We start from the raw sequence: 55,871 nt of genomic DNA, 5'->3' as shown, positions 1-55,871 counted from the left end.
CCTCGCCCAGGAGGTAGAACGCGCCCCCGCAGGCCATGCCCCGCACGGCGGCGACGACGGGCTTCCACAGGTCGTTCGCCTTCGGGCCGACCCGCAGCAGCGGATCGTCGGTCATGTACGGCGAGCCGGGCTGCGGGACGACGGCCTCCCGGTCCAGCCCCGTGCAGAAGGCCCGCTCCCCGGCCCCGGTGAGCACGACGGCCCGTACGGTGTCGTCGAACCGCAACTCCCGCCACACCGCCACCAGTTCGTCCCGCATGGCGAGGTCGATGGCGTTGAGACGGTCCGGCCGGTCGAGGGTGACGACGGCGACGCCGGTGTCCTTGTCGGTCTCGGTCCTGACGGCCGGGCTCATGGCCGCTCCAGGACCCACTGCGGAAGACCGGCCCCGCTGAAGACGGCCTGGACCTTGGCGCCGATGCGGATCCGGTCCGGGGGGAGCGAGTCGAGAGGGGCGCCGGGTTCCGTGACGAGGTTGCCGACCAGGCGGATGCGGGGCGCGTCGGCGAGTTCGACGACCACGACGTTGTACGGCGCCTGCTCCGCGTAGTCCGGCAGCAGGGGCGGATGCGGGACGACGTACGACCAGATCCGCCCGTGCCCGCCGACCTGCCGCCACTCGCACGTGAAGGACTGGCAGTGCGGGCAGCAGGGGCGGGGCGGGAAGCGGAGTTCGCCGCAGTCGGCGCAGGCCTGGACGCGGAGTTCGCCCTGGGCGGCGTACTGCCAGAACGGGGCGCCGTCGGGGTCGGTGACGGGTGACAGCATCCTTCGATCAACTCCTCAGGAGCAGCGCGGAGGTGGGGACGCCTTCGCCGGCGGTGACGAGACAGGTGGCGGCGTCGGGGACCTGCGCGGTGCTGGTGCCGCGGAGCTGCTTGACGCCTTCGTTGATGAGGTTGAAGCCGTGGACGTAGGCCTCGCTCAGCCCGCCGCCCCCGGTGTTGAGGGGCAGCAGCCCGCCGATCTCCAGGGCGCCCCCTTCCGTGAACTCCCCGCCCTCGCCACGCCCGCAGAAGCCGTACCCCTCAAGCGAGAGCGGTATGAGAGCCGTGAACGCGTCGTAGATCTGGGCCACGTCCACATCCTGTGGAGTGAGGTCGGAGTGCTTCCACAGGTGCCGGGCGGCGGTCCATGCGGGGCCCGTGAGCGGGTCGTCGTTCCAGTAGTTGACCATGCCGTGGTGCTGGGCGGGCAGCCCCTGGGCGGCCGAGTGGACGTAGACGGGCTTGTGCCGGCAGTCCCGGGCGCGCTCGCGGCTGACGATCACGCACGCCAGGGCCCCGTCCGTCTCCAGGCAGTTGTCGAAGAGGCAGAGCGGCTCGCTGATCCACCGGGAGGTCATGTACATCTCGCGGGTCAGGGGCCGTTCGTACATCACCGCGGCGGGGTTCTGGTTGGCCCGGTTCCGGCAGGCGAGGGCGACGTTGAAGAGGTGGTCCCGGGTCGCGCCGTACTCGTGCATGTAGCGGCGGGCGAGCATGGCGATCTCGTCGACGGGGCGCAGGAGGCCGTACGGCCGGGTCCACTGGGCGGGTGTGGGCAGTTGGGCGGTGGTGTTGCGCCAGGGCCGGGGCCCGCTGCCCCGCTTCCTGGACCGCCAGGCGACCCCGACCGTCGCCTGCCCGGCGGCGATGGCGGCGGCGAGATGCGCGACGGTGGCACACGAACCGCCGCCCCCGTACCCCACCTTGCTGAAGAAGGTGAGGTCACCGAAGCCGACAGCCTTCGCCAGCTCGACCTCGTCGGTCTCCTCCATGGTGTAGCTGGCGAGCGCGTCGACCTCGCCGGGTGCTATTCCGGCGTCGTCCAGGGCGGCCACGACGGCACGGCACGCGAGGGTTCTCTCGTCCTCGGCGAGCCGTTTGGCGAAGGGCGTCTGTCCGATGCCGACGATCGCGGTGGCGTCCTTGAGCCCGTTGACTCCGGTCATGCTGCGCGCACCTCCGCATGTTGAAGCGGCTGCTGACAGGGCGTCAGGCTACAGCTAATCTGACGGACAGTCAGCTACTGGGTCTGGAGGCTGTGGTGCGCGGTGACTTGGAGTGGGCCAGCATCCCGGAACTCGTACGGTCCGCGGCCGAGCGGTACGCGGACGTCGAGGCCGTGGTCGAGGGCCGTACACGGATCTCGTACGCCGAACTGGGCGCCCGCGTCGAGCGTTCGGCGGCGGCCTGTCTGGCGAACGGCGTCGCGCCGAGCGACCGGGTCGCCATCTGGGCCCCGAACACCCTCGACTGGATCGTGTCGGCACTGGGCGCGGTGTCGGCCGGGGCGGTGCTGGTGCCGCTGAACACCCGCTTCAAGGGCACCGAGGCGGCCGATGTGCTGCGCAGGAGCGGGGCGCGGCTGCTGTTCGTGACGGGCACGTTCCTGGGGACGTCGTATGTGGCGTCGCTGCGCAGGGCCGTCGCTCAGGGGCCGGGGCTGACGGAGTTGGAGCAGGTGGTCGTGCTGTCGGACGACGCCCCGGCGGACTTCCGTACCTGGAAGGACTTCCTGGCGAGCGGGGACGGGGTGAGCGCGGCGGACGTACGCGCGCGTGCCGAGGCCGTGGACGGCTCCTGCCCCTCGGACATCGTCTTCACGTCCGGCACGACGGGCCGCCCGAAGGGCGCGGTGATCACTCACGCGCAGACCCTGCGCGCCTACGAGGTGTGGTGCGACCTGGCGGGACTGCGGCAGGGCGACCGCTACCTCATCGTGAACCCCTTCTTCCACACCTTCGGCTACAAGGCCGGGGTGATCGCCTGTCTGATGCGGGGCGCGACGATGATCCCGCAGCCGGTCTTCAACGTCGGCACGGCCCTGGCGAACATCGCGGCGGAACGCGTGTCGGTCCTGCCGGGCCCGCCCACCCTGCACCAGTCCCTCCTCGACCATCCGGCCCGCGACGCCCACGACCTCTCCGCGCTGCGGCTGGTGGTGACGGGCGCGGCGGTCGTGCCCCTGCAACTGGTGGAGCGTCTGCGCGGGGAACTCGGCGTCGAGACGGTCCTCACCGCTTACGGCCTCTCGGAGGCCACCGGCATCGTGACCATGTGCCGGCGCGGCGACGACCCGTCGGTCATCGCGTCGACGTCGGGCCGCGCGATCCCGGGCACTCAGGTGCGGGTGGCAGGCCCGACAGGAGAACCGGCGCCCGCCGGCATCCCCGGCGAGGTCCTGGTCCGCGGCTTCAACGTCATGCGCGGCTACTACGAGGACGAGGCGGCCACCGCGGAAGTGCTGACGGAGGACGGCTGGCTGCACACCGGGGATGTGGGCGTGCTGGACGAGGCGGGCAACCTGCACATCACCGACCGCATCAAGGACATGTACATCGTCGGCGGCTTCAACGCCTACCCGGCGGAGATAGAGCAGCTCCTGGGCCTGCATCCCGACGTGGCGGACGTGGCGGTCATCGGCGTACCCGACGCGCGGCTGGGTGAGGTCGGGAAGGCGTACGTGGTGCGGCGGCCCGGGGCGGTGCTCACCGGGGACGACCTGATCGCCTGGGCGCGACGGGAGATGGCCAACTACAAGGTGCCGCGGGCGGTGGAGTTCCTGGGGGAGCTGCCGCGGAACGCGAGCGGCAAGGTGGTGAAGGGGGAGTTGCGGGGGAGGTGATGACGAGTCAGGCGGGCCAGGCGGTGACCTGGAGGATGTAGACGCACTCGTGTCGGGGGACGGTCAGGTAGAGGAACATGCCGCCGGGCACGTAAGCGGTCTGAACGCCTTCGCCGACCCCTTGGTACGTCGATCCGGCCAGGTAGAGCACTTCGGCCGCCCGTACGATCTCGTCGGCTCGCTTCTCGACCTCCGCGACAAACGTGGGCGGTGCCGGCGTGGTGCCGCCAATGATGTGGCTCTCGTCCGGGTCGTACTCCCACCGCCAGTCAGGCACGGTTCAGCGACTCCCGAGCGTTGGTGTGGAGGGCTCGGATCTCGTCCATCGCCGCTCGCCAGGCTGGGTCCTCACGACCGACGGTCTGTGCCGTGTATTCGGCGGCCCGGAGCCGAGCGGCCGCGGCCGGGCTCCTGGCGATCTCCACCACGACGGCCCAGGTTTCCAGAAACTGCACGATCGGGCCGAGGCTGCCCGTACGCGCGGCCAGGGCGATGGCCTCGTCCTTCTGCCGCTCCATCTCGGCAAGCCGGTGCGGCGCGACCTGCGCCAGCGCGATCCGGAGGGCGGCCGGCGTTCGTTCCGGCCGGGGGATGAGGGGCTCGTAAGGCTCGAAGGGCTGTGCGGTCATCGTCCGTGATCCTTCCGTGGACCGTGCAAGGCCCACGGTACGGCAGTGGCGGCCGATCACGCAGGGTGCTCGATGCCTGGGAGCAGGGGCGCAGGAGGACCTACCTGTCGGTCACGCAGGCACGCCCACGCGTTGCGGCCCATGCCGTGGGCGCTTGAGCTGGGCGGGGGCGGGGGCAGCTCCAAAGCCCCGGCGCCACCCGGCCGGCGCCTCGGCCATGACGACGGCGAGCACACACCAGAAGAGCACGTCGATCCGGTCCAGGTTGGCCGGGTGGTCCATCATGCTCGCCAGGAAGAACCCGGTCAGCGAGGCCAGCCCGACCGTCCCGATGACCGACTTGGCGCGGGCGGCGCGGGCCGCGCAGGACAGGGCGACGACGGCCACGGCGGTCATGGCGAGAAGCCCGAGAGGCCCCGTTTCCACCAGCTGGTTGAGCCAGAGGTTGTGTGCGTGGACGAAGACCCGGTCGCCGGGCGCGGTGGCGGATATGACGGCGCCGGAGCGGCCGAGTCCGACGCCGAGGGGGTTGTCGGCGGCGATCTGCAGGGCGGCTTCCCAGGCCTGCCCCCGCACACCCAGTGAGTTACCGGCCCGGGACACGGCCCAGATGGCGCAGGCCGCCACGATCAGGGCCACGGCGCCCAGGGCGGCGAACAGCCGGCGCCGTGCCCGGTCGGCGAGCCGGTGCGCCGGCCAGTAGGCGCCGCCGAGCACGAGAAGCCCGGCGGCAGCGGCGACGTACCCGGCCCGCGAGAAGGTGGCCAGCAGGGCACCGTATCCGATGACGACCAGCACCACGATCGCCGTACGGGCCGTGCGCTCGTCCACGGACACGGCGGCGAGCAGCGCGAAGGGGAGGAGCAGCACCAGGAAGGCGGCCAGCAGGTTCGGGTTGGAGAAGGTCCCGGTGGCCCGGATGAGGATGCCGTCGCCGCCCGCGTCACAGGCGACGTCGGTCAGCAGCCCGGTCCGGCAGAAGCCGGTCGGCGTCTCGTTGGTCACCTGCGAGAAGGCGGTGGTGGCGGCCGCCGCGACGCCGGCCGGCGCGAGGATCCCGATCGCCCGCCACGACTCGGTCTGCGTACGGCGCACTCCGACGACCAGGTAGTAGCAGCACACGACGGTCAGCAGACCGCGCAGCGGCGCCGTGGCGTGCCCGCCGTGGTACGTCGCCGCCCCCGCGGCCACCACCAACAGGCCGATGGGCACGTCCAGTCGGGTCCGGAAGTCCCGCAACCGCGCCCGTGCCCGGCCCCGTACGGGAACGACGAGGGCGATCAGCCCGGCCAGCAGGGCGAGCCGCGTCGGCGTGACGATCCCGACGACCGACTCGACGGGGTCGTCGGGGAAGAAGTCGGTGCCGGAGTCGAGCAGCACGACGGCCACCGCGCCCAGCGGCACGAACTGAACGAACCTGACAATCGCCGACGGCCGCCCGGGACCGGCCGGCACGCTCTGGTCGGATGCCATGACACCCGAGCGTGGCGGGCGGGTACGACGGCGGGGTGTCGGGAGGGGGAACGGGGCACGGAGCCTTGGCGGACGCGGTCCCCCATGGCCGACCCGCCCGCGGACACACCTCGGCCGCAGCGGCTCCCCTCCGCGCCGCCGCGGCCGATCCCCGTGAGATGAGGCCTACTTGTCCTTGAGGTCCAGCGTGGCGGGACCGGCCGGCATGGCGTTGTTGAGGGTCGTGATCTCCTCGGCCTTGGCAGGCCCGCTCGGCATGGCGTTGTTGAGGGTGGTGACCTTCTCGTCCGCGGCGGGCTCGCTCGGCATGGCGTTGTTCTGCGGAGAGAGGTCCGTGTCCTTCTGGTCCTTCTTCTGCTCGCTCATGGGCTCGTGGTCCTCTTTTTCGGTGATGAGTGAGGAACGCCCGCCCGGAAACTCCCCCGAGGATTGCCGGGCGGGCGTTCGGAGCCGCACATTAACCGGTCAGGCTCCGGCCGGACCGTCTGCCCCCCGACGCGACGGTCTGACTGGTACGAGCATGCCGGGTGGGGATAAACGAACGCTGAACGCCGACTTCTACGCCGCCGCTGCCGAAGTGAGCAGCGCCCGCACCTCGTCGGCCTCCGCGGCACTGTTCTGCTCGTAGAGGTTGAGTGCCTCACGCCAGCACGCCCGCGCCCGGTCCGCCTGACCGAGCGTGGCGAGGGCGCGCCCCAGCAGTGTCAGGACGTTGCCCCGCATCCGGTCACCGCCGATGCACCCGAGGGCCAGGGCCTGTTCGGCGTGCTGGGCGGCCTGGGACGGGCGCCGGTCGGCCAAGTGCACTTCGGCGATGCGGAAGTGGGTGGCCCCCTCCCAGAGCCGCTGCCGGTGGTCGTTGAAAATGCCGAGGGCGTCGCAGAACCGCCGCAGCGCCTCGGTGTAGCGGCCTGCGCGGGTCAGCGCGACGCCCAGCGCGAAGTGGCCGTTGGCCAGGCGTACGGTCCGGCCGATCTCCATGTGCGCGGTGAGACCGTGCTGCGCGATCTCCACCGCCTTCGCGATGTTGCCCATGCCCAGGTGGGCCCGGGACAGATTGCCCAGCGCGGTGGCTTCGAAGGGCCGGTTCCCCGCTGCCCGCAGACCTTCGAGGGCCTGGTCGAAGAAGACCTTGCCGTCGGCGAACCGGCCCTCGTGCAGACAGATGAGTCCTCGGTTGTTGGCCACCCAGCTGACGGCGGTGGAGTCGTGCGCGCTCGCCGCGAGCTCCATGGCGACCCGCGCCTCCTCCTCCGCCTGCCGGATACGTCCGGAGACCAGGAGGACATCGCTGAGAACCGTACGTGCCCTGCCCTCCGCGCGGTCGTTGCCGAAGGCCCGGGTGGCCCCGCACGTGGCCCTCGCCGCCATCTCGTACTGATGCGAGTTGGCCCCCGACTCGGTCAGGTCCTTGGCCGCCCAGAGCAGATCGACGGCCCGCCGCAGCCTGTCGGTCCCCGCCGCCTGCCGTACGCAGGCCAGGAGTTGCCCCGCCTCTGTGTAGAGCCAGTCGAGCGCCGCCGCCTGCCCGGTGATGCGCAGCCCCGGGTAGCTCGTGGGCTCCAGGTCGTCGATCAGCCGGTCCCCGGGGTGCTCGATCGCGTACACCTGCGCAGTGGTCGCCAGATAGAAGTCCAGCAGCCGCGACAGCGCCTCCTCCCGCTCGCTCGGCGGCTGTTCGTCCCTTTCCGCACACGCACGCGCGTAGAGCCGCACCAGATCATGGAAGCGATACCGCCCCGCCGCCGCCGACTCCAGCAGGGACGTGTCGACGAGGGACTCCAGGAGGTCCTCCGTGTCCTCCGCCGGCAGGTCCAGGACCGCCGCGGCCGCGGCCAGGGAGATGTCCGGGCCGTCCGCGAGGCCCAGGAGGCGGAAGGCGCGAGCCTGGGCGGGGTCCAGGGCGCCGTAGCCGAGTTCGAAGGTGGCCTTCACCGCCAGGTCGCCGGCCTGGAGCTCGTCCAGCCGGCGGCGCTCGTCGGCGAGCTTGGCTGCGAGGACCGACACGGTCCAGGTGCGGCGGGCCGCGAGGCGGGACGCGGCGATGCGGATCGCCAGCGGCAGGAAGCCGCACGCCGCGACGACGTCCAGCGCGGCCTCCCGCTCGGACGCCACCCGCTCCTCGCCGACGATCTTCGTGAAGAGGGACAGCGCCTCGTCCGGGGACATCACGTCCAGGTCGACCAGGTGGGCGCCCGCGAGGTCCACCATGCGGACCCGCGAGGTCACCAGCGCCGCGCAGCCCTCGGTGCCCGGCAGCAGGGGCCGTACCTGGGCGGCGTCCCTGGCGTTGTCCAGCAGCACCAGGACGCGACGGCCGTCGAGGACCGAGCGGTACAGGGCCGAGCGCTCCTCCAACGAGTCCGGAATGGCCGAGTCCGCCGTGCCCAGGGCCCGTAGGAAGGACCCCAGTACCGTCTCCGGCTCCGCCGCCCGCGGGCCCGCGCCCTGCAGGTCGACGTACAACTGCCCGTCGGGGAAGGCCGAGCGCGCCTGGTGTGCCACGTGCACGGCGAGCGTCGTCTTGCCGACCCCGCCGATGCCCGCCAGTGCCGACACCGCCATCACCCGGCCCTCGGACGAGGCGAGGACCTCGCTCAGTTCGGAGACGAAGGCGGAGCGGCCCGTGAAGTCGGGCACGGTGGCCGGGAGCTGGGCGGGCCGCACCGGCAGCACCGGCGGGTCGCCCACCGGAGCCGACGGTTCCGCGAGGCCGGGGTCGGCCTGCAGAATCCGCTGCTGGAGTTCCTTCAGGTCCGGGCGTGGGTCCACGCCCAGTTCGTCCGCCAGCAGGCGGCGGGTGTCCGCGTACACCGCCAGCGCCTCCGCCTGCCGTCCGCTGCGGTACAGCGCGAGCATCAGCAGCTCACGCAGCCGCTCGCGCAACGGGTGCTCCGCGGTCAGCGCCGTCAGTTCCGAGACCGCCTCGGCGTGGCAGCCCTGCTCCAGGTCCATGTCGAGGCGGGACTCCAGCAACTGCAGCCGCCACTCCTCCAGACGGACCCGCTGGGCCTCCGCGTACGCCCCGGGAACCCCGGCCAGCACCTCCCCGTCCCACAGCGCCAGTGCCCGCCCCAGCACGTCCCGGGCATGGCACAGGTCCCCGGCGCCCCGCGCCTTCTCCGCCTCCGCCGCCAGCTCCTGGGCCGTCGCCAGGTCCAGCGCACCCTCGGCCAGGCCCCGCACCGCGTAGCCGCCGGACTCGCTCACCAGGACCCCGGGGTCCAGCACCTTACGCAGCCGGGAGGCGTACGTCCGCACCGCCGCCAGCGCCTGTGACGGCGGCTCCTCGCCCCACAGGGCGTCGATCAGCTCCGCCGCGGTCGCCGTACGGCCCTCGCGCAGCAGAAGGGCCGCGAGCAGGGCGCGTTGCTGAGGGGAACCGGTGGGGAGCTGCTCCTCGCCGCGCCAGGCGCGTACCGGACCGAGCACCCCGAAGCGCAGCGCCCCCGCCTGCTCCGCCGTATCTGCCGAGGAGCCAGGACGCCTCTGCTCCGGCACTCGCGGTACCCCGTCCATCGCAGTCCCCCTAGGACCCGTTTACATCCCCGCCAGTTTGCCTTGTTCACGGCAGATGCGTCAGCTGTGGAGGGGGTGATCACAGCCAGGCGCGCGGGATATCACAAGGTCCTCACGCGCTCTCCGCACGGCGTTGGCCGTTCCCCGCCGCCTCCGCGTAGCTGACGGACCGTCAGATCGGCGCTACCGTGGCGGACATGGACACCGAGACCGCGTTTCCCCTGATCATCTCCGTCGACGACCACACGGTCGAGCCGCCCACGGTCTGGCAGGACCGGCTTCCGAAGAAGTACCAGGACACCGGCCCGCGCATAGTCCGCGCGCCACTGAAGGAAATGACCTTCCTCGGCGGGCGGTTCAAGCCCGTCATGGGCCGGCCGGGCGACGACGGGCCCATCGGCGACTGGTGGGTGTACGAGGACCTGCAGCGCCCGCTGACCCGCCTCGACACCGCCGTCGGGTACAGCAGGGACGAGATCAAGCTCGAAGTCATCACGTACGAGCAGATGCGCCCGGGGTCGTACGACGTCCCCGCCCGCCTCGCCGACATGGACGTCAACCACGTCCAGTCCGCGCTCTGCTTCCCCACCTTCCCCCGCTTCTGCGGCCAGACCTTCACCGAGGCGCAGGATCACGAGCTGGGCCTGCTGGGCGTCCAGGCGTACAACGACTGGATGGTGGAGGAGTGGTGCGGCCCCGCCGCGCAGGGCCGTCTCATCCCGCTCACCCTCATCCCCCTCTGGGACGCCGAGCTGGCGGCAGCGGAGGTCCGCCGCAACGCCGCACGCGGTGTGCGTGCCGTCGCGTTCTCCGAGATACCCCCGCACCTCGGGCTCCCGTCCGTGCACACCGACTACTGGGACCCGTTCCTCGCCGCCTGCGACGAGACCGGCACGGTCGTCGCCATGCACATCGGCTCGTCGAGCCGGATGCCCTCCACCTCGGCCGACGCGCCGCCCGCCGTCGGCTCCACCATCACCTTCGCCAACTGCTGCTTCTCGATGGTCGACTGGCTGATGAGCGGCAAGTTCGAGCGCTTCCCGAATCTCAAGGTCATGTACGCCGAGGGCCAGATCGGCTGGATCCCGTACATCCTGGAGCGCGCCGATGTGGTGTGGGAGGAGAACCGGGGCTGGGGCGGGGTCGCCGACAAGGTGCACCGGCCGCCGTCGGAGCTGTTCACCGACCACGTCTACGGCTGCTTCTTCGACGACGCCTTCGGGCTCAGGAACCTCGACGCGATCGGCGTCGGGAACGTCCTGTACGAGACCGACTACCCCCACTCCGACTCCACCTGGCCGAAGTCCCGCGAGGTCGGCGAGGCGCAGATGGGGCACCTGGACGCGGACGTGGTCGACCGGATCGTACGGCGCAACGCGATCGAGCTGCTGGGGCTGACGGACGACGGGCTGTGGCCCGGGAGGGCATGAGCGGGCCGCGGTCCCGGTGGAGGGACCGCGGCTCAACTCATGGGCGGGCCGGTGGCGTCAGTCAGCCGAGGAACACCGACGAGATCCTGTCGTCGAAGCCGACCGGGGCCAGGTCGGCGATGTTGCCCTGCACCACCTTCGAGTCGCCCTTGCAGTCCTTCTCGGACCAGATCTTCAGGGTGCCGGAGGCCTGGAGGGAGGAGGCGGCATCGTCGCGGGCGACGTTCTGGCACCCGGCGCCGGCCAGCCCCTCGGAGGGGTCGCCGAAGTTGCGCTCGTCGGAGAGGGTGACGCTGGTCGCGGGGGCGGCACCGCCCAGCTCGTCGCCGGCGCCTCCCCCGTCGCCGCCACCCTCTTCACCGGCCCCCGCCTTCCGGCCGTCCGGCGTCACCCCGAACCACGTACCGCCCACGCCCTGCCCGTTGGTGTCGCCGGGCCGCAGGTCCTTGCTGAAGCGGTAGACCGGCCGGCCGCCGACGGTCACCTGGAGGTTGCCGTCGTCGCGCTTGACGACGCCCACGTCGGACTCGTTCACACCGTCGATGAAGATCTTGCCGCCGGGGGCGACCAGGACCGGCGGCCAGGTGGTGGCGCACTCGCCGGAGCAGTTCGACTCGGACGGGTTCGCGGTGTCCTTGTCGAAGCGGTAGAGGGTGAAGCCGGCCCCGTTGACGACGACGGAGTTCAGGTCCCCCGCCTGAGACGCGCTCAACTGCACCCACTTCTTGGCGACCGGCCTGCTCGCCGGCTTCCCCGGGCCGTTGGCCCAGTCGCCGGTGCCGGGGGCCGCGTTGTTCTGCTTGGCCGAACCGCTGATGAGGCTCAGGCTCCCCGGTGCGGCGGCGGCGCCCTCGCGGGCCGCGGACGCGGCGTTCTCGGTGCCGTTGCAGGCGGTCAGCAGCAGGGCCGCGGCGGCGGTGGTGGCGGCGATCGCGGCGATGCGGTTGCGGATCATTCTCGGTCTCCCCGTTGTCCCGGTGCCCGGACCTCCCGAGCAGCCACCGCCCCGTACGAACCCCTCGCCGGCCGCCCCTCACCCGGTGACGTGCCTGAGACACGAACACGACGGATTGCGGTCAATCGGACGAAGGTCGCGACATTTCACCGGCCCGGCGGGCGCCCCGCACGGACGCAGCCGTTCCGCGCCCACCCCTTGTCTGTTGCGGCGCCAGCCCCGACGATGACGCCCGGAACATGGATATGACGGTTCGTCAGATCGAGGAGGGTGTGTGTCCATCCAAGTCCCGCCGGACGGGCGGACGCTGTTCGGGATGCAACTCCCGATCCAGTCCCAGAGCACGATCTACGCCGAGCCCTGGGAGGCCGCCGCCGGCCCCGGGGACCTGAGGGCGATCGCCGTCGCCGCCGACCGGGCCGGCTTCGACTACATCGCGAGCTGCGACCACGTCGGCGTCCCGCGCCGCCTCGCGCCCGCGATGAGCACCGTCTGGTACGACCCCGTCGCCACGCTCGCCCATCTCGCCGCCGTCACCGAACACGTCCGGCTGCTCAGCCATGTCGCCGTCGTCGGCCTGCGCCACCCGCTGGCCACCGCGAAGCAGTACGCGACGGTGGACCATCTGTCGGGCGGCCGTCTGATCCTCGGCGTGGGCGCAGGTCATGTGCGCGAGGAGTTCGAGGCGCTCGGACACGACTTCAAGCAGCGCGGCGCCGTCCTCGACGAAGCGATCGACGCCCTGCGCGCCGCCCTCGGGCCGGAGGAGTTCCCCGAGCACCACGGCAAGTTCTACGACTTCGAAGGGCTCGGCCAGCTGCCCCGGCCCGCGCAGCAGCGCGTACCCGTCTGGGTCGGCGGCTCCTCGCCCGCCGCCGTACGCCGGGCCGCGCTCAAGGGCGACGGCTGGCTGCCGCAGGGCGACCCGCGCGACCGGCTGCCGGAGCAGATCGCCACGCTGCGCCGCCTGCGCACCGACGCCGGCATCGAGGAGCCGATCGTCGTGGGCGCCATCACCGAGCCGCTGTACGTCGGACGGCCCGGCTGGGAGGTGGGGCGGCGCACGATCACCGGTGCGCCGGAGGAGCTCGCCGAGTCCCTGCGGGCGTACCGCGCGATGGGTGTGCACCAGATCCAGGTGCGCTTCCGCTGCCGGAGCCGGGACGAACTCGTGGACCAGACAACCGCCTTCGGGGCCGAGGTCGCCCCGCACCTCGACCAGTGACTGGAGTGAGCCATGGGCAAGCTGGACGGCCGGGTCGTGATCGTCACCGGCGCGGCACGCGGACAGGGTGAGCAGGAGGCGCGGCTCTTCCGGGAGGAGGGCGCCGAGGTGGTCGTCGCCGATGTGCTCGACGAGCAGGGCGAGGCCCTCGCGAAGGAGATCGGCGCGCTGTACGCGCGTCTCGACGTGGGGGAGGAGGCGGACTGGCGGGCCGCGGTGGCCGCCGCGAAGAGGGTGTACGGCCGGGTCGACGGGCTGGTCAACAACGCCGGCATCCTGCGCTTCAACTCCCTCGTCGACACGCCCCTCGACGAGTTCATGCAGGTCGTGCGGGTCAACCAGGTCGGCTGCTTCCTCGGTGTCAAGTCGGTCGCGCCCGAGATGGAGGACGGCGGCACCATCGTGAACACCGCCTCCTACACGGCCGTGACGGGCATGGCGGCCGTGGGCACGTACGCGGCCACCAAGCACGCCATCCTGGGCCTCACCCGAGTCGCCGCGCTGGAGCTGGCGCCGCGGGGCATCCGGGTCAACGCGATGTGCCCGGGCGCGATCGACACCGCCATGTCCAACCCGGCCCATCTCGACCCGGGTGCGGACCCCGAGGAGACCTCGAAGGCCCTCGACGGGCTCTATCGCAAGCTCGTGCCGCTCGGGCGGATCGGGCGGCCGGAGGAGGTGGCCCGGCTCGCGCTGTTCCTGATGTCGGACGACTCCTCGTACATCACCGGTCAGCCGTTCGTGATCGACGGCGGCTGGCTGGCCGGGGTGAGCGTCATCTGACGTACCGACCCCATCTGATGGCCAGTCAGCTATTGACGGTGCACGTGAGCGGTGCCACAGTCGGCGGAAAGTGAATCTGACGGTACGTCAGAAACTATGTGGGGACGGTGAACCTCCTTGGAATTCGGGCTCTTTGTACAGGGATACGTGGGCAAGCGCGCCGAAACCGACCCGCTCGCCGAGCACAAGGCGTTGATGGAGGAGACCGAGTACGTCATCCAGGCGGACAAGTCCGGCTTCAAGTACGCCTGGGCGTCGGAGCACCACTTCCTGGAGGAGTACTCCCACCTCTCCGCCAACGACGTGTACCTGGGATACCTGGCGCACGCCACGGAGCGGATCCATCTGGGGTCCGGCATCTTCAACCCGCTCGCCCAGGTCAACCACCCGGTCAAGGTGGCCGAGAAGGTCGCCATGCTCGACCACCTCACCGAGAACCGCTTCGAGTTCGGCAGCGGGCGCGGGGCGGGGTCGCACGAGATCCTCGGGTTCATACCGGGCGTGACCGATATGAACTACACCAAGGAGATCTGGGAAGAGACCGTCGCCGAGTTCCCCAAGATGTGGCTCCAGGACGAGTACGTCGGCTTCCAGGGCAAGCACTGGTCGCTGCCGCCGCGCAAGGTGCTGCCCAAGCCGTACGGGAAGTCGCACCCCGCGATGTGGTACGCCGCCGGGTCGCCGCCGTCCTATGCGATGGCCGCGAAGAAGGGGCTCGGGGTCCTCGGGTTCAGCGTCCAGAAGGTCTCCGACATGGAGTGGGTGCTGGAGCAGTACAAGACGGCTGTCGTGAACGCCGAGCCGATCGGTGACTTCGTCAACGACAACGTGATGGTGACGACCACGGCGATCTGCGCGCCGACGCATGCCGAGGCGATCGAGACCGCCGTGAACGGCGGACTGCACTATCTGCCGTCGCTGGTGTTCCGGTACCACGACACGTTCCCCCGGCCCGAGGGGTTCCCGGTGTGGCCGGAGACGTTGCCGCCGTACACGCCGGAGTTCGTGGAGCTGCTCATCGAGGAGGAGTTGCTGATCTGCGGGGATCCGGACGAGGTGCTCACGCAGTGCAAGCGGTGGGAGCAGGCCGGGGCCGATCAGTTGAGCTTCGGGTTGCCGGTGGGGGTGCCGAAGGAGGAGACGTTGCGGACGATTCGGTTGATCGGGGAGCACGTGATCCCGAAGATCGACACGGATCCTGTGCATCGGACTTCGCGGTTCCGGAGGGGTGTCTGACCGTCGTCGGCGGCTGCGGGTTCGTGGGGGCTGGTCGCGCCCACGCGGCGGAGCCGCACATCGATACAGCCCCGCGCCCCCAGGTAGGTAGTCCGACAGCGAACCAGGAGGTGAGCCCATGCTCGATCACGTCATCAAGGGTGCGGCCGTCGTGGACGGCACGGGAGCGCCCGCCTACACCGCCGACGTCGGCATACGCGACGGTCGTATCGCCGCCATCGGTGCTGTCACCGAGGAATCCCGCACCAGCGAGGACGCCGCCGGGCTTGTCCTCGCCCCCGGGTTCGTCGATCCCCATACCCACTACGACGCCCAGCTCTTCTGGGATCCGTATGCCACCCCGTCCCTGAACCACGGGGTGACCACGGTTGCCGGGGGGAACTGTGGGTTCACGCTGGCGCCTCTCAACCCTGCGCGGCCCGAGGACGCCGACTACACACGGCGGATGATGTCCAAGGTCGAGGGCATGTCGCTGGTGGCGTTGGAGGAAGGGGCGCCCTGGAGCTGGAGCAGCTTCGGGGAGTATCTGGACGCCCTGGAGGGGCGGATCGCGGTCAACGCGGGGTTCATGGTGGGGCACTGTGCGCTGCGCCGGTACGTCATGGGGCCGGACGCGGTCGGCGGGCAGCCCTCGGCGGAGCAGCTCGACGCGATGGTGGGGCTGTTGCGGGAGGCGATGGAGGCGGGGGCCTGGGGGCTGTCCACCACCCAGTCGACCTCGCACTCCGACGGCGACGGGAAGCCGGTGGCCTCCCGGCATGCCGAGCCGGCCGAGCTCCTGGCCCTCTCGCGGGCCGTCGGGGAGCACGAGGGCACGCAGATCGAGGCCATCGTGGCGGGCTGTCTGGACCAGTTCAGCGACGACGAGATCGATCTCTTCGTGGAGATGACCGCCGCCGCGGGCCGCCCCCTGAACTGGAACGTGCTCACGATCGACGCCGCGGTTCCCGAGCGGGTGCCCAGGCAGCTGGAGGCAAGTGAGCGCGCCCGCAAGGCCGGTGGCCGGATCGTGGCGCTGACCATGCCGATCCTCACGCCGATGAACATGTCGCTGGGCACCTTCTGCGCCCTGAATCTGATCCCCGGGTGGGGGCCCGTCCTGGGGCTGCCCGTCAAGGAGAGGATCGCCAAGCTCCGTGACCCGGACATCCGTACCGAGCTGCTGCTGCGGGCCCGGTCCAAGGAGGCGGGCGTCTTCCGGCGGCTCACCCACTTCGGGCGCTATGTCATCGGGGACACCTACAGCGAGGCGAACCGCGGGCTGACCGGACGGGTCGTGCAGGACATCGCGGCCGAACGCGGGCAGGAACCCTTCGAGTGCCTGGTCGAGATCTGCGCGGCGGACGATCTGCGTACCGTCCTGTGGCCGATGCCCACCGACAACGACCCCGACTCCTGGGTGCTGCGCGCCGAGACCTGGCGGCACGAGGACGTCATGCTGGGCGGCTCGGACGCCGGGGCGCATCTGGACCGGATGTGCGGGGCGCCGTACACGACCCGGTTCCTCGGGGACTGTCTGCGCGGGCGGAAACTGGTCGGCCTGGAGCAGGCGGTGAAGATGCTCACCGACGATCCCGCCCGGCTCTTCGGCCTCCGTGACCGGGGTCGCGTCCAGGAGGGCTTCCATGCGGACCTGGTCCTCTTCGACCCGGAGCGGATCGACGCCGGCAAGGCCACCCTGGTGCACGACCTGCCGGGTGACAGCCCGCGGCTGGACTCCAAGGCGGTCGGCGTGCGGGCGGTCTGGGTCAACGGCGTCGAGGCGATCCGCGACGACGTGGTGACCGGGGCCGTGCCGGGGCGCGTGCTGCGCTCGGGGCGGGACACCAGGACGGTGGCGACCCGGTGAGCTTCAAGGCCGTCGACCGGCAGCGGTTGTTCGTCGGGGGCTCGTGGGCGGAGCCGGACGGTGGGTACTACGCCGTCGTCGATCCGGCGAGCGAGGAGACCGTCGGGTGGGCTCCGGAGGCCTCGCGGGATCAGGTGCACGCGGCCTGTGCCGCGGCCCGCGAGGCCTTCGGCCCGTGGTCGGGTACGTCGCCCGAGGAGCGGGCGGCCGTGCTGGGGCGGGCGGCGGACATCATCCGCGGCCATCTGGTGCCGTATGCCGAACTGGCCCAGGCCGAGACCGGGGCGACCACCGGGACGGCCCGGGGCATGCAGGTGGGCGTGGGCGCGGCACGTTTCCGGCGCTACGCGCGCGTGGAGTCCGCCGAGTGGGCGATCCCGCCGCAGATCAACGATGCCGGGCCGATGGGGAAGGCCGGTGTGATGGGTGCGCTGGCCGTCCGCCAGCCCGTCGGGGTCGTCACCTGCATCACGTCGTACAACAACCCGTGGGCCAACCCGGCGGGCAAGATCGCGCCCGCGCTGGCTATGGGCAACACGGTGGTCGTGAAGCCCGCCCCGCAGGATCCGCTGTCCGTCTACCGGATGGCGGAGGCGCTGGAGGCGGCGGGGGCGCCCCCGGGTGTGGTGAATGTGGTCTCCGGGCGTTCCGTGGAGGTCGGCGAGGCGGCCGTCTCCTCCCCGGACGTCGACATGGTGAGCTTCACCGGCTCCACGGCGGTCGGGCAGCGCATCGCCGAGGTGTGCGGGCGGGACATGAAACGCCAGCTGATGGAGCTGGGAGGGAAAGGCGCGGCGGTCGTCCTCGACGACGCTGACCTGGGGTCCGCCGTGGCCGGGATCGGGACGACGTTCTCCTTCTACAGCGGGCAGATCTGCACGGCGCCGACGCGGGTGCTGGCCCAGCGGGGCGTGTACGACCGGCTGGTCGAGCAACTGGCCGCCTACGCGGGGCGTCTGAAGGTCGGCGACCCCCGGGAGCGGGACACGGTGGTCGGGCCGCTGATCTCGGCGGCCCACCGGGACCGCGTGGAGGCGTACGTCGAACTCGGCCGCAAGGAAGGCGCGGTGGTCGTCGCCGGAGGCGAACGGCCCTCCCTCGACACCGGCTTCTACGTCGCGCCGACCCTGCTCGCCGACTGCACCAACGACATGCGGGTGGCCCGCGAGGAGATCTTCGGCCCGGTGGTCGTCGTCATCCCCTTCGACGACGAGAACGAGGGCGTGGCCCTGGCCAACGACAGCGACTACGGCCTCATCGACTACGTCTGGTCCGGCGACGTGGCCCGCGCCTTCCGGGTGGCCCGCCGCCTGCGGGCCGGCGGGGTCGGCGTCAACACCGTCGGGCGCAACATGGAGGCACCCTTCGGCGGGTTCAAGAAGAGCGGGGTCGGCCGGGACGTCGGCTCGTACGCGCTCCACGCCTACAGCGAGGTGCAGGCCATCGTGTGGCCGGGGTGAGCCGCGGGGATTGACCGGACGCAGGCTGTCACCGGAGCCGTATCCCGGGCAGTGTCTTCCGTATGGGACACATGGTGCAGGTCAAGGGCGGCGAGGTCTGGGCGGACGACGCGGGCGCGGCCGGCGGGGCCGAGGCCGGACCGCCCGTGGTGCTGCTGCACTCGGGGATCGGCGATTCCCGGCTGTGGGAGCCCGTACTGCCCGGCCTGGCGGCCGGACGTCTTCGGGTGATCCGGTACGACGCCCGCGGCTTCGGCCGGTCGCCGGCGCCCACCGTCTCCTACACCCAGCTCGACGACCTCAGGAGCGTCCTGGACCACTTCGAGCTGACCCGGGTGGTCCTGGTCGGCTCCAGCATGGGCGCCAGAACCGCCATCGACCTGGCCCTGAGCGACCCGGGCCGGGTGGCGGCCCTCGGTCTGCTGGTGCCCGGCGTCAACGGCTACGAGGGCCTGGAGTCGGCGAAGGTGACCGAGGAGATCGGGCGGCTGGCGACGGCCGGTGACATGGACGGCCTGGTCGCGTTCGCGCTGCGGCTCTGGGGCGGGGCGGGACCCGACCCCGACACCGGGGCGGAGCACCTGCTGCGGGCGGCGATTCCCGCGTGGTTCACGACCTACGGCCACGAGACCCAGGGCGGGCGGGCCTTCGACCGGCTGGGCGAACTCGACGTGCCCTGCACGCTCCTGCTCGGAGAGCGGGACCAGCCCGAGGTGATCCGCTGCAACGAGGCGATGGCCGCCCGCATCCCCGGCTGTCGGCTGGTCCGGCACCCTGACTGCGACCACTTTCCGACGCTGCGGGCGCCGGACGACGTGGTACGGCTGGTCACGGAGCTGTGCGAGCGGGTGCCGGCCGCCTGACCGGCACCGTACGCGTCAGTCGGTGAGGTCCACCCGGATCGTCAGCAGGTCCGCCCCGAACGCCCGCACCCCGGCGCTGTTGACCCGGGGCAGGCCGCGCAGGCGGGCGATCGGGTCGTCGTCGGGCAGCAGATGCGCCGTGCCCGTGTGCCACCGTCCCCTGATCCGCACCCGTACCCGCGCGTCGGCCTTGATGTTGCGCACGTACTGCGACCGCTCCCCGAACTCCGACACCAGCCAGAAGGAGTCCCCGACCCGGCGTCCTCCGACCGGGGTGCGGCGGGGCAGACCCGAGGTGCGGCCCGTGGTCTCCAGCAGGGTCTGGGTCGGCATGCGCCGCATCACGGCGTTGAGCCGCCGCTGGAAGGCCCTGACATTCCGGTATTTGGTCTCTGCGGGGCTGGACATGGTGTGCCGTTCTCCTGACGCGTGGCGGTGCTGATGCTCTTCAATGTCTCTCACCGGGATCGAACGAACGGTGGAGCCTCGAACGGTTCAGCTATGAGAGACGGTGGCGCATGCGGGTGGTGACCTGGAACCTGTGGTGGCGCTTCGGGCCGTGGGAGGCCCGGCAGAAGGCGATTCTCGCCGAACTGCGCGATCTGCGCCCCGATGTGGTCGGCCTGCAGGAGGTGTGGGCGGACGGCCGCGAGAACCAGGCCGAGTGGCTGGCCGCCGAACTCGGCATGCACTGGGCCTGGGCCCCGTCACCCGCCCCCGAGCGCTGGCGCCGGCGGATCGGCGACCACACGGTCGACATCGGCAACGCCGTGCTGAGCCGCTGGCCGGTCACCGCCCAGCGCACCCTGCGCCTCCCCGCCCCGTCCGACGTCGACGACGGCCGCCTCGCCCTGTTCACCCGCCTGGCTACCCCCTCCTACGACATCCCTTTCTTCACCACCCACCTCACCTCCGCCCTGCACGGCTCGGCCGTACGCTGCCGACAGGTCGCCGCGCTCGCCGAGTTCGTCGCCGAGAACCGGGGTGACACGCCCTTTCCGACGGTCGTCACCGGCGACTTCAACGCCTGGCCGGACTCCGACGAGATCCGCCTCTTCGGCGGCTACCGGACCGCCCCGGTCGTGCCCCGCCAGGTCTTCTTCGATGCCTGGCAGTACGCCGACCCGGACGCCCCCTCCGCCACCTGGGACCGCACGAACCCCTATGTCGCCGTCGGCGGGGAGCCGAGCGTGCGGATCGACTACATCCACGTGGGCCCGCCCGGCAGGGACGGCCTGGGCCATGTGCGTGACGTCCGACGCGCGGGCGCCGCTCCCGTCGACGGCGTCTGGCCCTCGGACCACGCGGCAGTGGTCGCCGACCTCGCGACCGAGGCCACCCCTTGACCGCAGGTCGCCCGGCCGCCGGGCCGACGGCTGCTACGAACGCCCCAGGAAGATCGGATTCGTGACTGCCGCCAGCGCCCCCGGCAGCGGGCCCACCGCCGTCTCGTGGCGCAACTCCGCCCGGACGTAGGCCGCGTACGCGGGGGTCGTGCGCCATTCCACGACGCCTGAGCCGGAGACCGGCAGCGGAGGGCTCGTGAACAGGACGCCCTGGTCGGTGACGAAGCGGACCGTGCAGCGCGGGGCGCCCGTGGCTTCCAGGCGGACGGTCACCGGCGTGCTGCGGGGGACCTCCAGCCGCTCTCCGATGCCGGCGTGCTCGCCCTTGCCGCCGGACACCCCGAAGGTCAGCGAGACGTTCTTCGACTCGGCGATGTACGACCGCCCCGCCTTGATCCCCTCCTGGATCGCCTCCCGCGTGAGGTCGTCGGCCAGCACGACCGTCTGGGGCGTGCCGACCGGGTCCGGATCGCGGTGGGCGTCGCTGTTGCCCATCGCCGGGATCCACGCGTCGGAACCCGAGCGCACGGACGCGACCAGCGTGCTGTCCCAGTCCGCCAGGGCCATCTCGTCGTCCGGGGTCCACGGCCCGTTCCAGACCTCGATCGCGTCCGCCTCGCCGAAGCCGAACTTCCAGTTGCAGCCGACGCAGGTGGCGTGCGGGTGGGCGGGGACCACGAGGCCGCCGGACCTGCGGATCTGGCGGGCGAACTTGCCGAACCGGTTGTCCCGGGCCCGGTAGCGCCAGTCGATGAAGGTGCCGGGGTCGATGCCGAGCGCCACGACGTGGCCGTTGCGGGTCGTGACCTCCTCGCCCAGCATGATCAGGAGGTCGTCGCCGGCCGCGTCGGCCCAGTGCGCGTGCGCCGAGTGCGTGTTGTGCTCGGAGCTGTTGATGAAGTCCAGCCCTGCCGCACGCGCGAGGGCCGCGATCTCGGCGGGCGTACGGCGGCCGTCGGAGAACCACGAGTGCAGATGGCAGTCGCCCCGGTACCAGGCGCGCCCCCGCCCCTTCGCCCGCTCCGGCGGGTACGTCGGCTCGACGGACTCGGCGGGCTCGCCGTAGGTGAGCGTGATGGTGACCTCGTACGGCAGCCCCTGCGGCGCCACCGTGTACGGGCCGAGGGCGATGTGCCAGGTGCCCTCCCGGACCGGCCCCGGGATGTACCCCGGCGTCGCCTCGTCCGACCGGATGAAGAACTCCGTGCGCGCCCCGCCCGACCAGCCCCGGAAACCACGGCCGCCGAGCTCGGTGCCGCGCTGGTCGAAGATGCCGATGTCGAGGGCGTTGCCCGGGGTGCCCGCCGGGACGGACGGCTTCTCGTAGGTGTAGGAGACCTTGATCTCCCGGACCCCGGACGGCACTTCGACCGGCAGGTACACGAAGTCGGGGGACCCGGGCGGCAGGGTGCCCCGCACGGTACGGGTCTCTGCGTCCTGGGTGTCGTCGGCACCTCTGGCGAAGGTCACGCTTCCCAACGTAAGCGCGGCGGCGGCGCCCGTCACGAACAGCGCGCGTCTTCCCAGGCCGGCGCCCGTGTAGTCGTCCTCGCACATGCTGCTGCTCCCCAGGTCGTCGTGAAGGACTTGGCATGGGTGGTGCAGGGTGGTGCGTGCAACTCTGGTATTCAGCCGTGAACTGCCGTGCAAGGGAAGGGAATCGGCAGCCAATCGGAAGCTGTCCAGGCTCCGCGGGGGTGCCGGTGGGAGATCCATATGTCCATACCGGTCGGTATGGACATTGCGGCGTCCGCGCGGTACAGATGCAGGCATGCGCATCTCCGTCACGATCTTCCTCACCGACGAGACCATCACCCCGACCCGGCTCGCGCGTGAGCTGGAGCAGCGCGGGTTCGCGGGGCTGTACCTGCCCGAGCACACCCACATCCCGGTGGAGCGGACCACCCCGTACCCGGCCGGCGGCGACCTGCCGCCCGAGTACGGCCGCACCCTCGACCCCTTCGTCGCCCTCGGCCAGGCCTCCGCCGTCACCGAGCGGCTGGGCCTCGGCACCGGCATCACGCTGGTCGCGCAGCACGACCCGATCGATCTGGCCAAGCAGATCGCGACCCTGGACCACCTGTCCGGCGGACGCTTCACCCTCGGCCTCGGCTTCGGCTGGAACGTGGAGGAGGCCGCCGACCACGGGGTGGAGTGGCGGACCCGGCGCGAGCTGGTTCGCGACCGCATGGCACTGATGCGTGCCCTCTGGGCGGATGAACCGACCGCCCACGAGGGCGAGTTCGAGTCCGTGCGCGCCAGCTACGCCTACCCCAAGCCCGTACAGAAGCCGCGCGGCCCCAAGGTCAACGGCCCCCGCACGCTCATCGGCGGAGCGGCCGGCCCGAAGCTCTTCGCGCACATCAGCGAGTACGCCGACGGATGGCTGCCGATCGGCGGCCGAGGACTGTCCGAATCTCTACCCCGGCTCCGATCGGTCTGGGCCGACGCCGGCCGCGACCCGAACGCCCTCCAGGTGGTGCCGTATGCCGTGTTCCCCACCCCCGGCAAGCTCGCGCACTACGCCGAGTTGGGGATCGAGGAGGTGGTGGTGCAGCTGCCTCCGGCGGGGGAGGCGGAGGTTCTGCGAGTCTTGGACGACTCCGCCGAGTACTTGTAGACCAGGGGGCAGTCCAGCCCACCTTCAAGGGGCGCGGGGCGTATCGATGTGCGGCTCCGCCGCGTGGGCGCGACCAGCCACGACGCACCTGCACCCGGCAACGAATCGCACCACCCAGGACCGCCCCCGACCCTCCGGACCTCGAACGTATGCTCAAAGAATGACGACTCCCGCGACCCCCGGAACCGGCCCGACCGAGAACTCCATGCGTCGCGCCCTCAAACGCGCCCGTGACGGCGTCGCCCTCGACGTCTCCGAGGCGGCCGTACTGCTCCAGGCCCGAGGCGAGGCCCTCGACGACCTCGTCGCGTCCGCCGGCCGGGTGCGGGACGCGGGTCTTGACGCGGCCGGCCGGTCCGGTGTCATCACGTACTCGAAGAGCGTCTTCATCCCCCTCACCCGGCTGTGCCGGGACAAATGCCACTACTGCACCTTCGTCACCGTCCCCGGCAAGCTGCGCCGCGCCGGGCACGGGATGTTCATGTCGCCGGACGAGGTCCTCGACATCGCCCGCAAGGGCGCGGCCCTCGGCTGCAAGGAAGCCCTCATCACCCTCGGCGACAAGCCCGAGGACCGCTGGCCCGAGGCCCGCGAGTGGCTCGACGCGCACGGCTACGACGACACCATCGCCTACGTCCGCGCCATCTCCATCCGCATCCTGGAGGAGACGGGCCTGCTCCCGCACCTCAACCCCGGCGTCATGACCTGGACCGACTTCCAGCGTCTGAAGCCGGTTGCCCCGTCCATGGGCATGATGCTGGAGACGACGGCGACCCGCCTGTGGTCCGAGCCCGGCGGCCCGCACCACGGCTCCCCGGACAAGGAGCCGGCCGTCCGCCTGCGCGTCCTGGAGGACGCCGGCCGTTCCTCCGTCCCCTTCACCTCCGGGATCCTGATCGGGATCGGGGAGTCGTACGAGGAGCGGGCCGAGTCCCTCTTCGCGCTCAGGAAGGTCTCCCGGGCCTACCACGGCATCCAGGAACTGATCATCCAGAACTTCCGCGCCAAGCCGGACACCGCGATGCGCGGCATGCCGGACGCGGAACTCGACGAACTGGTCGCCACGGTCGCCGTCGCCCGGCACATCATGGGCCCGAGCGCCTGCCTCCAGGCCCCGCCGAACCTGGTGGACTCCGAGTACGAGCGCCTCATCCACGCCGGCATCGACGACTGGGGCGGCGTCTCGCCGCTCACGATCGACCACGTCAACCCCGAGCGCCCCTGGCCGCAGATCGAGGAGCTGGCCGAGCGTTCGGCGGCGGCCGGCTTCGAGCTGCGTGAACGCCTTTGCGTGTACCCGGAGTTCGTCAGGCGCGGCGAGCCCTGGCTGGACCCGCGACTGCGCCCGCACGTACGGGCACTCGCCGACCCGGAGACCGGCCTGGCGCGTGCGGACGCCGAGGTCGAGGGGCACCCGTGGCAGGAGCCGGAGGAGGTCTTCGTCGCCTCCGGCCGCACGGACCTGCATTCCACGATCGACACCGAGGGCCGTACGTCCGACCGCCGCGACGACTTCGACGAGGTGTACGGCGACTGGGGCGCCCTGCGCGAGGCGGCGGCGCCCGGGATGGCGCCGGAGCGCATCGACACGGACGTGCGCCAGGCTCTGGCGACCGCGGCCGACGACCCGACCCTGCTGACCGACGAGGAGGCGCTGGCGCTGCTGCACGCGGACGGCCCGGCGCTGGACGCGTTGTGCAAGGTCGCCGACGACGTCCGTAAATCGGCGGTCGGCGACGACGTCACGTACATCGTCACCCGGAACATCAACTTCACCAACGTCTGCTACACCGGCTGCCGCTTCTGCGCCTTCGCCCAGCGCAGGACGGACGCCGACGCCTACACCCTGTCCCTGGACCAGGTCGCCGACCGCGCCCAGCAGGCCTGGGAGGTCGGCGCGGTGGAGGTCTGCATGCAGGGCGGCATCCACCCGGACCTGCCCGGGACGGCGTACTTCGACATCGCGAAGGCGGTGAAGGAGCGGGTCCCCGGCATGCATGTGCACGCCTTCTCGCCCATGGAGGTCGTCAACGGCGCCACCCGCACCGGCATGTCCATCCGCGAGTGGCTGACGGCGGCCAGGGAAGCCGGCCTCGACTCCGTCCCCGGGACCGCCGCCGAGATCCTCGACGACGAGGTCCGCTGGATCCTGACCAAGGGCAAGCTGCCGGCGGCGACGTGGATCGAGGTGATCACCACGGCGCACGAACTCGGCATCCGGTCCTCGTCCACGATGATGTACGGCCACGTCGACCAGCCCCGCCACTGGCTCGGCCACCTGCGCACCCTGGCCGGCATCCAGCAACGCACGGGCGGCTTCACCGAGTTCGTGACGCTCCCGTTCATCCACACCAACGCGCCGGTGTACCTGGCGGGGATCGCGCGGCCCGGCCCGTCGATGCGGGACAACCGGGCGGTGACGGCGATGGCCCGCCTCCTGCTCCACCCCTGGATCCCCAACATCCAGACCAGCTGGGTGAAGCTGGGCACCGAGGGCGCCGCGGAGATGCTCCGCTCCGGCGCGAACGACCTGGGCGGCACCCTGATGGAGGAGACGATCTCGCGGATGGCGGGGTCGTCGTACGGCTCGTACAAGTCGGTACGCGACCTGGTGGCGGTCGCCGACGCGGCCGGGCGCCCGGCGCGGCCACGCACCACGCTGTACGGCGAGGTGTCGGAGGAACGGCAGCGGGCGGCGGCGGCCTCGGACGGCCACCTGCCGGAGCTGTTGCCGGTGCTGGACTGAGACGGAGACGGCACAGGACCGTGTCGCGGGGGTCGGTACGATGATCCGACCCCCGCTGGAGGGGTTCCATAGCTTTCCGTAGCCGAGGAGATGCGTGCCCGTGCCTGCTCCCAAGGTCTGGGTGACCGGTTTGACGGTGGGCGCGATAGCCGCCGTCACAGCCCTCGCCATGCAGGCCGACAAGGGGCCGCACCCGACGGCCTCGGCGTCCCGCCCGAGCGCGTCGGCGTCGCCGGGGGCGAGCCCCGCCCCGACGAAGTCCGCCGTGCCCGCCGCCGTACCGGACGGCTCGGGCAGCGGGCGCCGGGTCGTCTACTCCCTCGCCCAGAAGCGGGTCTGGCTGGTCGACGCGAGCGACGCGGGCCGCCGTACCTTCACCGTCTGGCCGGGCACCGTGAACCCGGACCCCGGCACCTACACGGTGTCCTCGCGCAACGAGGCCACCACGGGCTCGGACGGCGTCCAGATCGAGAACATCATCTACTTCGCCGCGAAGTCCGGCATCTCCATCGCCTTCTCCAACGCCGTCGACGGCTCCTCGCCCCCGCCCGCCGCGGGCAAGCAGACCGGTGGGGTCCGGATGCGGGCGGCGGACGGGGCGGCGTTGTGGACGTTCGGGGAGACGGGCACGACGGTGGTCGTGGTCAAGTAGTCCCGCTCAGGGGCCGGCCTTGCGTCAGGTGCTGGCGGACTTCTCCTTGCCGGACGGCAGGTTGACCACCAGCAGCACGACCCCGCTCAGCAGGAACACCCTCGTCGCCGCGTCGAGCCCGTTCCAGTCACCGGACTGCCACATCGAGAACCACTCCCCGCCGATCGCGATGAACCCGCCGCCGAACAACAGCATCAGCATCAGCAGGCCGTAGGTGGAGAAGCGCCGGGCACTCGGGTCGTCGCGGCGGAACCACAGCCAGGTGCCGTATATGAGGACGAGCGCGGCGAGGGTCTCCCAGACGATGATCGCGACGTACGCCGCGTCCTGAAGCCCCTTGCTGGTGATGGCTCTCCACATCAGGTCCTCGTCCTTGAACGTCGTATCCATCGCCAGGACGTGCCGCACGAACTGCTGGTTCGTGCCGAAGTCGGTGATGTTCCCGAAGGCGACGAGGGCCGTGTAGAGGGCGACGGTCGCGGTGAGGAGGGTGGCCGCGAGGTGAAGTGCGCTGCGTGGGGGTGTTGTTGACATGATGGTCATCTTCCCTGTGGAGGCGCTGTGCTCCATAGGCATTGAGCCAGAATGATGGCCTAGGGCAGCCGAGCGGGAGGATCCACGCGTGGGACAGGCGCGGCCGTCGATGCAGGAGCTGATCGGCCGGCGCAGTCGGGCCGGATTCGTGGGCCGCGGCGCCGAACGTGCGGCCTTCCGGGCCAACTTGGACATCGCGCCGGAGGACGAGCGGCACCGGTTCCTCTTCCACGTGCACGGAAACGCGGGTGTCGGCAAGTCCTTCCTGCTCCGCGAACTGGAACAAGTCGCCCGGGAGCGCGGCGCCTTGACCGCGTTCATGGACGACACGGCGGGAAGCGTGCCGGAGTCGCTGGAGGCGATGAGCCGGCAGTTCGCCACGCAGGGCAGGCGGTTGAAGGACCTGGACCGGCTGCTGGCCGCGCATCGGGAGCGCAGACACGAGGCGGAGCTGGCGGCGATCACCGCGCCGCCGCCCGAGCCGCCGGGGCCCTCCGTGGGCAGCATGGCGGTGGCGCGGGCCGGGCTGGTGGGACTGGGCATGGTGCCCGGTGTCGGCGCCTTCGCCGGGGCGGTCGACGCCGCACAACTCGCCCAGGGCGCCGACCGGTTGCGGTCCGGTCTGGGTGCCCGCTTCCGCACCCACGAGGACGCCCGACTCGTACTCGCCCCCGAGAGCGTGCTCACTCCGGTGCTGCTGGAGGAGCTCTCCCAGGCTGCCTCCGCCGTGCCGTGGATCATCCTGTTCTTCGACACCTACGAGCGCACCGGCCGGTTCCTCGACGCGTGGCTGCACGCCGTGATGACCTCGGACCTGTACGGCCCGCTCCCGGCCACCGTCGTCGTGGTGACGGCAGGCCAACTCCCCTTCGACGCCACCCGCTGGGGCGGCTTCGGCGACTTCATGACCGACGTGCCGCTCCTGCCGTTCACGGAGGCGGAGACGCGTGACCTGCTCGCGGGCAGGGGAGTGGTGGCCGAGCCGGTGGTGGGGGAGGTGCTGCGCCTGACCGGTGGTCTGCCCGTGCTTGTGTCGACCCTCGCGGAGAGCCGCCCCACCGATCCGGCCGAGGTGCGGGACCCCAGCGCCACGGCCGTGGAGTGGTTCCTGAAGCGGGCGGAAGACGCGGTCCAGCGGTCGGTCGCGCTGGCGTGCGCGCTGCCCCGGCGGCTGGACGCGGATGTGTTCCGGGCGGTCGTGGGCGACTCCGACGCCGAACTGGACGGACTGTACGCGTGGTTGCGCGGACTGCCGTTCGTCAGCGAGCGGGGCGGCCGGGTCCGGTACCACGACGTCGTACGGGCGCCGATGCTGCGGTTGCAGCGGCAGGAGGCGCCCCGGACCTGGGCGGCCCGGCAGCAGGCGCTCGCCGCCGTGTTCCGGGAGTGGCGGGCCGAGGCGGAAGCCGGACGGGACGCCGAGGAACTGTGGACGGACGAGGCGTGGCGGGAGCTCCGGCTGGCGGAGCTGTACCACTTGCTGTGCGCCGGAGAGCGGGCGGCGCTGACGAGCGTCCTCGGGGATGTCGTCGACGCCTGCGAGCAGGGTGAGTCCGTCGCCGAGCGATGGGCCTGGGTTCTGGTGGAGGCCGGTTCGGACGCGGAGACCCGGGCGGTGTCCCAGTGGGGCCGACGCCTCGCGACCGCCCTCGACAACGGCGGAACGCCCGCGGCCCTCGAACTGGTACTACGGGCGACGGGCTTCGAGCGGACGCCGGTGCCCGCGGGGGCGGCGGCGACGGCAGGCACGGTGTACGGCGGGGCGGCAGCGGCTGCCACCGGGCTGGGTGCGGGGGCTGTCGGGTGGGGAGCGGCGGCCGCGGCTTCTTCGCGGGAGGCCGCAGGGGCCGGTACCGGGGGTACCGCAAGCGACCGGCCGGCACGGAGGCCCGGCACCGCGTCCGGTACGGCGACGACCCGGCCGGGCACGTCGGCCGGCGCCCAGTCACGTGAGAGGCAACAACCCGCATCGCAGGACCAGCGCGCCGAGCCGCAGGGTGAACGCAGTGAGGTGCCGGAGACCGAACCGGAGAGTCAGCGTGCCCAGCCGACGTGGGCCGAGCCGCAGGATCAGCACGCCCAGCTGTCGTGGACCGTGCCGCAGGCCACGACCTCGCCCGCTACCCCCTGGCAAGACGCCTCGGCCGATGCCGGCTGGCGGGTCGCGCTGGACCCCGCCGTGGCGGCCCGCGCCTACCGCGGCCGCGCCATCGCCCACGACCTCGCCGGCGACCGGCGCGCGGCCGTCGCCCTCCTGAACCGGGCCCTCGAACTGGCCCCCGACGACCCCCGCAGCCTCGGCCTGCGCGGGGAGTACCACCGCGTCCTTGGGCGCCACGACGAGGCGATCGGCGACTTGGACCGGGCCCTCGAACTGAACCCCTCCGACGCCTTCGCCCTGGCCTCCCGCGGTGCCACCCGCCTCAGTCGCGAAGGTCTCGACGAGGCGCTCGCGGACCTCGACGGGGCCGTTCGGCTGAAGCCGGACTACTCCTGGGCCCTGATGCGCCGGGCCCGGGTGCACCGAGCCTTCGGCGACCCCGTACGACAACTGGCCGACCTCGACCGGGCCGTGGCGGTGGACCCCGACTGGGCCTGGGTCCGCTGCGAGCGCGGTGACGCCCTGCGCGCCGCCGGCCGCGACGAGGACGCCCTCGCCGACTACGACCACGCGCTCGCCCGGGAGCCCGGCTACGACTCCGCCCGCGCCAGCCGGGGCGCCTCGCTGGCGAACCTGGGTCGGCACGAGGAGGCGCTCGCCGAGCTGGACCGGGTGCTGGCAGCCGACCCGTCGTACACCTGGGCCGCTGATCAGCGGGCCGCCGTGCTCCGTCAGCTGGCGGCCGAACCGGCTACTCCCGCACGCAGCGCAGGAACAGATGAGGCTCGTGCCCGGCATCGGGATGGTCAGGCGTGAACAGTACTGTCTCTGCGGACAGCACCGTCAGTCCCGCCGCGGCGACCATGTCGGTGAAGTCCTCGGCCGCGAAGCTGGTCGCCCGCACCTTCTGCCCCATGAAGACGATTTCGACGTCCTCCACGTCCGCCGGCACGGTCGCCAGCACCATGCTGCCTCCCACTCTCAGCGCCCGTGCCAGCCGCCGCACGAGAGTCTCCTGCGTGGTGCGGGACATCTGGAGCAGAGAGAAGTACACGCAGACCGCGTCGAACGCACCGTCCTGAAGCGGGACTTGGTGGATGTCGGCGTGCTGAAAGGCGGCGTCGGGCACCTGCCGGGTGGCGAGGTCCACCATCACGGGAGACGCGTCGATCCCCAGCACGCCATGGCCCGCCGCGGCGAGCGTCTCGGCCGTGGGGCGCCCGGTCCCGCTACCGACGTCCAGCACCCGGCTGCCCGGTTCGAGCCGCCCGGCCAGCCACGCCAGCGATGCCCGGTGCGTCTCCGAGCCCGCGAACGCCCTCTCGTAGGCGAGCCCCAGCGCGTCGAAGACGGCGGCGGCACGCTGTGCCTGAGACTCGTCGGTCACGGCATCGTGCTCATGCCGTCGATGAACTCCGCCCAGGAACTCGCTTCGAATGCGAGTCGTGCGCCGTCCTTGTCCTTCGAGTCGCGGACGTGGACGCCGACACCGGTGTTGGCGGGGGATATGGCGACCTCGACACAATCAGGGCCGTCGTTGCTGCTGTAGCTGCTCTTGAACCACTCCAGCGTGGAGGTCATGTTTGTTCTCCCAGGACTTTCTCGATGAAGGCCAGCGATTCACGTGGCGTCAGAGCCTGCGCCCGGATCATTCCATAGCGCATATCCAGGGTCTGGACCTCCCGGGGATCGCTGATCACGCGACTGTGCAGCTGTGCCTCGGAGTGCCCCAAGGTCTTGCCGTCCTGGAGCTTGAGCAGCCTGATCGGTCCGCCCATTCCTGCGTGGTCCTCACGGTCCGTGGGCATCACCTGAATCTCGACGTGCCTCAACGCACTGATCTCCAACAGGTGTTCGAGCTGTTGCCGTAGCACCATTCTGCCTCCGACAGGCCGCCGCAGCGTCACCTCTTCCTGGACAAAAGTGAGGAGCGGGGCGGGCATCCGCTCGAAAACGCGCTGCCGCGCCATGCGGGCGGCGACTTGGCGGTCGATCTCCTCCTCCGAGAGCGCGGGGCGGCGCATGGCGAACAACGCCCTTGCATACTCAGGGGTCTGGAGCAGGCCGTGCATGTTGTGGTTGGCGTAGGCGCCCAACTCGACCGCCTCGTCCTCCAGCTTGGCCAGATCCCGAACCTTCTTCGGATACCGGGCCCTCTCCACGTCGTCCCTCATCGCCGAGAGCTTTCCGCCCGCCCTCAGCACCTCATCGGCCTTGTCCAGGAAGTCCGGCTTGGGAATCCGCCGGCCCCGCTCCACCGACGAGACCATCTCCTCGCCGTACCCGATGGCGGCGCCCAGTTCGGCCTGGGTCATCCCGGCGGCCTCGCGCCACATCCTGATCTGCCGTCCGACCGTCCTGAGAACAGCCTCGGCCTCCTCGTCCTCCACGTCTTCCCCTCCCGACGTACGGGCCGTACGACCCCGTCGGCCATCCGTACAGTCACGCTCCGTACGGAGGCCATTGCTGTTCAGCGTAGGAGTCGGTTCGCCACGCTGGGTGACATGAGCCAGAAATCCCTCGTCCAAGTCACCGGCCCCACGCACCACTTCACGGTTCAGCTGTCCGCGACTCGAAGAGGTGCTCGACTCGCGCGCCTGCTCACCGAGCGCCAACTGGACGACTGGGGCATGCCGTTCGAGGGTGCGGTGCACGTCGTGGCCGAGCTGGCGTCGAACGCCGTACTCCACGGCCGCGTCCCCGGACGGGACTTCCGGCTCAGGCTGAAGCTGCACACCGACGGCACGCTCCGTATCGAGGTGACCGACGCCCGGGGTGACCGGATCCCGCAGGTCCGGGACGCGGCGGGTGGCGAGGGGGAGTCGGGACGAGGGCTGCTGATCGTGGCGGCGTACGCGGACCGTTGGGGTGTCGAGCTGGCGCCCGCCAACTGCAAGACCGTGTGGGCTGAGGTGACACCGGATCGCGGAGGGGTGTGACCCGGCGGCTCCCGTCGCAAAGACCAAAGAACCGGGGAAAGAACCGAACCCACCCCCACCGCCCCCGTCGATCACCCGCAGGGGTGAACATCGCCAACTCGGCTGGCGCGTACGGGCTTTCGTGGTGCAGCGTCACCCAGAGACAACCGCACACATGAATCGGCCCCCGCCGGGACGGGCATCCCACTGCGAGGGCCTAACACCGAGGAAGAAGAAGCCTTCCCGATGACTGAACAGCAGCCTAGCGCGCCCGCGCGCGCCAAGTCCGGCCATTCCGCCGGAGGCGTCGAGCACGTCAACGAACCCCACCACGACCAGTTCGTCGTGGTCGGAAACGACCTCGCCCAGCACCCCGAGCTGTCCCTGACGGCGATCGGCCTGGCGGTCCACATCCAGTCGCTGCCCGCCCGGACCCCGGTCGGGATCAAGACGCTTGCTGCGAAGTTCCCCGAGGGCGAGATCCGGGTCGCCGCCGCCTTGCGGGAGCTGGAGGCACACGGATACCTGGCGCGCACCAAGGAGCGTCTTCAATCGGGGCGAGTCGTGACCCGGACGATCTCCTACAACAGGCCGGGCGTCGCCGCGGCCCGAGCCGCGATGAAGCCCGCCGCACCCCGCCCGGCTCCGCCGTCCCCCGGCTCGAAGGCGTCGGCCTCCGCACCCGGTGCCGCTTCCGATGCCGTTCTTGATGCCGCCCTGGATGTCCTCGCGGGACTGCGCGCCCACGACCCCCGCCTGCTGCTGGCCGAACGTGACGTACACCGTCTGGCCCCGGCCGTCTCCGCCTGGCTCGACAGGGGCGTCCCGCCCGCCGCCGTGCAGCGCACCCTGACGAACGCCCTGCCCAAGGACCCCATCCTGAACCCGGCGGCGTTCCTCGCCCACCGCCTCCGAGCACTGCTGCCACCACCGCTCCCCGCCCCGGCACACCCCTCGACCCCCGTCCGCCCGGACCCGCTCCAGACCTGCGAGGGATGCGACCGGGCGTTCCGTTCACCGGGCCCGGGCCGCTGCCGGGACTGCCGTCCGGTGGGTGTGGCGGCGTAGAGAGCCGGACGGGAGCTTTGTACGGGCCATAGCTGATCATTCCGGCCCACTCCGGACCATTTATTGCCACCCCGGGCACATTCCGCATACCGATCCGCCCCCTGAACCGACCGTCCCCGGTCGATTACAGTGGCGAACCGTCGTACACACGGTCGCTGCAACGGGGAGGTCCTGATGGGTGCGATAGCCGGCGCCGTCTGGGGCCGTACCGAGCAGCAGGACTTCCGCAGCCGGGTGCGTGGCACGCTGCTCGGCGTGGCCGTCGGGGATGCCCTCGGGGCGCCGGTCGACGGGCTGGGGCTGGACGAGATCCGGGAGCAGTACGGCGCCGAGGGTCTCCTGGATCTGGGGTTCGGGTACGGGCGGCGCGGCGCCGTGACGCATCTCACGCAGCTCACACTGTTCAGCGTGGACGGGCTGATAAGGGCGCAGGTCCGGCGGGACACCGGGGCCTGGCATCCGCCGACCGATCTGCACCGGGCGTATCTGCGGTGGGCCGCCACGCAACACGACTGGGGCCCCGACGAGCGCCGTAAGGACGACGGCTGGCTGGCTCGCGAGGAGTGGCTGTATGCCCGCCGCGACCCCACCCGTGCGCTCCTGATCGGCCTCGGCGACGAGGCCATGGGCACCCTGGAGGCGCCCAAGAACGCCACCGAGCTCGGGCCTGAGGCCACCGCCCGCTCGGCGCCCTTCGGACTCCTCGTCGGCTGGGAGCCGCAACTCGTCGTGCAGCTCGCCGTGGAGTGCGCGGCGCAGACCCACGGCCATCCCGTCGCCTACCTGTCGGCGGGCGCGTACGCGGTGATCGTGCACGCGCTCGCCTCCGGGGAGAGCCTCGACGGGGCCGTACAGCGGGCGCTGGCGCTGCTGGCCGTGCGGCCCGGGCACGAGCCCGTGTCGGACGCGCTGCAGCACGCGCTGGGTGCCGTACGGCAGGGCATGCCCACCCCGGCGCGGGTGGAGGAGCTCGCGGCCGACGGCTCGGCGGACGGGCTGCTCGCGGCCGCCGTGTACTGCGCCCTGGTCGGCGAGGACGTCCGCCACGGCCTCTGCCTCGCCGTCAACCACGACGGCCCCTCCGCCGCCGCGGCCGCCCTCACCGGCGGCCTCCTCGGCGCCCTCCACGGCGAAACGGCACTCCCCCCGGCCTGGCTCGCCGAACTGGAGGGCCGCCCCACCATCCTCGAACTCGCCGACGACTTCGCCATGGAAATGACCCAGGGCCCAGCCCTGCACAGCCCGGCGGGAGCGTCGCCGGGCTGGCTGGCGAGGTACCCGCGCGGCTGACCCTCCGGTCACTCCGGCCGTCAGGGCGACAACAAGGGCGGCCCCCCGCCGTGCGAGTGGCCGCCCTGCCTCAGCCGTCCCCCGTCCTCAGTCCTTGGCGCGGACCACGTCCTCCCTCGCGTCCGTGTCCGCGTCCGCATCGGCCGGCGCCGGCACCGCAGCGGCAGCGCCCCCGTCCCCGTCCGTGTTGATCCGCTCGACGATCGCCATCCGCTCCGGGGTGTCCTCCGGCTTGATGAAGCCGATGAGGATGTACAGGACCAGGGACACCGCCAGCGGGATGGAGACCTGGTACTGGAGGGGCACCCCGCCCTCGATCTGCCAGCTGATCGGGTAGTTGACCAGCCAGAAGGCGAGCAGGCCCATCGACCAGCTGGTCAGTGCCGCCGTCGGGCCGGAGCGGCGGAACTGGCGCAGCAGGCCCAGCATCATCGGGATGGCGATCGGGCCCATCAGACCGGCGACCCACTTGATCACGACGGTGATGATGTCCTTGAAGGTGGGGGAGTTGACCTGGGTCGCCACCGCCATCGACAGGCCGAGGAAGACGACCGTGGTCACGCGGGCCGCGATCAGCCCGGACCGCTCACCCCACGCCCGCGCCTGCTTCGACAGCACCGGCGCCACGTCCCGGGTGAACACGGCCGCGATCGCGTTGGCGTCGGAGGAGCACATCGCCATGGTGTGCGAGAAGAAGCCGACGATGACCAGGCCCAACAGGCCGTGCGGGAGCAGCTGTTCGGTCATCAGGCCGTACGAGTCCGAACCGTCCGCCTTCTGCGACTCGACCAGCAGCGGCGACATCCACATCGGGAAGAACAGCACCACCGGCCAGACCAGCCACAGGATCGCCGACAGGCGCGCCGACCGCTCGGCCTCCCGCGGGGTGGCCGTGGCCATGTACCGCTGGGCCTGGTTGAGCATGCCGCCGTTGTACTCGAAGAGCTTGATGAAGAGGAAGGCGAGCAGGAAGACCGTGCCGTACGGCCCGACCAGCGGCTCACCGTGGCCCTGGAGCTCCGGCCGGTCCCAGGCTTCGAAGAAGCCGATGCCCTTGTCGTTCAGTTCCATGATGACCGCGATGAACATCGCGACGCCGGCCAGCAACTGGATGATGAACTGGCCGAGTTCGGTCAGCGCGTCCGCCCACAGGCCGCCGATGGTGCAGTAGACGGCCGTGATGGTGCCGGTGATGAGGATGCCCTGGTTCAGCGACACACCCGTGAACACCGACAGCAGGGTCGCGATGGCGGCCCACTTCGCGCCCACGTCCACGATCTTCAGCAGCATGCCGGACCAGGCCAGAGCCTGCTGCGTCTTGAGGTCGTAGCGGTTCTTCAGGTACTCCAGCGGTGAGGCCACATGGAGCCGTGACCGCAGCCGGTTGATCCGCGGCGCGAACAGCTTCGACCCGATGGCGATGCCCAGCGCGATGGGGAAGGACCAGGTGACGAAGGACGTGACGCCGTAGGTGTAGGCGATGCCCGCGTACCCGGTGAACATCACCGCGCTGTATCCGGACATGTGATGCGAGATCCCGGACAGCCACCACGGCATCTTGCCGCCCGCGGTGAAGAAGTCGCTGACGTTGTCCACCCGCTTGTGCGACCAGACACCGATCGCCACCATCACGCCGAAATAGCCGATGAGCACGGCCCAGTCGAGACCGTTCATGTGCGCCCTCCCAGGGTTCAGCCCGGCGCTCATCGTGGGCGCTGCCGCGTGAACACGACAAGCTGGCGACGGGTCAAGGGGAGGTAAAATCATTCGGCATGCTGGTTCTGGTTCAGCTATGTGAACTCATCGCATCAGCTCCCCAGCGTTGACCAGCAGTGACTGCCCGGTGATCGCCCGCGCCCTGTCCGAGGCCAGGAACACCGCCGCGTCCGCCACATCCCCGTCCGTGGCGAGGTCGGGCAGCGCCATCCGCTCGGTCAGCCGCCCCAGCACCTCGGACTCCTCGACCCCCTCCGTGTGTGCCGTGAACTGCACGTAGGCCTGGACCGGCGGCCCCCACATCCAGCCCGGCAGCACGGTGTTCACCCGTATCCGGTGCGGGCCCAGCTCCCGTGCCAGCGAGTACATCGCGCTCGTCAGCGCCCCCTTCGAGGCCGCGTACGCCGCCTGCCGCACCTGCGAGGGGGCGGCGACCGCGGACTGCGTCCCGATGAACACCACCGACCCGCCGCCCTCCTTCAGTGCGGGCAGACAGGCCCGCGTCATCCGCAGCGAGCCGAGCAGGTTGACGTCGATGACCGACTGCCAGGTGGCGAAGTCGGCGTCCTCCAGCCCGCCGAAGTAGGAGTCCCAGGCGGCCACATGAACCACCCCGTCGATCCCGCCGAAGCGCTCCCGCCCCAGCGTGGCCAGCGCCTCGCACTGCCCCTCGTCGGTGATGTCGGTCGCCAGGTACGCCGTGTGCGCCCCGTCGGGATCGATCTCGCCGGCGCTCTTCGCCAGGTTCGCCTCGGTGCGCGCCCCGAGCACGGCGTTCCCGCCGTCCCGTACGACAGCTGCGGCGATCTGGTGACCCAGTCCGGCGCCGACCCCCGAGACGACGACGGTCTTGCCGTTGAGCAGTGACATCAAGGCCTCCCGGGCTCTGGCGGATTATCTGACGGAGCGTCAGAGTATGGGCGTCCGAGGGAGGACGGAAGGCACCGGAAGGAAGGGAACGGCATGAGCGAGGACACCCGCAGCGAGACGTACGCCGAACTGGCCGCCGTCGGCCCGTACGGAGTCCACCCGGGCCACGCCCTGATCACCATGGTCGAACCGCACCCGGGCCACGAGTACGCCTACAACCGCTGGTACGAGGACGACCACTACTACGCCGGCGCGATGGCGATGCCCTGGATGTACGCGGGCCGCCGCTGGGTCGCGCCCAGGGACCTCCAGCTCCTGCGCTACCCGGAGAAGTCGGCGATCGCCCAGCCGGTCAGCGCCGGCTGCTACATCTCCACGTACTGGATCACCGCGGGCCGCTACGCCGACCACATGCGCTGGACCGTCGGCATCAACAAGCGCCTCAACCGCGACGCCCGCGTCTACCAGGACCGCACCCACGTCTTCACGGCGTTCCAGGACCACGAGGCCACGGTGTACCGCGACGGCGCGGCGGGCCCCCGCGACTTCCACGCCCTGGACCACCCCTACGCGGGCCTGGTGGTGCAGGTCATCGACGCCGACTCCCCGGAGCAGCGCACCGACCTGCTGGAGTGGCTGCGCTCCCGCCACCTTGCCAAGCGCCTGGCGGGCTCCCCGGCGGCGATGGTGACCATCTTCCGGCCCACGCCTCTCCCGCTCGACCGCATGTCGTACGTCAAGCAGGTCGAGGGAGTCGACACCCGCCTGACCCTGCTGTGGTTCCTGGAGGCGGACCCGAGGGAGTGCTGGGAGGACCACTTCACGGGCCTGGACACGGTGGTGGCGGAGGCGGGGCTGGGGCGCGTGGAACTCGTCGCGCCCTTCATCCCCACGGTGCCCGGCACCGACCGGTACGTGGCCGACCTGCGCTGATCAACCCAGGCCGGTCAGCGCGGGCCGGTCAGCGCAGCTCCTCCGGACACGTCGTCCCGCGCGAGAACGCGTACGGCGCCGCGAGCCGGTACTCGCCCGCCCGCGGAGCGAGCAGCATCGTCCACTTGTCGCCGAGCGTGTCCTCCTCCGTCTCCATCAGACAGCCGTTGACGTTGTCGTACGACTTCGTCTGCCCCTCGGGACGGTTCTTGGACGCCTCCGTCTCCTTCGGCGGGTCGAGCTTCTTGCCGTCCGCGTCGACGAGGCTCAGCCAGGGCGAGTAGGGGATCCGGATGAGGACGGGCCCCGGCTTGCTCACCCGCATCGTCATCTCGCCCTGCTCGGCCCGCTCCACGACGGTGTTCGGCTCGGCGAGCGGCGCCGGGTCGGTCACCTCGAACAGCTGCCAGTTGGCGTCGCCCCACACCTGCTTCAGATACGGCATGCCGCGCTGCACCAGCTCCCGCTCACGCTCCGCCGAAGAGGGGTCCGGCTCGTCCTTGGGCAGCACCACGTAGTGCACGGCCCAGCGCTTGAGCCACTCGCGGTAGTTCGCGGAGTTGAGGGTGTCGTCGTAGAAGAGCGGGTTGCGCTCCATGTCGGCCTGGCGGTTCCAGCCCCGGGCCAGGTTCACATACGGCGCCAGCGCCGACGCCTCCCGATGTGAGCGGGCCGGCACGACCTCCACCCGGCCCTTCTCGGCGCCGACCTCCTGGAGCTCGTTGACCAGCGGCGCCAGCTCGCGCGCCCAGGACGCGGCGGGGGCGGCGTGGATGATGTCGTCGACCGTCTTGTAGCCGATCCACCCGGCGAAGGTGAGCAGGGCCAGCACGGCCGTGTACCACTTGCGTGAGCGCGGCACCGTGTAGGGCAGCACGGCCACCAGGGCCGTCCCCGCGAACAGCATCGCCAGGCGCGTGATGTTGGAGCCGATCTGCGAGCTGACCACCCAGACCAGCACGACCGCGAGACCGTAGACCGCGGACACCAGCCGGACCGTCTTCCACTCCTCGGGCACGACGAAGAAGGTGACGACGGCGAACAGCAGCGGCAACAGCACCGAGCCGATCACCATCGGCTGGGTGCCCGAGAACGGGAACAGCCACGCCGACACCGCGACGACGGCCGCCGGCGCCAGCCCCAGCGCCCAGGCGCCCGGCCGCCGCTTCTGGAGGAACAGCGCCACCGCCACAAAGCCCACGAACAGCCCCGCGACCGGTGACGCCATGGTCGCGAGCGCGGCCAGCGGCGCCGCGGCCAGCGCCTTCGCCCAGCGCTTGTAGCGCCAGCGGTACGGCCAGCAGAACACGACGGCGACCGCGCCCAGCGCGAACATCGTGCCGAGCCCGAACGTCACCCGCCCGGAGATCGCGTTGGCGATCAGCCCGAGGACTCCGGCGAACGCGGCCCACAGCGGATTGCGCACCGCCCGGCTGCGCAGCAGGACCAGCGTCAGCAGACCCGCGGAGATCGTCCCCGCGATCATCATCGTCGTACGGACACCGAGGACCGACATCAGATACGGCGACACCACGCTGTACGACACCGGGTGCATCCCGCCGTACCAGGCGAGGTTGTACGCCGAGTCCGGATGCCGGCCGACGAACTCGGCCCAGGCGTCCTGGGCCGCGAGGTCGCCCCCGCTGCTTGCGAACGTGAAGACCCAGATGATGTGAAGGAGCCCGGCCAGGGTCGTGATCGACAGCACCGGGTGGCGCAGCAGGCGCTCACGCAGGGTGAGGAAGGTGGCGGTCAGCCGCGAGGGCGGTCTGTTCTCCGTGCGGCTCGGTGCGTCTCCCGAGCGTGGCGCGGGCACGCGTATTCGCGGACCGGCTCCCGGTCCCGGATCGGCGTCGTCGGCGCGTGTCGGCTCCGCAGTGGCCACGTGTGAGGCACTCCCCGTACTGTCCCGTCTTCTGTTCTGGCCGTGTCCCGTTTCCCGCGTGTTGTCGGCCTTGTCCCCGAAGGTTTCCCGACTGCGCCTTGTGGGCGACGACCTGCCCGATTCGTGACGCTAGCACGCAGCCCGCCGACAGGCGCTGTCGGCGGGCTGCGTCAGGGTGCCGTGGTGTCGCCCCCGGGTCAGGTGATGCGGGTCAGCTTGTCCGTGAAGCCCGGTTCGGTGAGGTCCGACTGGAGGGCGACCGGGATCTTGACCGCGCCGCTGCTGCCGTCACCCACGGTGAGCGTGCCCACCTTGGTGCCGGCCGTCGCGGTGTGCGGAACCTCGTCGGGCGCGAAGGTCAGCTTCACCTTCAGGCCGGACCAGCCGACCGCCTTGACGTCCTTGGTGGCGACGACCGGGGTGCGGCCGCCGAGGCCGTCGTCGACGTACCCGACGACATCGCCCTTCTTCAGGATCGTCGCCGACTCCAGCGTCTCCTGCGCGGCGCGGATGAGCTGGTCGCCCGAGTCGAGGGCGGCGGCGAGGATGCCGCTGCCCGCGTCCGGCTGGCGCACCACGGCGCCGATGACGGTCCGGGTCTCGCCGCCGATCTCCTTCTTCGCGGCGAACACGAGGTTGCCGAGGGCGGAGGTGGTGGTGCCGGTCTTGATGCCGACGACGTTGTTCTTGCCGACCAACTGGTTCCAGTTGCCGTGGTTCACGCCCTTGTAGTCGTCGTACGACATCATCGCGGCGACCTCGCGGAAGGCGGGGTACTTCATCGCCGCCTTGGCCAGCTTCACCTGGTCCACGGCCGTGCTCACGGTGGTGTTGTTGAGCCCGGACGGGTCGGTGTACGTCGTGTTCGACATGCCGAGGCCCTCGGCGGCGGCGTTCATCTTCTCGACGAAGGCCTTCTCCGAACCGGCGTCCCAACGGGCCAGCAGGCGGGCCACGTTGTTCGCGGATGCGATCAGGATGCTCTCCAGGGCCTCGCGCTGGGTGATCTGGTCGCCGGCGGTCACCTTGACGGTCGACTCCTGGCCCGCGTCGGACTGGTCCTCGGCGGCCTGGTCGATCTTGATCTTCGGGCCCTCGTCACCGCTTTCGAGCGGGTGGTCGCGCAGGATGAGATACGCCGTCATGACCTTGGCGACGCTGGCGATCGGGACGGGCTTCTGCTCACCGGAGGAGCCGAAGCTGCCGATGCCGTCGACGTCCAGCGCGGCCTGGCCCTCGGCGGGCCAGGGGATGTCGACCTTGCCGCCTTCGAAGGTGTAGCTGTCCTTCGCGGTGAGGTCGAGAGTGGGCGCCGGGAGCGGGCGCACGTTCTGCACGACCGCGAAGACGATCGCGAGCAGCAGGACCAGCGGCGTCCAGATCTTGACCCGCCGGATGGCCGTGCGGACCGGAGTGTCCGGGGGCGGCGGCGTGTTCGTCAGCTCGGCGAGCAGGTCGAGCGGGGGCCTGGGGGGCAGGGGTTGCTGGGTGGTGCGCTCGGGGCCGATCTGGGGGACTACGGCGGTGGCGTCCGGGGCGGGGGCCTTCGGCGTTTCCGGGGTCCTGGCCGGGGCCGGGGCCGGGGGCTTGGGGGTGTCCGGCTTGATGTCGGGCTTGAGTGCGACGAACTTGCTGGTGCGCTCGGAGGGGGTCTCCGGTGCGGGGGCCTTCAGCGTGGTGGTGGGCTGGTCCACCGGGGGCTGCTTGGCCGGTCGTACGGTCTTGAAGACGGCGGTGGGCTGATCGACGGGCTTGGCTTTGCCTTCGCCCTTGGTGTTCCCACCCGCACCACCCGTGCGGCTCTCGTCGTCGACTGCGCTTGGCCCCTGGAGGGCGTCCTCGCCGTCGGCGGCCGCGGGTGCGTCGTCGGTGGCGTCAGGCGTATCGCCTTCGGCCGGCTCGGGGGAGTCGTCCGAGTCGGCGTCTGCCGCGGTCTCGCCCTTCGAAGCCTCCTCGGCCTCACCCTCGGCCTCGTCGCCGTCCGAGGAGGCCACCCAAGCCGCCACAGCCGCCCTCAGCCGGTCGTCACCCTCGGCGGGCGCGCCGGAATCGGACGCGTCGACGGCGTCCTCGTCCTCGGCCTTGCCCTCAGCGTCTGCCGCGTCGGCGCCCTCGGAGCTGTCCTCCGCGCTCCCCGCGTCGTCAGCCTCCGCTTTCGCGTTCTCGACATCGGCGCCCTCGACGCCGTCACTTACGGTGCCCTCGGCGGTCGAGGACTCGGTCTCCGTCTCGGCGTCCCCAGCCGATCCCGCCTCGCGGGGGTCGTCGGCCGTGGCGTCCCCGCCGTCGGTGCTGTCGGCCGCGGTGTCCGCGCTCTTGGCGTCGTCGGCCGAAGTGTCGGTGCCCTCGGAGCTGTCGGCCGTGGCGTCCGTGCCCTCGGCGTCGTCGGCCGTGGCGTCTGCGCTCTTGGCGTCGTCGGCCGAAGTGTCGGTGCCCTCGGTGTTGTCGGCCGTGGTGTCTGCGCCCTCGGCGTCGTCGGCCGTGGCGTCCGTGCCCTCGGCGTCGTCGGCCGTAGCGTCCCCGCCCTCGGCGCTGTCCGCCGTAGCGTCTGCGGTCTCGGCGTCGTCGGCCGAAGTGTCCGCGCCCTCGGTGCTGTCGGCCGTGGCGTCTGCGGTCTCGGCGTCGTCGGCCGAAGTGTCCGCGCCCTCGCCCTCGGCGTCCTCGGCGGTGCCCCCCGCCTCCTCCAGCCGTGTCCTCACCGCGTCCAGTTCCTGGCGGGACAGGACCCTCGTTGCCGTATCGACGCCGCCGCGCGGCGCTGTGGCTTCGCGGGCCACTGCGAGGCGGGGGTCGCTTCGTTCGCCGGCGTCCTGCCGGGTGGAACCCTCGGGTTCGGGAACCGGGACCGCGCTCCCCGACGTCGGTTCTGCCGACGACTCGCGCTGCTTCGACCTGCCGGGGGACTCGCCCGCCACCGATGCCTCCTCCATGTGCCGCCGCACGGCCTCCGTGCGGCGTCCGAACAGTGAGCCGTCACTCGGACACCGTGCCCGTACGACCCCCCGTGCCGCTGTCCGAACCATGTACCAGTGTCCTGTGCGCGGCACTCAACTCATCCGGTAGACGAGAACGACATACCTACCGGTTCCCTTACGAACCGGTCACGCACCCTCGACAGATGAATGTGAGAGGGGTCACCCTGTCTTTCATCCACGCGGGGAGGCATGGATGGGCAGGAGCCGCAGAACACTTCCGGAGGAGCTTCTGCTGCTGGCGTTGGACCCGGCCACGGGTACCACCGCACAGCCGCAGTCGCTCGACCTCGGTCTGGCCGGAGCACAGCTAGTGGAGCTGGCGCTGGCCGGACGGATAGCCCCAGACGGGGATCGTATCGCCGTGGTAGCCCCACGGCCGACTGGAGATCCAACACTGGACTGTGCGTTGGAGTTGCTGCGAAGGCGTGGCGCTCCCGTGCGTGCCGTCCACTGGATTGGCGGGCCGCGTCTTGGGCTGCGCCAGACCTACCTCTCGCATCTGGAGCGGTGCGGCATGGTGCATGCCGTGGCCGGTCAGATGTGCGGGGTGTTGCCGACGACTCGCTATCAGGCGACGGACAACGCCATCAGCCGGGAGATCAGGGCCCGGCTGGATTCCGCGATCCGTACCGGCGTACCGCCGGACCCACGGACCGCGGCGCTCGCCGCACTGGCCCACGCGGTCGGCCTCGGCAAGCACCTGTACCCGGGGAACGAGGGACGCTCGTCCCGATCCCGGCTCAGGGACCTGATCAGGCACGACCCCATGGGCGGTCTCGTCGCGCACGCCGTGATGGACGTCCAGAACGGTGCGGCGGCACAGCCACGTCGCAGCCCGGCCCCGGCCGGCCGTCAGGCCGCCCCCGGAGGCAGGGCCGCAGCGGAACCCGCCCGCGGCGTTCCGGTGCAGCCGCGCCGCGGATCCATGGCGCGTGTCGTGGCCCACTGAACCGCGGTTCCACGACCGCACCACCGAATCACCCGGGCCGTACGCCCGGCTTGCTCGACCACGCACCAGCACGCACCATCACGCACCGCCACGTACGACCACGCTTCACACGATCGAACTCGCACGCACTCGCACGCCACGTGCAGCGCCGCACCGCAGTCACCGAGACCGGTTCGGGAGCCGCTGGTCCGCGCGGGGTGACGGGACCGTATGCCCGGACGACGGCATCGGTCCCGCCGCCCCGCGCGGCCGCATGTGCGGGGATCCTGGCGAACTGGCGTGTATGCAGCGCATATCCACCGTTTCCCAGCGGTAGTAAGCACCTTGGTGGCAGTCTGCTCAACAGCAGATACGCAAAGTGGCAATCACAGGCACGCAGCCGGAGGTGCACGTCCCGTGGCGTCCAATGTCAATCCCACCGTCAGGCGACGCCGGCTGGGCCAGGAGCTGCGCAGGCTCCGGGAGCTCAAGGGCATGACGGCCGAAGAAGTGGCCGAACGGCTGCTGGTGTCGCAGTCGAAGATCAGCCGGCTGGAGAACGGCCGGCGCAGCATCAGCCAGCGAGACGTCCGCGATCTGTGCGGGGTCTATGAGGTGGAGGACCACCGGATCGTCGACTCCCTGATGCAGATGGCCAAGGATTCGCGACAGCAAGGATGGTGGCACTCGTTCGGGGACATCCCCTACAGCGTCTACATCGGGCTGGAGACGGACGCCGCGAGTCTGCGGGTGTACGACCCGCAGGTCGTGCCGGGGCTGTTGCAGACGAACCAGTACGCGGAGGCCCTGATCGCCGGGGCGTTGCCGGAGACGGCCCAGACCGAGATCGAGAAGCGGGTCCAGGTGCGGATGCGCCGACAGGAACGAATCTCCACCGAGGAGAACCCGCTCCGGCTGTGGACCGTCCTGGACGAGGCCGCCCTGCGCCGCGTCGTCGGCAACCGCTCCCTCATGCGCGACCAGTTGGAACAGCTCGTCGAGCAGTCCCAGCTGCCGCACGTCACCGTGCAGGTGATCCCTTTCGACATGGGCGCCCACCCGGGCCTCAACGGGCAGTACGCGATCCTCGAGTTCCCGGACGCGGCCGATTCCAGCGTCGTCTACATCGAGGGCGTCACCAGCGACCTGTACCTGGAGAAGGCGAACGACGTCCAGAAGTACAGCGTGATGTACGAGCACCTGAGGGCGCAGGCCCTGAACGTGGAGCAGTCACGGCAGTTCATCGCGGACATCGCCAAGGAGTACGCGCGTTGAGAAGCGCCGTACGGTACACCGTCCCCAGGCCGGGGCGGAAGACTCCACTGGAATATGCCACCCAGCCGAGTGAATAGTCGCTTCGTCGGCCGATGTTGGCGAGTAGCGTCGATCACGCCACCGAGTAACAACGTTGGCGCGAATCGCGCTGCGGGTCCTTTTGGACGCGCAGTGCGGTGACAGCAACTCAACATCTGGCAATTCGGAGCAAACATGGCAATTCGTCAGGGTGCCACGGACACGTGGACCAAGTCCTCGTACTCCACAGGGAACGGCGCGTGCGTCGAGGTCAAGTCACCGCTCGCTGCGGCCATGGCGGTACGGGACTCCAAGGTTCCCGAGGGCCCGGTCCTGGCGTTCCCCGCGAACGCGTGGAACACCTTCGTGGCGTCGGTCAAGGCGTAAGGGGCGGGTCTACCTGATCCTCACCCCTCAACCGACCGCACGATCGACAACTGCACAAGCACCACAGGAAGAGCCCTCTCGACCAGCCCGCCGTCCTTGCCGAGAGGGCTCGGCCGTGCCCTCACCCGAGGGCCGGCCGGATCACCTCACCGGGAACGCCACATCGCACACCGGGTCCTGTGCCCCGGCACCGTCCCAGTCCTCCACGAAGTACACCTCACGGCACGGGCCCGCCTGCCACAGCCCCTCCTTCGCGATCCACTCCTCCACCGCCTCGAAGGCGGCCAGGATCTGCGGATGGGCCACCTGCGCCTTGGTGATCCGGGCGTAGGCGAGCCGGTGGGCCGGCTCCACCCGTACCTTCGTCTCCCGCGTCCGGCCCTGCTTCTCGAGCCACGCGCGGGCCGCCGCCTCGTCGGCCACCGGCACGCACGACTCGGCCGGCCCGTCGCTTTCCTCCGACACGTCGGAGTGGTAGACGACGAACGGTGGCGCCGTGATGCCGCCGCACTCGTGGGCCGCCGACTCCAGCCGGCCCAGCGACGCCCCGATCCACGCCGGCAACTCGCCCGCCAGCACATGCCGCATCTCGGTGATCAGCACCTGCTCGGGCACCTCAACCGTCTCGACCTCGAACTTCCCGTACATCTCGGAGCTCCTCCCCGACAGTCGTCCACGGAGGTACTCGGCCAGCGTCCGCTGCCCCGCCACCCGCGCCTCGACATCCGCCCAGTACGCGTCGAGCCGGGCGGCCGCCGCGGCCCCGTCCGGGGCCTCGACGATCTCCGCGATCCGGGCGAGCGGCATGTCCAGCTGGCGCAGCAGCGCCACCAGACGGGCACGCTCGACCTGGTCGGCGCGGTAGTAGCGGTAGCCGCTGAGCTCGTCGACGTGCGCCGGGGCCAGCAGTGCGAGGCGGTCGTACAGCCGCAGGGCCTTGGCCGACAGCCTGGCCCGCGCGGCGAACGCGCCGATGGTGAGCAGTTCGTCGTCCACGGCCTCATCCTCCGTCACCGGGCGGCTCGTTCCGCCCGGCGACAAGGACGCTCTGCTCTGCCCCAGGGGCAAGGTCAACCCGTGTTACTTGATCGCGGACTCCACCGCGGCCACGACCTCCGCCGCCTCCGGCTCGGTCTGCGGCGAGAAGCGGGCGACGACCTCGCCGTCGCGGCCGATCAGGAACTTCTCGAAGTTCCAGCGGATGTCCCCGGTGTGCCCCTCGGCGTCCGCGAAGCCGACGAGACGCTCGTACAGCGGGTGCCGGCCCTCCCCGTTCACCTCGACCTTCTCGGTCATCGGGAAGGTGACGCCGTACGTCGCCGAGCAGAACTCGGCGATCTCCTCGGCGCTGCCGGGCTCCTGCCCGAGGAACTGGTTGCAGGGCACGCCGAGCACGGTGAAGCCGCGCTCCGCGTACTGCTCCTGGAGCTTCTCCAGGCCGGAGTACTGCGGGGTCAGGCCGCACTTGGAGGCCACGTTCACGATGAGCACGGCCTTGCCCGCGTACTGGGCGAGATCGGCGGTGCCGCCCTGGAGGGTGTCGATGTCGACGTCGAGGGGGGAGCTGCTGTCAGTGGTCGTCATGAAACGGATGCTAACTCCGGTACGTGTCGGGCCGGTGCCGGGCCTCGACGAGCACGTCCCCCGCCGCCGTCCGCTCGTACAGCACCGACCGCCCCGCCCGCCGCCGCTCCACCAGCCCGGCGTCCAGCAGTACCCGCACATGCCGTCCGACCGAGCCCAGCCCCTGCCCGGTCACCGCGACCAGCTGAGTGGTGCTGAGCGGGGAGTCGAGGAGGACCAGGACCGCGGCGCGGGCGGGCCCGAGCAGCGCGCCGAGGCTCGCGGGGACGCTCCGGGCGCCGGGGTCGGTGAGCGCGCCCGCACAGGGGTAGACCACGGCGTACCGCTCGGGCGCCTCCCAGGACACCCAGCCGCCCTTCGGCGTGACCGGCACGAAGACGAGCGCGGCGCCGGAGATCTCGCGGGGCGGGTACTCGTGCAGATTCACCTGGAGCCTGTTGTCACCGAGCCAGCGCGTGCGCCCGGGGCGCAGCGAGTCCAGAACAGCCGCCCAGCCGCCCCGGCTCACCTGCGCGGTCCGGGCGACCACGTCCGCCTCCAGGACGCGGCGGCGCCGGTCCCAGTCCGGCCGTACGGTCTCGGTCCAGACGTAGTCGATGAGCGCGGCGGCGCGTTCCGGCAGGTCGTCCCGGTCCAGTACGGCGGGCAGGGGGCCGGGGAGGGAGACGGTGAGGTTGGCGCGGGCCCGGCGGGCGTCGGCCGCGCGCACCCGTGCCACGCCCTCCTCGAAGGTCTCGCCGTCCCGCGGGGTCGGGGTGAGGAAGTCGGCGATCCAGTCCTTGCCGAGCCCGGCGCGGACGAGGTGTGCGGTGACCGGGTCGGCGGCCAGGCGAGCCCGGTAGGCGGGCCGGTGTGCGTCCAGCCAGGCGCGCTCGCCGGGGTGGGCGGCGGTCCCCGAGTGCAGCAGCTTCAGCGCGGCGAAGGTCTCGGCGAGCGGCGAGATCAGGAACCGGCTGCCGGCCAGGGTGTCGGCGTTGATCTGCCACCAGCCCATCGGCCATCACCACCTTTCGCGTCTCCGCGAAACAATAACGACCGGATTCCGCGGCTGCGCAGACTCCGCGCATGCGCAGCTACCGACAGCTCTTCCGCACACCGGAGTTCACGCCACTCTTCCTCGCCTCCGCCCTGCACACGGCCGCCTCCACCGTCGGCGGGCTGGCCATCGGCACGCTGGTGTACGCGGCGACCGCATCGCCGCTGCTGGCAGCGGTCAGCATGTTCTGCCCGCAGCTGGCCCAGGTGGTGGGTGCCACGACCCTGCTCTCGGCGGCGGACCGGCTCGCGCCCCGCGCGGCACTGACGGGCATCGCGCTGTCGTACGCCCTGGGCACGGCGGCGATGGCGACGCCGGGTGCGCCGATCTGGGCGCTGTTCGCCCTGATCCTGCTGCTGGGCCTGATCGCCTCGCTCGGCGGCGGGGTGCGGTGGGGGCTGCTGAACGAGGTCCTCGCCAAGGACGGCTACCTGATGGGCCGGTCCGTCTTCAACATGATGAGCGGCCTGATGCAGATCACCGGCTATGCGACGGGCGGTGCGCTGGTCGCCCTGCTGTCCCCGGGGGCCACGCTGCTCGTCGCCTCGGCCCTGTACGCCGCGGCGGCCCTGGTCACCCGCCTCGGCCTGACCCGTCGCGCGCCCCGCGCCGAGGGCCGCCCCTCCGTCTCCGCGACCTGGCGCACCAACGCCCTGCTGTGGTCCTCCCGCCCCCGCCGCCACCTGTACCTCGCCCTGTGGATCCCCAACGGCCTGGTCGTCGGCTGCGAGTCCCTGTACGTCTCCTACGCCCCGCACGCCGCCGGCACGCTGTTCGCGTGCGCCGCGTTCGGGATGTTCGTCGGTGACATCACGGTCGGCCGGTTCCTCCCGAAGAACCTGCGCGCCCGCCTCGGCGTACCTCTGCTGTTGCTGCTGGCCACGCCCTATCTCCTGTTCTTCCTGCGCCCGTCGCTGCCCGTCGCCGCCGCCGCGGTCGCCCTCGCATCGGTCGGCTTCGGAGCGAGCCTGGTCCAGCAGGAGCGGCTGATGGCGGTGACGCCCGACGAACTCGCCGGCCACGCCCTGGGGTTGCACTCCGCCGGAATGCTCACGATGCAGGGGGTGAGCGCGGTGCTGGCCGGGGCGGCGGCCCAGCTGACCTCTCCGGCCACGGGGATGACGGTGATGGCGGCGGCGTCGGTCGCGGTGACGCTGGCGCTGGTGGGCGCGAGCCTGCGGGATGCGGGGGAGGGCGGGCTGGTCGTGGCGGGCCGGCGGCCCAAGAGGGGAGTTTTTCCCACCGACTTCGCACCCCGACCGCCGCAAGAATGAGGTCACGGGCGCTACGGATCCCGTAGCGAACGGACAGTGGAGAGGAGCGAGTCGTATGGACCCCACGACACAGGTCGGGGTGCACCGCCCGCCGGACGACGTCCCGGACGGGATCCCCGACAAGATCAGGGGGTTCTCCGTCGGGGCCGGACTGGTGGGGCTGCGACGCGCCCTGGCCCTGTGCTGGACGGCGTCGGCGGCCTTCGGCCGGTCCCTGGCGGTCTCCGGGGCGATATGGCTGGTAGGACCCGGCCTCGGCATGGTGCCGAGGGCCATGGAGGGCGTGCGCACGCTCGCCGCCCGCCGGCGCGAACTGGCCCTGCGCTGGTCCGGCGTGGAGATCCCGGGCCCGCCCGGCCCGCTGCCGCCCGCACCCGAGGGCGCCTCCGGGTTGACCGGCCGCTACCGGTGGATCATGAACGACCCGCAGACCCGGCGGGAGTACGTCTGGGCGCTGACCGACCCGCTGGCCGGCGCGTTCTTCGCCTTCCTCCCGATCGCCCTGGTCCTCAGCGGGGCGTGGGGCGTCTTCCTCGCCTTCTTCGGCGTCGGGCTGTCCGCCGAGTGGGACGGCCTGTGGTACCACTTCATCCCGATCGAGGGCCGGGCCACCGCCGTACTCGCCGGAGTCCTCGGCTTGTCGCAACTGCCGCTGGCCCTGTGGGCGGCACCGCGGGCGGTGCGCCGGCACGCCCTGTACACCCGCGCGATGCTCGCCCCGAGCGAGAGCGAGCTGATGGCCGGCCGCATCCAGCACCTCGCCGCCACCCGCTCCGACGCCGTCGACACGCAGATGGCCGAGATCCGCCGTATCGAACGCGACCTGCACGACGGCGCCCAGGCCCGCCTGGTGGCGATGGGCATGACCCTGAACGCCGCCGAACACCTGCTGGAGACCAACCCCGAGGCGGTCCGCGCGCTGCTCATCGAGGCCCGCGAGTCCTCCTCCAAGGCGCTGGAGGAACTGCGCGACCTGGTCCGCGGAATCCACCCGCCGGTCCTCGCCGACCGCGGACTCGCCGACGCGGTAAGGGCGTTGGCGATGGTCTGCCCGGTCCGCACCGAGGTCGCGGTCGACCTGCCGGGCCGCCCCGAGATGCCGGTCGAGTCCGCCGCGTACTTCGCCGTCTCGGAGATCCTCACCAACGTCGCCAAGCACTCCGGCGCCGACCGGGCCTGGATCGAACTCCGTTACGATCGCGGGATGCTGCGCATCACCGTCACCGACGACGGGCACGGCGGCGCCGACGCCTCGCGCGGCAGCGGCCTGCGGGGCATCGAACGCCGGCTCGCCACCTTCGACGGGGTGCTGGCCGTGAGCAGCCCCGTGAACGGACCGACCATGGTGACGATGGAGCTGCCGTGCGTATTGCCCTCGCCGAAGACCACTTCCTCCTGAGGGACGGACTCATCCGCCTGCTCGGCGCCCACGGCCACGAGGTCGTCGCCGCCGTGGACAACGGTGAAGACCTGCTGGACGCGCTCGTCAGCGAGCGGCCGGACGTCGCGGTGGTCGACGTCCGGCTGCCGCCGACGTTCACCGACGAGGGCCTGCGTGCGGTGCTGGCGGCCCGTGAGCGGATGACGGATCTGCCGGTCCTGCTGCTGTCGCAGTACGTGGAGCCGCTGTACGCGCGTGAGTTGCTGGCCGGGGGAGGTCGGGGCGTCGGCTACATGCTGAAGGACCGGGTCACCAACGGCGCCCAGTTCCTGGACTCGATCCGCCGGGTGGCCGAGGGCGGCACCGCTATGGACGCCGAGGTGATCTCCAAGCTCCTCGTCCGCAAGGAGCGCGACGAGGCCGTGGGCAGTCTCTCCGAGCGCGAGCGCGAGGTCCTGGAGTGGGTGGCCCAGGGGCGCTCCAACGCGGGAATCGCACAAGGCCTGTTCATCTCGGAGAAGGCCGTCGCGAAGCACATCGGCAACATCTTCACCAAGCTGGGGTTGCTGCAGGCGGACACCGACAATCGGCGGGTGCTGGCGGTGCTGGCGTATCTGGATCAGTGAGGGGCGGCGGCGGGGGTGTGGCCAAAACTTCACGGTGTGTGAGGCGTATCTGCTCAACTTCCGTATATGCAGGGCGAGTTGACCTACGTTGGTTGCTGTTTGAATCACCGGCGACGTCCCTTACCCACCCCGCAGGAGGCCCCCGTGCCAGCCGACCCCACCAAGCCGCACTCGGCCCGCTTCTGGAACTACTTCGTCGGCGGCGAGGACCACTACGAGGCCGACCGGCAGGTCGGGGACGAGATCAAGGAGATCTTCCCGGGGCTGGCCGACGTGGCCGTCACCAGCCGCCACTTCCTGGGCCGTGCCGTACGCCACCTGGCCGGTGAGGCGGGCATACGGCAGTTCCTGGACGTCGGCACCGGCCTGCCGACCGCCGACAACACCCACCAGGTCGCCCAGCGGGTGGCCCCGGACGCCAGGATCGCGTACGTCGACAACGACCCCGTCGTGCTGGCCCACGCGAGCGCCCTGCTGACCAGCACCCCGCAGGGCCTGACGGCGTTCCTCGACGCCGACCTGTACTACCCCGAGGCCGTCCTGGAAGCCGCCGCGGCCACGCTCGACCTCTCCCGCCCGGTCGCCCTGATGGTCCTCAACACCCTCGGCCATGTCGCCGACCACGATCAGGCGTGCGACCTGGTGCGCCGACTCCTGGCCGGTCTGCCCTCGGGCAGCCACCTCGTGATCAGCGACAGCACGGCCACCAGCGAAGGCATGATCGCCGCGTCGGAGGCGTACAACGCGAGCGGCGCCGTGCCCTACCACGTACGCAGCATCGGCGAGATCGCCGCCTACTTCGACGGCCTCGACCTGGTGGACCCGGCCATCGTCCAGGTCCCCGAGTGGCGCCCCGACACCCAGGGCCCGACGGACCCGGCGACGGCGGCGGTCGACGCGTACTGCGGGGTGGGGCGCAAGCTCTGAGTGCGGTGCTCCTCCCTGCCTACCCTGCCTGCCCGGTCTACCCGGTCTACCCGGTCTTGTGGCGCTGGTAGTGGCGGGCGACACGCACCCGGTTGCCGCAGCGGGCGGCCGAGCACCAGCGGCGGCGCGGATGGGTGGGCAGGAAGACCATCACGCAGTCGTCGGCCTCGCACTTGCGGATCCTGGCGACCGCCGGATCGGCCAGCAGTTCGGCGGCGGCCTGGGCGAGGAGGGCCGCCAGCCGTAGTCCCGGCGCCCCCTCGCGCCGCTGCGCGGCGACCACCGCCGACCCGTCCCAGGCCAGCTCGTGGATCGCCGGCGCGGCACGCTGCGCGTCGTTGAGTGCCGCCAGGTCGGCGGCCGGGGGCTGGTCGCCCCGGCGGACGTGGTCGAGGGCGCGGGCGGTGTGCTCCCGTACGGCGAGTACCGCGGCCAGGTCGGCGGCGGTGACGCCGGCGCCTTCCTGCGGTACGGCCTCCGGGAGGCGGTCGGCCTGGAGCTCCCACCAGGCCCGCAGTCCGCTCGGCGTGGTCAGCAGGTCGCCGACGGCCGTGCGGGTGTTGACCAGGTCCAGGGCCAGGGGCTCCCCGGTCAGCGGTACGGGATCGCTCATGCGGCTAATGGTACATGGGCGGGTTGACGCGTTAGTCGAGTCAGGGTTATATCGGACGTGCGCCTAATGCATCCAGAGGCAAAGAAACGATTAGGCAAGAAGCGACTAGGCAGGGGTCAGACATGCTTGCTGCAACCGCCCGCACCGTCTATCGCCACCTGGAGATCGAGGGAGTCCGCGTCTTCTACCGGGAATCCCTCCCCGACCGCACCGACGCCCCCGTACTGCTCCTCCTGCACGGCTTCCCGTCCGCTTCCCACCAGTTCCGCGGCCTCATCGACGCTCTCGGCGCGGACTACCGGCTGATCGCCCCGGACTACCCCGGCTCCGGCCACACTCGGGCCCCCGACGACTTCACGTACTCGTTCGACAGGCTCGCCGACATCACCGAGGGTTTCATCCAGCGCCTGGGCCTGAACCGCTTCGTGATGTACGTCTTCGATTTCGGCGCCCCCGTGGGCTTCCGCATCGCCGAGCGCCACCCCGAGTGGATAGCGGGACTGGTGATCCAGAACGGCAACGCCTACGCGGACGGCCTCTCCGGCGTGGCCCGCGACCTGCTCAGTCGGACCCCGGACACGCCCGGCGCCCATGACGCCATCCAGGACATGCTCACCCTCGACACCACCCGCGGCCAGTACGAGACCGGCGTCGCCACCCCCGACCTGGTCGCGCCGGACGGCTGGACCCTGGACCAGCACTTCCTGGACCAGCCCGGCCGCAAGGCCGCCCAGCAGGCCCTGCTCTTCGACTACCACTCCAACGTCGAGCGCTACGACACCTGGCACGCCTGGCTGCGCCGCCACACCCCGCCCACTCTCATCACCTGGGGTGCCCACGACCCCTTCTTCACCGAGCTGGGCGCCCACGCCTACCTCCGCGACCTCCCCGACGCCGAACTCCACCTCCTCGACACCGGCCACTTCGCCCTGGAGACCCACCTGGGGGACGTCGCCCCGCTGATCGCCGACTTCGCGGACCGCGCCTGGAAGTGAGGTGACGTGACGGGGCCGGGCGCGCCGGTGGCTGCCGTGCGGGTGCCTGCCGTGCGGGTGCCTGCCGTGCCCGGGCCCACCGGTCGACCGCCGCCGCGAATCAGTACCAAAGGTGCGAAAATCGACACGGGTCCTGTTGACCTCTGTGACGCGGCGAGGGACGCAGAGAGGGATGCCGATGAAGCGGGAGCGGGACCAGGACGTGGACCAGAACGTGGACCTGGACACTGTCGCCGACGAGCTGTACGGCCTGCGACCGGAGGAGTTCATCCCCACCCGCGCCGCACGAGCGGCCGCGGCGCGCACGGCCGGCGACCGCGCCCTGGCCACCGAGATCGGCAAACTGCGCCGCCCGAGCCTGTCGGCCTGGGCCAGCAACCTCCTGGTCCGCGAACGCCGCAGCGAGGTCGAACCGCTGCTCCGCCTCGGCGAAGGCCTCCGACAGGCCCACCAGGACCTGGACGGAGCGCAACTGCGCGAGCTCAGCCGACAGCAACGGATCCTGATCGGCGAGCTGTCCCGACAGGCCGGACAACTCGCCGCTCAGGCGGGCCACCCGATCAGCGACGCCGCCCGCCACGAGGTCGAGAGCACCCTGCACGCCGCCCTCGCGGACCCCGAGGCGGCCCGCGAATGGGCGAGCGGCAGACTCACCAAGCCCTTCAGTTCGGCGACCGACTTCCCGACGGTGGCGGCTCCCGCGACCGCCCGCCGCGCCCCACCGTCTCCGGCCGCCGAGTCCCACGCCCGCCGGCCCTCCCCTCGCGACACCAGGGCCGACAAGGAACGCCGCCGCCGTCTCACGCAGGCCCGCAAGGACGCCGACAAGGCCGCACGAGAACTCCGAGCCCAGGAGGACGAGACGGCAACGGCGACCCGCCAGGCCTTCGCAGCGAAGAAGCACCTCGACGAGACCCAGCAACGCGTCGCCGAACTGACCGCCGAGCTACAGCACGCCAAAACCGAGCATCAACAGGCCCGCACCGCCGAACAGGAGGCCCGCAACGATGCCCGCACGGCCGACCGACGACTCCGCGAGGCTCGGCGGAGGGCGGAGGGGGCTGCGGGGGAGGTGCAGGGGCTGGAGGCGGGCGACGACCAGTGAATCACCCTGGGGAGCTAGGCCGCCTTGGTTCGGGTGGCACGCATGTCCGAGGCGACTTCCTCAGCATCCTCGAACAGGAAGGTCTCGTCATCCCCGAAGTCCGGGGCCTGGAAGGGGTTCGTCGCCGGAGGCGGCGATGCCGTGGTGGAACGGCGGGGCTGCCCTTCCGGAGCGGAGAACAGCGAGGTCAGTTCTATGAGAGGTCTCTCCTTCGTCACAGGTCCCCGAAGGGACCTGTTGTGCCGTGACCGGGCACAGCGGTACTGGTACTACAGCTTGGTCATCTTGGCGTACGGGCTCAGGATCCGTATCGGCGTGGATCCGAAATCGACGAGCGCCGCGATTCCGGCCTCGATACCGATCACACGACCGAGGCCGTACATGTCGTGGGTGACCTTGTCGCCCACGGCGAAGTGCTTGGGAGCAGGCGCGACCGGGGCCTTGAAGGGGCTGGTGGGCAAGTGACGCTTCTGGGCAGCAGGCTTTGTCATTGCCCCCAGTATGGACCTACGGGCATCCCCTTCGCTGCCCCTGTCCGCGTCCAATGCCCGGCACGGACCCGGACGGCAGCGATTACCGTTGGGACGAGATGGAGCTCAACGCCGCTGACCAGGGGGTTCCGTACCCGGTGACCTGAAACAATGGACAGGTGGGCTGATGAGAGGGGCTGATCAGGAGGCCTGCTGAGGGGCCTGATCAGGGGGTGCAGGCGGTCGTCGACCCCAGCCGCCCCACCCGACAAGAAATCGAAATGCGCCCGCGGCTGACTCTCACGAGCAGGTGCAACCGACCGTCGGACTCGACTCCAGCAAGAGCCGGGCCCGCCGAGCGGCCAGCAGAAGGGCCGAACCGGCCGTACCCTTTCGTGGTGTCTACGGCGTCACATAACGGGCGCCACATACTGGAGGCAATACCTCGTGCTGATTGCTCAGCGTCCATCACTGACCGAAGAGGTCGTTGACGAGTTCCGCTCCCGGTTCGTGATCGAGCCGCTGGAGCCGGGCTTCGGTTACACCCTCGGCAACTCCCTGCGTCGT

The 55,871-nt window shown here is 71.2% G+C and carries 50 protein-coding genes and 1 pseudogene (1 of these 51 running past the window's edge); 27 read left to right on the top strand and 24 right to left on the bottom strand.

Annotation, left to right across the window (positions count from 1 at the left end; genetic code table 11):
• The 3 genes in view from ACZ7L5_RS43910 to ACZ7L5_RS43900 are tightly spaced (at most 7 nt apart) and all read right to left on the bottom strand, a layout consistent with a single transcriptional unit that may run on beyond the window.
• On the bottom strand, positions 1–355 hold the 5' portion of the coding sequence (locus ACZ7L5_RS43910; protein ID WP_471524596.1) for an enoyl-CoA hydratase/isomerase family protein. Its footprint begins 422 nt before the window's first position; only the first 355 of its 777 coding nucleotides appear in the window; the start codon lies at positions 353–355; the stop codon falls past the left edge of the window.
• Positions 352–768, bottom strand: coding sequence for a Zn-ribbon domain-containing OB-fold protein (locus ACZ7L5_RS43905; RefSeq protein ID WP_467479698.1), 417 nt, complete (start codon positions 766–768; stop codon positions 352–354). Before ACZ7L5_RS43905 ends, ACZ7L5_RS43910 begins: the two co-directional genes overlap by 4 nt.
• A 7-nt stretch (positions 769–775) precedes the next feature.
• Positions 776–1,933 carry a lipid-transfer protein gene (locus ACZ7L5_RS43900; protein ID WP_471524594.1) on the bottom strand — a complete coding sequence of 386 codons (1,158 nt, stop codon included), beginning with the start codon at positions 1,931–1,933 and terminating at the stop codon, positions 776–778.
• A gap of 95 nt (positions 1,934–2,028) precedes the next feature.
• Between ACZ7L5_RS43900 and ACZ7L5_RS43895 the strand changes: the two genes are divergently transcribed.
• The gene (locus tag ACZ7L5_RS43895; RefSeq protein WP_471524592.1) at positions 2,029–3,609 is read left to right on the top strand and encodes a FadD3 family acyl-CoA ligase; all 1,581 of its coding nucleotides are present in this window, start codon (positions 2,029–2,031) and stop codon (positions 3,607–3,609) included.
• A 7-nt stretch (positions 3,610–3,616) separates the two neighbouring features.
• Here the strand turns inward: ACZ7L5_RS43895 and ACZ7L5_RS43890 are convergent, their stop codons facing one another.
• From ACZ7L5_RS43890 to afsR, 5 genes are all read right to left on the bottom strand, one after another.
• A complete protein-coding gene (locus ACZ7L5_RS43890; RefSeq protein ID WP_471524590.1) occupies positions 3,617–3,886 on the bottom strand; it encodes a hypothetical protein in 270 nt (89 codons plus the stop codon).
• Complete coding sequence (locus ACZ7L5_RS43885; RefSeq protein WP_471524588.1) at positions 3,879–4,238, bottom strand: DUF6247 family protein; 360 nt, start codon at positions 4,236–4,238, stop codon at positions 3,879–3,881. Before ACZ7L5_RS43885 ends, ACZ7L5_RS43890 begins: the two co-directional genes overlap by 8 nt.
• Positions 4,239–4,349: 111 nt before the next feature.
• Complete coding sequence (locus ACZ7L5_RS43880; protein WP_471524586.1) at positions 4,350–5,711, bottom strand: O-antigen ligase family protein; 1,362 nt, start codon at positions 5,709–5,711, stop codon at positions 4,350–4,352.
• A 165-nt stretch (positions 5,712–5,876) separates the two neighbouring features.
• On the bottom strand, positions 5,877–6,077 hold the full coding sequence (afsS, locus tag ACZ7L5_RS43875; protein WP_328881002.1) for a regulatory protein AfsS: 201 nt from the start codon (positions 6,075–6,077) through the stop codon (positions 5,877–5,879).
• Positions 6,078–6,269: 192 nt separating this feature from the next.
• Positions 6,270–9,230, bottom strand: a complete 2,961-nt coding sequence (gene afsR, locus ACZ7L5_RS43870; protein ID WP_471524584.1) for an SARP-family global regulator AfsR — start codon at positions 9,228–9,230, stop codon at positions 6,270–6,272.
• Between the two features lie 197 nt (positions 9,231–9,427).
• Here afsR and ACZ7L5_RS43865 point away from each other — a divergent pair, with 197 nt between their 5' ends.
• Complete coding sequence (locus tag ACZ7L5_RS43865) at positions 9,428–10,660, top strand: amidohydrolase family protein (RefSeq protein ID WP_471524582.1); 1,233 nt, start codon at positions 9,428–9,430, stop codon at positions 10,658–10,660.
• A gap of 61 nt (positions 10,661–10,721) precedes the next feature.
• Here ACZ7L5_RS43865 and ACZ7L5_RS43860 read toward each other — a convergent pair whose 3' ends face one another.
• Positions 10,722–11,615, bottom strand: coding sequence for a hypothetical protein (locus tag ACZ7L5_RS43860; protein WP_471524580.1), 894 nt, complete (start codon positions 11,613–11,615; stop codon positions 10,722–10,724).
• A 316-nt stretch (positions 11,616–11,931) separates the two neighbouring features.
• Here ACZ7L5_RS43860 and ACZ7L5_RS43855 point away from each other — a divergent pair, with 316 nt between their 5' ends.
• From ACZ7L5_RS43855 to ACZ7L5_RS43830, 6 genes are all read left to right on the top strand, one after another.
• Positions 11,932–12,840, top strand: coding sequence for an LLM class F420-dependent oxidoreductase (locus ACZ7L5_RS43855; RefSeq protein ID WP_471524617.1), 909 nt, complete (start codon positions 11,932–11,934; stop codon positions 12,838–12,840).
• 12 nt (positions 12,841–12,852) lie between these two features.
• Complete coding sequence (locus ACZ7L5_RS43850) at positions 12,853–13,623, top strand: SDR family NAD(P)-dependent oxidoreductase (RefSeq protein WP_471524578.1); 771 nt, start codon at positions 12,853–12,855, stop codon at positions 13,621–13,623.
• Positions 13,624–13,740: 117 nt separating this feature from the next.
• Positions 13,741–14,859, top strand: a complete 1,119-nt coding sequence (locus ACZ7L5_RS43845; protein WP_363042012.1) for an LLM class flavin-dependent oxidoreductase — start codon at positions 13,741–13,743, stop codon at positions 14,857–14,859.
• A gap of 118 nt (positions 14,860–14,977) precedes the next feature.
• Positions 14,978–16,708, top strand: coding sequence for an N-acyl-D-amino-acid deacylase family protein (locus ACZ7L5_RS43840; RefSeq protein ID WP_471524576.1), 1,731 nt, complete (start codon positions 14,978–14,980; stop codon positions 16,706–16,708).
• A complete protein-coding gene (locus ACZ7L5_RS43835; RefSeq protein WP_471524574.1) occupies positions 16,705–18,168 on the top strand; it encodes an aldehyde dehydrogenase family protein in 1,464 nt (487 codons plus the stop codon). The genes ACZ7L5_RS43840 and ACZ7L5_RS43835 overlap by 4 nt, the downstream gene beginning before the upstream one ends.
• Before the next feature lie 62 nt (positions 18,169–18,230).
• On the top strand, positions 18,231–19,031 hold the full coding sequence (locus ACZ7L5_RS43830) for an alpha/beta fold hydrolase (RefSeq protein WP_471524572.1): 801 nt from the start codon (positions 18,231–18,233) through the stop codon (positions 19,029–19,031).
• 15 nt (positions 19,032–19,046) lie between these two features.
• Here ACZ7L5_RS43830 and ACZ7L5_RS43825 read toward each other — a convergent pair whose 3' ends face one another.
• A complete protein-coding gene (locus ACZ7L5_RS43825) occupies positions 19,047–19,439 on the bottom strand; it encodes a nitroreductase/quinone reductase family protein (RefSeq protein WP_471524570.1) in 393 nt (130 codons plus the stop codon).
• Between the two features lie 110 nt (positions 19,440–19,549).
• On the opposite strand from ACZ7L5_RS43825, the gene ACZ7L5_RS43820 reads away from it, so the two are divergent.
• Positions 19,550–20,377: an endonuclease/exonuclease/phosphatase family protein gene (locus ACZ7L5_RS43820; protein WP_471524568.1), complete on the top strand. Its 828-nt coding sequence runs from the start codon at positions 19,550–19,552 to the stop codon at positions 20,375–20,377.
• Positions 20,378–20,410: 33 nt separating this feature from the next.
• Here ACZ7L5_RS43820 and ACZ7L5_RS43815 read toward each other — a convergent pair whose 3' ends face one another.
• Positions 20,411–21,934, bottom strand: coding sequence for a CehA/McbA family metallohydrolase (locus ACZ7L5_RS43815; RefSeq protein ID WP_471524566.1), 1,524 nt, complete (start codon positions 21,932–21,934; stop codon positions 20,411–20,413).
• A gap of 214 nt (positions 21,935–22,148) precedes the next feature.
• Between ACZ7L5_RS43815 and ACZ7L5_RS43810 the strand changes: the two genes are divergently transcribed.
• The 3 genes from ACZ7L5_RS43810 (at position 22,149) to ACZ7L5_RS43800 (ending at position 26,395) form a co-directional block, all read left to right on the top strand.
• Entirely contained in the window at positions 22,149–22,997 is an 849-nt protein-coding gene (locus ACZ7L5_RS43810) for an LLM class F420-dependent oxidoreductase (protein WP_471524564.1), read from the top strand.
• Between the two features lie 160 nt (positions 22,998–23,157).
• Positions 23,158–25,743: a bifunctional FO biosynthesis protein CofGH gene (locus ACZ7L5_RS43805; RefSeq protein WP_471524562.1), complete on the top strand. Its 2,586-nt coding sequence runs from the start codon at positions 23,158–23,160 to the stop codon at positions 25,741–25,743.
• Positions 25,744–25,843: 100 nt separating this feature from the next.
• A complete protein-coding gene (locus ACZ7L5_RS43800) occupies positions 25,844–26,395 on the top strand; it encodes a hypothetical protein (RefSeq protein ID WP_471524560.1) in 552 nt (183 codons plus the stop codon).
• 24 nt (positions 26,396–26,419) lie between these two features.
• On the opposite strand, the gene ACZ7L5_RS43795 is transcribed toward ACZ7L5_RS43800, so the two are convergent.
• The gene (locus ACZ7L5_RS43795; protein ID WP_471524558.1) at positions 26,420–26,929 is read right to left on the bottom strand and encodes a DUF2165 domain-containing protein; all 510 of its coding nucleotides are present in this window, start codon (positions 26,927–26,929) and stop codon (positions 26,420–26,422) included.
• A gap of 109 nt (positions 26,930–27,038) precedes the next feature.
• Between ACZ7L5_RS43795 and ACZ7L5_RS43790 the strand changes: the two genes are divergently transcribed.
• Positions 27,039–29,846: a tetratricopeptide repeat protein gene (locus ACZ7L5_RS43790; RefSeq protein WP_471524615.1), complete on the top strand. Its 2,808-nt coding sequence runs from the start codon at positions 27,039–27,041 to the stop codon at positions 29,844–29,846.
• Here ACZ7L5_RS43790 and ACZ7L5_RS43785 read toward each other — a convergent pair.
• The 3 genes from ACZ7L5_RS43785 to ACZ7L5_RS43775 are packed head-to-tail and all read right to left on the bottom strand — an operon-like array spanning position 29,782 to position 31,420.
• Complete coding sequence (locus ACZ7L5_RS43785; RefSeq protein ID WP_471524556.1) at positions 29,782–30,417, bottom strand: class I SAM-dependent methyltransferase; 636 nt, start codon at positions 30,415–30,417, stop codon at positions 29,782–29,784. The genes ACZ7L5_RS43790 and ACZ7L5_RS43785 overlap by 65 nt on opposite strands.
• Positions 30,414–30,611: a DUF397 domain-containing protein gene (locus ACZ7L5_RS43780; RefSeq protein WP_391399178.1), complete on the bottom strand. Its 198-nt coding sequence runs from the start codon at positions 30,609–30,611 to the stop codon at positions 30,414–30,416. The genes ACZ7L5_RS43785 and ACZ7L5_RS43780 overlap by 4 nt, the downstream gene beginning before the upstream one ends.
• Positions 30,608–31,420 carry a helix-turn-helix domain-containing protein gene (locus ACZ7L5_RS43775; RefSeq protein WP_383238563.1) on the bottom strand — a complete coding sequence of 271 codons (813 nt, stop codon included), beginning with the start codon at positions 31,418–31,420 and terminating at the stop codon, positions 30,608–30,610. Before ACZ7L5_RS43775 ends, ACZ7L5_RS43780 begins: the two co-directional genes overlap by 4 nt.
• 114 nt (positions 31,421–31,534) lie before the next feature.
• Between ACZ7L5_RS43775 and ACZ7L5_RS43770 the strand changes: the two genes are divergently transcribed.
• The 3 genes from ACZ7L5_RS43770 (at position 31,535) to ACZ7L5_RS43760 (ending at position 34,306) form a co-directional block, all read left to right on the top strand.
• Positions 31,535–31,969 (top strand): ATP-binding protein, encoded by a 435-nt coding sequence (locus ACZ7L5_RS43770; protein WP_471524554.1) that lies wholly within the window; start codon positions 31,535–31,537, stop codon positions 31,967–31,969.
• A 225-nt stretch (positions 31,970–32,194) separates the two neighbouring features.
• A complete protein-coding gene (locus tag ACZ7L5_RS43765) occupies positions 32,195–33,016 on the top strand; it encodes a helix-turn-helix domain-containing protein (protein WP_471524552.1) in 822 nt (273 codons plus the stop codon).
• A gap of 174 nt (positions 33,017–33,190) precedes the next feature.
• Positions 33,191–34,306, top strand: a complete 1,116-nt coding sequence (locus tag ACZ7L5_RS43760; RefSeq protein ID WP_328881025.1) for an ADP-ribosylglycohydrolase family protein — start codon at positions 33,191–33,193, stop codon at positions 34,304–34,306.
• Between the two features lie 87 nt (positions 34,307–34,393).
• Here the strand turns inward: ACZ7L5_RS43760 and ACZ7L5_RS43755 are convergent, their stop codons facing one another.
• Positions 34,394–35,980: a sodium:solute symporter family protein gene (locus tag ACZ7L5_RS43755; RefSeq protein ID WP_471524550.1), complete on the bottom strand. Its 1,587-nt coding sequence runs from the start codon at positions 35,978–35,980 to the stop codon at positions 34,394–34,396.
• Positions 35,981–36,106: 126 nt separating this feature from the next.
• Entirely contained in the window at positions 36,107–36,892 is a 786-nt protein-coding gene (locus ACZ7L5_RS43750; RefSeq protein WP_471524548.1) for an SDR family oxidoreductase, read from the bottom strand.
• 93 nt (positions 36,893–36,985) lie between these two features.
• Between ACZ7L5_RS43750 and ACZ7L5_RS43745 the strand changes: the two genes are divergently transcribed.
• Positions 36,986–37,825, top strand: a complete 840-nt coding sequence (locus ACZ7L5_RS43745) for a hypothetical protein (protein WP_363041974.1) — start codon at positions 36,986–36,988, stop codon at positions 37,823–37,825.
• Between the two features lie 28 nt (positions 37,826–37,853).
• On the opposite strand, the gene ACZ7L5_RS43740 is transcribed toward ACZ7L5_RS43745, so the two are convergent.
• Both ACZ7L5_RS43740 and ACZ7L5_RS43735 read right to left on the bottom strand, forming a co-directional pair.
• Positions 37,854–39,710 (bottom strand): MFS transporter, encoded by a 1,857-nt coding sequence (locus tag ACZ7L5_RS43740; protein WP_471524546.1) that lies wholly within the window; start codon positions 39,708–39,710, stop codon positions 37,854–37,856.
• Positions 39,711–39,907: 197 nt separating this feature from the next.
• On the bottom strand, positions 39,908–42,625 hold the full coding sequence (locus ACZ7L5_RS43735; protein ID WP_471524544.1) for a D-alanyl-D-alanine carboxypeptidase: 2,718 nt from the start codon (positions 42,623–42,625) through the stop codon (positions 39,908–39,910).
• 253 nt (positions 42,626–42,878) lie between these two features.
• Between ACZ7L5_RS43735 and ACZ7L5_RS43730 the strand changes: the two genes are divergently transcribed.
• The 3 genes from ACZ7L5_RS43730 (at position 42,879) to ACZ7L5_RS43720 (ending at position 45,293) form a co-directional block, all read left to right on the top strand.
• Positions 42,879–43,634 (top strand): GOLPH3/VPS74 family protein, encoded by a 756-nt coding sequence (locus tag ACZ7L5_RS43730; RefSeq protein WP_363041968.1) that lies wholly within the window; start codon positions 42,879–42,881, stop codon positions 43,632–43,634.
• 396 nt (positions 43,635–44,030) lie between these two features.
• Complete coding sequence (locus ACZ7L5_RS43725; protein WP_328881032.1) at positions 44,031–44,888, top strand: helix-turn-helix domain-containing protein; 858 nt, start codon at positions 44,031–44,033, stop codon at positions 44,886–44,888.
• A gap of 213 nt (positions 44,889–45,101) precedes the next feature.
• Complete coding sequence (locus ACZ7L5_RS43720) at positions 45,102–45,293, top strand: DUF397 domain-containing protein (protein ID WP_471524542.1); 192 nt, start codon at positions 45,102–45,104, stop codon at positions 45,291–45,293.
• 141 nt (positions 45,294–45,434) lie between these two features.
• Here ACZ7L5_RS43720 and ACZ7L5_RS43715 read toward each other — a convergent pair whose 3' ends face one another.
• The 3 genes from ACZ7L5_RS43715 to ACZ7L5_RS43705 all read right to left on the bottom strand — a co-directional run bounded on the left by ACZ7L5_RS43715 (position 45,435) and on the right by ACZ7L5_RS43705 (position 47,871).
• Positions 45,435–46,307, bottom strand: a complete 873-nt coding sequence (locus ACZ7L5_RS43715; RefSeq protein WP_471524540.1) for a MerR family transcriptional regulator — start codon at positions 46,305–46,307, stop codon at positions 45,435–45,437.
• 66 nt (positions 46,308–46,373) lie between these two features.
• Positions 46,374–46,877, bottom strand: a complete 504-nt coding sequence (locus ACZ7L5_RS43710; RefSeq protein WP_328881034.1) for a glutathione peroxidase — start codon at positions 46,875–46,877, stop codon at positions 46,374–46,376.
• 10 nt (positions 46,878–46,887) lie between these two features.
• On the bottom strand, positions 46,888–47,871 hold the full coding sequence (locus ACZ7L5_RS43705) for an ArsR/SmtB family transcription factor (RefSeq protein ID WP_471524538.1): 984 nt from the start codon (positions 47,869–47,871) through the stop codon (positions 46,888–46,890).
• 71 nt (positions 47,872–47,942) lie between these two features.
• Here ACZ7L5_RS43705 and ACZ7L5_RS43700 point away from each other — a divergent pair, with 71 nt between their 5' ends.
• From ACZ7L5_RS43700 to ACZ7L5_RS43685, 4 genes are all read left to right on the top strand, one after another.
• Positions 47,943–49,187: an MFS transporter gene (locus ACZ7L5_RS43700; RefSeq protein WP_471524536.1), complete on the top strand. Its 1,245-nt coding sequence runs from the start codon at positions 47,943–47,945 to the stop codon at positions 49,185–49,187.
• Positions 49,188–49,242: 55 nt separating this feature from the next.
• A complete protein-coding gene (locus tag ACZ7L5_RS43695) occupies positions 49,243–50,586 on the top strand; it encodes a sensor histidine kinase (protein WP_471524534.1) in 1,344 nt (447 codons plus the stop codon).
• The gene (locus tag ACZ7L5_RS43690) at positions 50,550–51,194 is read left to right on the top strand and encodes a LuxR C-terminal-related transcriptional regulator (protein ID WP_471524532.1); all 645 of its coding nucleotides are present in this window, start codon (positions 50,550–50,552) and stop codon (positions 51,192–51,194) included. Before ACZ7L5_RS43695 ends, ACZ7L5_RS43690 begins: the two co-directional genes overlap by 37 nt.
• A 144-nt stretch (positions 51,195–51,338) precedes the next feature.
• The gene (locus ACZ7L5_RS43685; protein ID WP_471524530.1) at positions 51,339–52,121 is read left to right on the top strand and encodes an SAM-dependent methyltransferase; all 783 of its coding nucleotides are present in this window, start codon (positions 51,339–51,341) and stop codon (positions 52,119–52,121) included.
• A 46-nt stretch (positions 52,122–52,167) separates the two neighbouring features.
• On the opposite strand, the gene ACZ7L5_RS43680 is transcribed toward ACZ7L5_RS43685, so the two are convergent.
• Entirely contained in the window at positions 52,168–52,734 is a 567-nt protein-coding gene (locus tag ACZ7L5_RS43680; protein WP_471524528.1) for a CGNR zinc finger domain-containing protein, read from the bottom strand.
• Between the two features lie 122 nt (positions 52,735–52,856).
• Between ACZ7L5_RS43680 and ACZ7L5_RS43675 the strand changes: the two genes are divergently transcribed.
• Both ACZ7L5_RS43675 and ACZ7L5_RS43670 read left to right on the top strand, forming a co-directional pair.
• Entirely contained in the window at positions 52,857–53,729 is an 873-nt protein-coding gene (locus tag ACZ7L5_RS43675) for an alpha/beta fold hydrolase (protein WP_471524526.1), read from the top strand.
• Between the two features lie 172 nt (positions 53,730–53,901).
• Positions 53,902–54,834, top strand: coding sequence for a hypothetical protein (locus ACZ7L5_RS43670; protein ID WP_471524524.1), 933 nt, complete (start codon positions 53,902–53,904; stop codon positions 54,832–54,834).
• A 269-nt stretch (positions 54,835–55,103) separates the two neighbouring features.
• Here the strand turns inward: ACZ7L5_RS43670 and ACZ7L5_RS43665 are convergent, their stop codons facing one another.
• Positions 55,104–55,325, bottom strand: coding sequence for a hypothetical protein (locus ACZ7L5_RS43665; protein WP_471524522.1), 222 nt, complete (start codon positions 55,323–55,325; stop codon positions 55,104–55,106).
• Between the two features lie 426 nt (positions 55,326–55,751).
• Here ACZ7L5_RS43665 and ACZ7L5_RS43660 point away from each other — a divergent pair.
• Positions 55,752–55,871 (top strand): annotated as a pseudogene (locus ACZ7L5_RS43660) (DNA-directed RNA polymerase subunit alpha); the annotation flags it as partial.

The sequence above is a fragment of the Streptomyces sp. NPDC107528 genome (genome assembly GCF_055639295.1).
This window is presented reverse-complemented; position numbering and strand designations above follow the sequence as displayed.

Excerpts from the sequence above, each read along its gene's own strand:
- ACZ7L5_RS43815 (WP_471524566.1), bottom strand. The coding sequence starts at position 21,934 with ATGTGCGAGGACGACTACACGGGCGCCGGCCTGGGAAGACGCGCGCTG.
- afsR (WP_471524584.1), bottom strand. The coding sequence starts at position 9,230 with ATGGACGGGGTACCGCGAGTGCCGGAGCAGAGGCGTCCTGGCTCCTCG.
- ACZ7L5_RS43825 (WP_471524570.1), bottom strand. The coding sequence starts at position 19,439 with ATGTCCAGCCCCGCAGAGACCAAATACCGGAATGTCAGGGCCTTCCAG.
- ACZ7L5_RS43765 (WP_471524552.1), top strand. The coding sequence starts at position 32,195 with ATGACTGAACAGCAGCCTAGCGCGCCCGCGCGCGCCAAGTCCGGCCAT.
- ACZ7L5_RS43795 (WP_471524558.1), bottom strand. The coding sequence starts at position 26,929 with ATGTCAACAACACCCCCACGCAGCGCACTTCACCTCGCGGCCACCCTC.
- ACZ7L5_RS43905 (WP_467479698.1), bottom strand. The coding sequence starts at position 768 with ATGCTGTCACCCGTCACCGACCCCGACGGCGCCCCGTTCTGGCAGTAC.
- ACZ7L5_RS43745 (WP_363041974.1), top strand. The coding sequence starts at position 36,986 with ATGAGCGAGGACACCCGCAGCGAGACGTACGCCGAACTGGCCGCCGTC.
- afsS (WP_328881002.1), bottom strand. The coding sequence starts at position 6,077 with ATGAGCGAGCAGAAGAAGGACCAGAAGGACACGGACCTCTCTCCGCAG.
- ACZ7L5_RS43780 (WP_391399178.1), bottom strand. The coding sequence starts at position 30,611 with ATGACCTCCACGCTGGAGTGGTTCAAGAGCAGCTACAGCAGCAACGAC.
- ACZ7L5_RS43675 (WP_471524526.1), top strand. The coding sequence starts at position 52,857 with ATGCTTGCTGCAACCGCCCGCACCGTCTATCGCCACCTGGAGATCGAG.
- ACZ7L5_RS43900 (WP_471524594.1), bottom strand. The coding sequence starts at position 1,933 with ATGACCGGAGTCAACGGGCTCAAGGACGCCACCGCGATCGTCGGCATC.
- ACZ7L5_RS43695 (WP_471524534.1), top strand. The coding sequence starts at position 49,243 with ATGGACCCCACGACACAGGTCGGGGTGCACCGCCCGCCGGACGACGTC.
- ACZ7L5_RS43730 (WP_363041968.1), top strand. The coding sequence starts at position 42,879 with ATGGGCAGGAGCCGCAGAACACTTCCGGAGGAGCTTCTGCTGCTGGCG.
- ACZ7L5_RS43755 (WP_471524550.1), bottom strand. The coding sequence starts at position 35,980 with ATGAACGGTCTCGACTGGGCCGTGCTCATCGGCTATTTCGGCGTGATG.
- ACZ7L5_RS43820 (WP_471524568.1), top strand. The coding sequence starts at position 19,550 with ATGCGGGTGGTGACCTGGAACCTGTGGTGGCGCTTCGGGCCGTGGGAG.
- ACZ7L5_RS43880 (WP_471524586.1), bottom strand. The coding sequence starts at position 5,711 with ATGGCATCCGACCAGAGCGTGCCGGCCGGTCCCGGGCGGCCGTCGGCG.
- ACZ7L5_RS43805 (WP_471524562.1), top strand. The coding sequence starts at position 23,158 with ATGACGACTCCCGCGACCCCCGGAACCGGCCCGACCGAGAACTCCATG.
- ACZ7L5_RS43750 (WP_471524548.1), bottom strand. The coding sequence starts at position 36,892 with ATGTCACTGCTCAACGGCAAGACCGTCGTCGTCTCGGGGGTCGGCGCC.
- ACZ7L5_RS43710 (WP_328881034.1), bottom strand. The coding sequence starts at position 46,877 with ATGACGACCACTGACAGCAGCTCCCCCCTCGACGTCGACATCGACACC.
- ACZ7L5_RS43670 (WP_471524524.1), top strand. The coding sequence starts at position 53,902 with ATGCCGATGAAGCGGGAGCGGGACCAGGACGTGGACCAGAACGTGGAC.
- ACZ7L5_RS43865 (WP_471524582.1), top strand. The coding sequence starts at position 9,428 with ATGGACACCGAGACCGCGTTTCCCCTGATCATCTCCGTCGACGACCAC.
- ACZ7L5_RS43665 (WP_471524522.1), bottom strand. The coding sequence starts at position 55,325 with ATGACAAAGCCTGCTGCCCAGAAGCGTCACTTGCCCACCAGCCCCTTC.
- ACZ7L5_RS43840 (WP_471524576.1), top strand. The coding sequence starts at position 14,978 with ATGCTCGATCACGTCATCAAGGGTGCGGCCGTCGTGGACGGCACGGGA.
- ACZ7L5_RS43855 (WP_471524617.1), top strand. The coding sequence starts at position 11,932 with ATGCAACTCCCGATCCAGTCCCAGAGCACGATCTACGCCGAGCCCTGG.
- ACZ7L5_RS43860 (WP_471524580.1), bottom strand. The coding sequence starts at position 11,615 with ATGATCCGCAACCGCATCGCCGCGATCGCCGCCACCACCGCCGCCGCG.
- ACZ7L5_RS43760 (WP_328881025.1), top strand. The coding sequence starts at position 33,191 with ATGGGTGCGATAGCCGGCGCCGTCTGGGGCCGTACCGAGCAGCAGGAC.
- ACZ7L5_RS43885 (WP_471524588.1), bottom strand. The coding sequence starts at position 4,238 with ATGACCGCACAGCCCTTCGAGCCTTACGAGCCCCTCATCCCCCGGCCG.
- ACZ7L5_RS43680 (WP_471524528.1), bottom strand. The coding sequence starts at position 52,734 with ATGAGCGATCCCGTACCGCTGACCGGGGAGCCCCTGGCCCTGGACCTG.
- ACZ7L5_RS43770 (WP_471524554.1), top strand. The coding sequence starts at position 31,535 with ATGAGCCAGAAATCCCTCGTCCAAGTCACCGGCCCCACGCACCACTTC.
- ACZ7L5_RS43720 (WP_471524542.1), top strand. The coding sequence starts at position 45,102 with ATGGCAATTCGTCAGGGTGCCACGGACACGTGGACCAAGTCCTCGTAC.
- ACZ7L5_RS43705 (WP_471524538.1), bottom strand. The coding sequence starts at position 47,871 with ATGGGCTGGTGGCAGATCAACGCCGACACCCTGGCCGGCAGCCGGTTC.
- ACZ7L5_RS43700 (WP_471524536.1), top strand. The coding sequence starts at position 47,943 with ATGCGCAGCTACCGACAGCTCTTCCGCACACCGGAGTTCACGCCACTC.
- ACZ7L5_RS43830 (WP_471524572.1), top strand. The coding sequence starts at position 18,231 with ATGGGACACATGGTGCAGGTCAAGGGCGGCGAGGTCTGGGCGGACGAC.
- ACZ7L5_RS43790 (WP_471524615.1), top strand. The coding sequence starts at position 27,039 with ATGCAGGAGCTGATCGGCCGGCGCAGTCGGGCCGGATTCGTGGGCCGC.
- ACZ7L5_RS43850 (WP_471524578.1), top strand. The coding sequence starts at position 12,853 with ATGGGCAAGCTGGACGGCCGGGTCGTGATCGTCACCGGCGCGGCACGC.
- ACZ7L5_RS43810 (WP_471524564.1), top strand. The coding sequence starts at position 22,149 with ATGCGCATCTCCGTCACGATCTTCCTCACCGACGAGACCATCACCCCG.